The following is a 57,671-nucleotide window of genomic DNA, read 5'->3' as shown; positions in this document are numbered from 1 at the left end:
CGTTGGTCATCAAGCTGAATATACATTAAAAACACCTGCTGAAAAAGGGCGTCTCGAAACAACGGATACCTTTATAACAGAAGAAGCAGAAGCATTTATCTTCGAAAAACGTCTGCCTCGTTCAGGCGCAGTTTTTCAAAAACTTTCTGATTTGAATATCGATCCTGCTTCATTAATCCAAACCGGAAAGCTTACAACAAAACGGGCTGAATTTCCTATTGAAGAAGGACTTTTAGCTATTGATGAAAGCTGGGGAGACAATCTACACGATTTTGAACTGGAACTAGAGGTAGGGGATGCATCTGTGGGAAAAATTGCTTTTATAAATTTTTTAAAACGTTTTTCTTTACCTTATCGTCCTGCTAAAAACAAGATCCAACGTATGCTTGAAGCTAAAAATTAGAAACCTTTCATTTTCACAAGGCACTTGAGTTCATTTTTTTACTTTTTTCTGTTAAGTTATAGGATGTGAAAGAATCTAGTCACTAGTTGTATAGAATCTATTTTGGGGGAGATTCATATGATCGAAATCTATTTATTTGTTAATCCTTTAGGGGAATATTGTTTCGAAATGGAACAACAGTTATTACAATTTATCGAAGAAGAGTACGGGACACCATCAAAAGAAAAGATGCAATTTCGCTTTCTTCCTTTGGTCAATTTGCAGACAATTGGGGATGTCATGCAACAAAAAGGAATTTCTCAGAACAATCTTGAGGAACGTAATCACTTATTCTCAATGACTTATTCTGCAGCATTAGACTGCAAAGCGGCGCAGTTTCAAGGAAAGAAAAAAGGCCGCCGTTTTTTGATCAAATTGCAAGAAGCAGTCGGCTGTAATGACATACCATATTCTCAAGAACTTGCTGAATCCATATTTGAAGAAATCGGCGGCGATTTGAATATGTTTAAAGAAGATCGGCAGTCTGACTTCGTTAAAGAAGTATTCTTTTCTGATCAAAAAATTGCTCGGGAAATGGGCATCACAAAACACCCTTCTGCAGTCGTTTACAATTATGCCTGCGACCGTGATTTTGGTGTTTTAGTAGAAGTAAAAGGTACAAGTAGCCTTTGGAGAATCACAGAGCTGTGTAAAACAACAGATAACTCATATCAAGTTTTTAATGGTGAACATTTACATACAAATGATTCTCAGTTCCATTCAAGAACTAGCCATTTACACTTGCTTTCTAATTAAAAAAATACGTCGACTCCCTTACAAGAGAGCCGACGTATTTTTTTCGTTTCTATTCGAGAAAATCAAAAATAGAAAGCCTTATAAACGATCGATCAATTCTTCTAATTCATTTAGACGTTGTTCAAACATCGACATTGCATCTTCGATATATGCAGCCTGTGTCATATCAACTCCTGCTTTTTTCATTACTTCCACAGGATAATCGCTGTTACCTGCTTTTAGGTAAGCCAAGTAGTTCTCTAGTGCCTCTGGTTCCTGGTTTAGTATTTTCTTCGCCAGTGCTGAAGCAGCAGAAAAGCCAGTCGAGTATTGGAAAACATAGTAATTATAATAAAAATGCGGTATCCGTGACCATTCGAATTTAATTTCTGGGTCTTCTTCGACTGCTGGACCATAATATTTTGCATTCAATTTACCATAACTATCACTTAGGTATTCACTAGTCAATGGCACACCTTTTTCATCTTCCGTATGCATGAAATGCTCGAATTCAGCGAATTGTGTCTGGCGGAAAACTGTTCCTTTAAACCCATCCAAGTAATGGTTGAGTACATAAGCCCGTACACGAGGGTCTTTTTCTGTTTCCAATAAATACTCCGTTAGGATATTTTCATTCGTTGTCGAAGCTATTTCTGCTAAAAAGATGGAGTAGTCGCCGTACACATAAGGCTGGTTCGAACGAGTGAAATAACTATGAACACTATGTCCCATTTCGTGGACAAGCGTAAATAGCTGATCCAGCGTATCATGCCAATTCAATAAAATATATGGATTTGTGTCATAGCTTCCCGAAGAATAAGCACCGCTTCGTTTCCCTTTATTTTCGACAACATCGATCCAACGTTCAGAGAATGCTTTTTCTACGATGGCCATGTATTCTTCACCCATTGGTTTCAGTGCTTCTAAAGCTTTTTCTTTTGCTTCTTCGTACGTAAAGGTAATTGGAGCTTCCCCTAAGACCGGTGTATAAAGATCATACATGTGCAGTTTTTCCACTTCTAATAAACGTTTCCGTAATTCCATGTATCGATGTAACAAAGGCAAATGCTTGTTTACCACGTCTATCAAAGTATCGTATACACTTTCAGGAATATGATTATTGCTCAAAGACGCTTCTCTGGCAGAGCTGTAATTACGGACTTTCGCTTTAAAATTATGTCCTTTTATATGTGTGCCTAAAGTAGAAGCAAATGTATTTCTAAATTGTTCGTAAACACTGTACAATCCCTTAAATGCTGCTTCGCGTACCCTTCGATCCGTGCTTTCTAGCAACTGACCATACACGCCATGAGATAATTGGACTATTTCACCATTTTCTCCTTCAATCGTTGGAAAAACTAGATCTGCATTATTCAAAACAGCAAATGTATCACTTGAAGCATCAAAGATTTCACCTGCTCCAGCAAGAAGAGATTCCTGCTCAGCAGATAAGACATGGGCTCGATTATCTACTATTTGCTGGATATAATGGCGATAGACTTCCAATTTTGGTTCTTCTTTGAAATATTGCCAAATCTGGTCATCTGACAATTGCAATATTTCTGGTTCAAACCAGGAAACGGCTTCACTAACTTTCGAAAACAGACTGCTTGCTCTTGCATAAAGCGCTTGGTAATCTGTATTTCCAGTGTCTTGATCGTTTTTAAGGTGCGCATATACATAAATGACTTCAGTTTGGCGATAAACCCTCAATACGAATTCAATCGCATTTAAAAATTGAGAAGCGCCTTGATCAAGTGTTCCTTTGTGTTTTTCAGATTGTTTTAACTCTTCTGATAATTCCAAATATTTCTCATCAAACTCTTGGTCGCTTGAAAAGATCTTGGTCAAGTCCCAAGTTAAATTTTCAGGCAATTCTTCTCGTTTTGGCAACTGCTTTACTTCCATGAAATCCACTCCTTTTCTTCCCTTAGCTCTATCTATCAAAATAGATCATAGTCTAACATCCACATGTCACAGCATCTAACTTTTCTACTCATTCATGTGTCTGCTTCCATCAATTTTAGCATAACTAAATCTTGTTTTACATAGAAAACCGATTCCTAGCCTATTTTTATACTTACTATTTTTTCAAAGAAGACAAGTGTATGCATTCGTTAAAAAACTGCTGATAGACCATCTCTTCATCAATCATAGGAAAAAGCCATTCCCTTTTATGTTCTTTTATTTGGCAAAGCCATGAGTTGAAATCAGGAACTTTCTGGTTTTCCAAGGCTTCTTCGTACAACATTCGATAAAGAAAAACCTGTTCTTGTAAATAAAAGAAAAACCGACTTTTTTGATAGATCCACGATGATAGATGCAAAAGATGTTTATGACGCAAGTAGCATTGTTCTTGTATGGATACTGTATTCTTTTGCTTGTGAATAAGTTGGCGTGTCAGCCATTTCTTCCCATCTTCACTCACTTTTTCTATTTTTTTCATTTGGTTCATTTTAATTTCGTTACTAGTGAATATTTCTTTAAGGTCCCTACTAGAAAAAGTCCAGCAGCTACTGCAAAAGGAAATATGCCCTGATACAGTCTCTGTAATATGATGATACAAATAAAGCTTTTGTTTCTTGAGATCAGCTTTCCAGCAATGCACTCCTCTTTTTCTATTATAGTAGCAGCAACTTTTTTCTATCAATGAGAATTGCGATTGTCCAAGAAAAGAATTCCCAAGTATCCACCATACTTGGTAACTGTTATTCAAATAATTTTGGGTTCTTTCAATAAATCTCTGGTGAGACAGTCTAGAACATTGGATTTCTATTGCTAGATTCGCCAACAAAATATCCGGCCTTTGCCGCAACCTCGGCAAATAGGCTTCCAAAAATACTGGTTCTACTGACTGTCCCAGCCAATTCATGAAGCATTCCTTTAACTGTAAGTGCTCTTTTGATTCTCTTTCACTAAAGACCGAACAGTTATCTGATTTTTGATGGGTAAAATGAGCACATTTTTTCTTTCCCTTTTTCAAAATCACTCTTTTTCGACAGCCACGACAATAATATTTCTTTCCTTTTTCTGCATGTTTAGCAAAACAGCACTTATTATATTCATTCATTGCAAGCAGCATTTTTCTCCCTCTGAACTTATTTACGTCTAAGAATTTATTTACACGAAAAAAGAGGGCGTGAAAAAGCTATTCTGCATCAAGTAATAAGAACAGCTAAACAAAAATAGTTCCCAATATTTTTCGTTTGGTTGGGCTTGTTACCGCAGATGCAAGCTTTTGAACACTATTTATACGAAAAAAAGACTGCGACACAATTTTTGTCACAGTCTCTTACTATAATGCTGATTTATACAAAATAAAATTTCGTTCGCTCGATAGCATTACGCGCCATCAGACATTTTCCATATTCATTCAATGTTTCTGGTGTACGATCGCTCTTTTCAGCAAACTCCAAAATTCGAGCAATCTGATTCTCTACATCCGCTTGGTTGAGATTTTCCATCCAGAAGTGAACGACTAGGTAATAGCGCTCTTCGAATAAATACAAATCAGTCCAAGCAGACTCTAGTTCGACATCTGTTGCAAGTTGGATCACTTGTTCAAAATCTTCAAAAGCAAAAGTTGCTTGTCTTTCCTGTTCTTCTAGGGCGCTTCCAGATAATTCTTCCTCCGGATCGCTGCCAATAATCTGCTGACGAAGAAAGTCACTCACATCTTCTGAATCAACAGTAGAATCTTCTGATTGAGAAATTTCTTCATCCGGAAGATTTTTACTGATAAACAGTTCTAATCCGTCTCCTTTTGGCAAAACTTGGAAAGTGACAGCTTCGCTTCCTCGGAACTCCTCTTCGATATCAACTTCTTCCAAAATACTATAAAAGAAATTTTCGATTTCTTTGTGATTGCCAAGTAAATCCAAAAATGAAACGCCCCGTTCCTCTAAATCTTCATGACCAATTAGTACACGGATCGTATTTTCATTAATATGTTCCATTTCCATTTTGCTACACCTCACTTTGCCACAATGTTTAATATAGATTCATTGTAGCGAAATCAGCTTAAATGTAAAGAAAAAAAATCTCGCTGTTAAGTGAATTTAATAAAACCAGCGGATTTTTCAACCTTTCAAGCTATCTTATTTAACTATAACATTTTTGGCAGACGAATACTATATAGCCGACTTTTCAGCTAATTTTCCCTCTCTATTTTTCGTGCAATCATCATCTTCTACTACCTTTTTATACATCTAATCAAGAATACTTTTTGTAAAAACAAAAAAACTTGGAAAAACTATCTTTGTAATAGTCTTTTCCAAGTTTCGTATTATCCTTCTATAATCCAGCCATCAATTGTGCTTGACGTAATTCTAATTGTCGTACATCGCGCGGTAGGAACCGACGAATTTCATCTTCATTAAAACCAACTTGCAGACGTTTATCATCAATCATGATTGGACGGCGAAGCAATCCAGGATTGTTTTGCACAAGTTCCAATAATTCTTGTAACGGCAGATCATCTAAATCCATGTTCAGTTTTTGGAATACTTTGGAACGTGTCGAGATGATTTCTTCTGTTCCGTCTTCTGTCATTTGTAAAATCGCTTTTAATTCAGAACTGTTCAATGGTTCTGAAAAAATATTACGTTCAACAAATGGAATCTGATGTTCTTGCAACCACGCACGAGCCTTTCTGCAGGAAGTACAACTTGGGGAAGTATATAATGTTAACAACGTGCACCACTCCTTTTCGTGATAAGAATCACTTTTTTGTAACAGAAGATCATAATAATCTCCCATCTGTTTCTATTATACATAATCAACTTTTAAATAGCTACCTTTTTTTCATAATTTTTTTAAAAAAATGAAAGTTATCTAAGGTTAATATACAGTAAAACCAGCATTCTCGCTTTTTTTATCATTTAAAAATTAGAGTTTTCAAATCTAATTCAAATTTTTTAAACATATGAAACAGCGTATAAAACTGTACTATTATTTCATCTCAAAAGCTAAATGAAACCGATTTCTTAAGATTTTTTATGTTTTTTATTTCTTTAATAATAATGTTTTCTGTCATTTTAAATAATACTGTTCTTTATCATAACGCTTATTTTCTCTGTTATATAAGCGTAGTATTTTAAAGCAATGATTACTAAATAAAATTTACTATAAACAAATAAATCAAATAACGTTATTTTATGTTTGAATAGTTATATTGAGACTGTATTAAAAAAATAAATCTTTCGAAAATTCCACAGAGATTGCATTAAAATAAATCAATCGACTTTTACCATAATGATTAATTTGTTCATCAAACTTATTGACGTGTTTCACGATTTTTAGTGAAAAAAACTGAAATATAAAAACCTTATTCTGTCAAGGAAATAGAAATATAGTAAGAAAAACCTTTATTTATCGGCTTTTTTAGACAATTTTTTCTGTTACAATAGTCAAGGATTTGTGAAAAAATCAATGAAAACCGAAAGGCGTGTAAAATTTTGATTAAATCAGTTGTGTTTGATGTTGATGATACGATGTATGATCAGCAGCAGCCATTTCGAAACGCGGTCAAAAGAGTCGTTCCGCTTGTTTCAGATGCAGATATGCATCCACTATATATCCGGTTCCGCCATCATAGTGATGAAAACTTCCCAAAAGTAATGGCAGGAGATTGGACACTAGAATATATGCGAGCACATCGGATCAGCCAATCACTAAAAGATTTAGACTACCCTCATATTACGGAAGAAGATGGCCTCTTATTTCAAAAAATTTACGAGGAAGAACTTGATAATATCTGCTTGCATGAGGAGGTCAAAAAAACCCTCGATTTCTTGAAGGAAAAGAATGTCCCATTAGGAATTATCACAAATGGGCCGACTGACCATCAGACAAAAAAACTGAAGCAACTTCAATTGAACAATTGGATTCCTTCCCGCAATATGCTCATTTCTCAAGCAACAGGTTTCCAAAAACCAGAAAAAGAGATTTTTCAGCTGGCTGAGAAAGAATTTCATATGCTTCCAGAAGAGACCTTATACGTTGGCGATAATTACGACAATGATGTTCTAGGTGCAAAAAGTGCTAACTGGCAAGCGCTTTGGTTCAACCATCGAGAACGCAATATTGAACAGACTCCAATTTGCGATATCGAGATTTCTTCTTTTGATCAGCTGTTAGAGACAATGAAGACAATCTTTGTATAACCTTTAAAAATAGAAATAAAAAAATGATAGCAAGGAAGCTGGGATAAAATGGAATCCCAGCCTCCTTGCTATTTTTTAAATCAAATAAACAATCGCTTCTTTAGAAAGACTTTCTTACCCATTACTGAACGCTTTTTCGAGTCTCTTACTCCTCGATTTCTCCTACACTTAAAATCATGCGGATGTCTTCTTCAGTCAGTTTCGTCAACTGTTCTTCATTACCTTGGATCACTTTTTGGAACAGTTCGCGTTTTTCTTGCTGGAGTGAATCCATGCGTTCCTCAATCGTTCCTTCAGAGATCATACGCCACACTTCTACCACATTTTTTTGTCCGATCCGATGTGCACGTCCAGCAGCTTGTTCTTCAATGGCAGGATTCCACCAAAGATCATACAAGATGACCGTATCTGCTCCCGTGAGATTCAATCCAGTTCCCCCAGCCTTTAAGGAAATCAGAAAAACATCTTTTTCGCCAGCATTAAATGCGTCTACCATACTTAACCGATCTTGTGGTTTCGTACTGCCTCTTAAATAAAATGTCGAGATCCCTAGCTCGGCTAACTCTTCTTGCAAGATAGTCAGCATCCCTGTAAATTGAGAAAACAGCAAAACTCTTCGTTTGTTCTCTTTGGCAGCTACCAGTAGATCTTTTACTTGTTCGAGCTTGCCGGAACCGCCTTGGTAATCTTCAATAAACAGACGAGGATCGCAGCAAATTTGTCGCAGTCTTGTCAGACCAGCAAGTATCCCGATCCGGTTTTTCTTGAATGCTTCAGAATCCATTGATGTGATTTCTTCACGCATTTGACGCAAGTAAGCTAAATAAACAGTTTTTTGTTCTTCTGTAAGTGCAGAATATAGATTCATCTCTGTTTTTTCCGGCAAGTCTTTCAACACAGTTTGTTTATCTCGCCGTAAAATAAACGGTCGAATCATTTGCGCAATTTCTTCTGCGGCAAGTTCCCTGAATTTTGTTTTAGTCGGGAAAAATCCTGGCATAATCGTTGCAAACAATGACCACAATTCTTCTAAATTATTCTCGATTGGTGTCCCACTCAGTGCAAACCGCTGAGGTACAGCTAATTCTCTCAATGCTTGTGCAGTTTTCGTACTGCTATTTTTGACCATTTGTGCCTCATCAAGAATCAAATAATCAATTTTTTGCGACTGATAATTAGCTAGATCCTGTCTTAAGCTGGCATAAGAAGTCACTCGGATATCTGTGTCTTTAGCCAGTAATTCTTCACGTTCTTTTTTATTCCCATTGATTACTTGGATACTTAAAGAAGGGGCGAATTTTCTCACCTCTGCCTGCCAGTTGTAAATTAAGCTCGCAGGCGCTACGATCAAAGCAGAGAAGCTTTTCCGTTCTTCTTTTTCCGAAAGTAAAAAGGCAATTGTCTGTAGTGTTTTCCCAAGTCCCATTTCATCGGCTAAAATACCGCCAAACTGATAATGACCTAACATCTTCAACCATCGAAAACCTTGCTTTTGATAATCTCTCATCGTTGCATTCAATCCTTTGGGAAGCTGCGCCTGGTATCTTTCTGGATGAATGAGATCTTGTACCATCGTTTGGAACGATTCACTAAAAGTAGCATTGCTTTTTTCCAATTGATTTTGAATGATCAATCCTTGATTTTTAGGTACATGGATCGTTCCTTCTTCTGTACGTATCGATTCCCGTAATTGTTGCAACACTTGGCTTGTTTGTTGAAATTCTTCTGAATCAAAAGAAAGAACCTGACCATTTTCTAATGTATAAAAAGCATCATTTCTCAGCAAGCTTTGCAGGACATGATCGATTTCTTGCTCCTCTATCCCTGTCACATCGAATCGAATATCGAGCCATGAACCGGTCTCGGTTACTTCGATTTTCGGTTGATGTTTATGCGCATCTAAATACAACTCTCGCAATTTTCTTCCAAGTCTGACTTCACCAAACTGACGGAAGACAGATAGTTCTGTGCGGAAAAATGCATATAGTTCTTCCCCGCTTGGCAATGGACGTTCATAACCAGTTTCATTTTTCTGGTAGCGATACATTCTGAATAGATCAAGTACTCGTTTCTCTTCTACTGTGTCACGTAACACCTGAAAAGCCTGTTCTGTCGAGACCTCATGCTTCGGGTCAGTCGAATAGATGACTTCGCCATAGACGAAATCGACTCGAGCTTGGATTTTTCCTTTTGCTTTTCGGAAAAAGAAAATAAATTCGACGGGGATATCTGCTACTTCCTCTTCTACTGCAGGGGCAATAGCTACGTCGCCGATCTCTGACAGCAGAGGGATAATCTCTTTAAACAAAGACGGTAATTCTTTTTTCTTGAACACTACTTCTGGTTTCTCCAATCGGCGAATCAAATGTTTCCAAGTTTGATAAACCGTTTGTTGATATTTCGTCAGAGAATAAAATGTCCCTTGGATAACTCCCCACTGATAATGCATAAAGAAAAAATCAAAATCATTCAATGCTTGCAGCAAATAATCTTCTCCAAATTTTTCCACTTTGAATGATAAAGGTTTGTTTTGATCGGAAAATTGTATTCCTTGATCGTTTTGTTCATTTATCTGCAGATGCAAACGTGTAGTCTGATTCATCTGCTCTAACAGGAAGCGGGCTTGTTCTACTGGGAGAAGCAGATATCTTTTATCTAGTTTTCCTTTGACTTGTAAGCCGTTCGCACCTAATAATTGATGCGTCTGAGCACTTCCTGCAAGATGCGTGAGTATTTTTTGATCTTCTTTTTGAAACGCCCGTTTATCTAGACGAAACTGGTACTGTTTATTAACAGTGTAAGTTTCTTTTTCTGCGTAAGCTTGTAAAAAATCATAGATGTTTTTTACGATATATGTTTTTTTCGGTGATGCCAATGAACCGATACGCAAGTAAAGTGCCAAAATAGAAAGCTCTGGGTGATACTGATTAGTCTCAATCGTTTCTACTTGGTATTCAATAATCAAAGGTTGCACCGCTTGAGGATTGTTTTGTGTTTTTAGACGAGAAAAACCTTTTGCAATGATTTCTCCCTCACTTGTTGCTTTTACCGGTTCTAGCATTGGCTGGTCTTTTTTCATGATACGAGATAGATTTTTCGACCGTAAATAAAGTTCCACAGCAACTGTATGCTTACAATATTTATGTTCCTCCCAATAGGGACATTGGCAGTAATCTATCTCTTTTGCTGTACCATCCAAATCAACCATATACAATTCACTGCCCAAGACTTCTGCATGCCACACGTTTTCTTCTTGGTCAGGGACAACCGATAACACTCGGCCTTCTTGCAAGTATTGACGTCCACGTGCAATGACTTTTTCTGGAATACTCCATTTCATAGTTACCAATCTCCCTTTTTATCCAAGTTGATAGCGTATTTTGCTTTGTCCGCTACCTTCTGTATCAATTCTTATTTGTTGTAATACTCGTTCTTTCAATTCTCTTACATGACTAATGATGCCGATCATTCTTCCTTCACTTTCGATCGTTTCTAAAGCTTCCATTGCCATTTCCAAAGCTTCTTCATCTAATGACCCAAATCCTTCATCAATAAACAATGCATCGATTGCTACACCACCAGCTTGTGTCTGGATCACATCGGCAAGAGCTAATGCTAAAGAAAGTGCTGCAATAAAACTCTCACCGCCAGACAGGGTATGCGCACTTCGAGACATACCTGCCTGATCATCATAGATATTGATTTCTAATCCGGTTTTCCCTCGATAACTGCCAATGGTATCCGCTAGCTCAAATTGATAACGATTTTTCGTTAAACGTTGGAGATGATCATTTGCTACTTGTAACACTTCTTGAAGATAAACCTGAAGCACATACCGTTCCAAACTAGTCTTCTTAGGATTTTCTCCGTTGAATGTTTGCGAAAGCTGCTGTAATTGCGTAAGCTCATCTAATTTCGTCTGGCTTGTGTGATAAATCGAAAGACATTCATCGTAGATTTTTTGATTACTAATTTTTTGTTCTTGTAAACCGTATATCTTTTCTTGCTTTATTTCGATCATACGTCTTATTTCTTCTAACTGTTGGCTGATCTCTTCTGTATCTGGGAATGTCTCAGTTAGCTGGATATTTTCTAATTGACGCAGCCGGTCAGCTGTCACTAATTGCTCTTCATGATAAGAAGTAACTGTACGTTGGTTTTCTTTATATTGTGCTTGCTGTTGTGCAAATGCACAGATTTCTTCAATTGTTGAAAAATACGACTGGCTTTCTAACTTTTTAGCTATTCTTTCTTGTTCCTTTTCTATTTTTTCATCTATTTTTTCTATTTGTTCATGTTGAAGATCAAGCTGTGTCCGAAGCGTATGAAGATCTTGCAACAATTGCACTCCTGCTTTCTGCTCAACAGCTAGTTGATTCGAGTCTTCTTCTAACTGTTTTTCAAGTCGTCGTATCTCCTCTTCTAAACAGTTACTATCCGTATCTTGCAATTGTTGTTCTAAACTTTTGATTTCTCCTTGCAGTTGCTGGAGCTGATTATTTTTTTCTGTCTGCTGCTGTTTGTAGACAGCTAATTGTTGTTCGAGCTTTTCTGCTTGTTGTCTTATTTCTTCCAGCTCTATTCTTGCATTGGCCATCTTGCTTTTTCGTCTATCTAAAGATTGTTCGATTACTACAAGAGCTGTTTTTGTTTTTTGTTCTGTTATCTCAGGAAATGCCTTTTTCAAAGCCTGTTGCAAGTGTTCTTCTTGTTCAGCCAATTGTATATTCGTTGCCATGATTTTTTGTTCTAAATCTGATAATTGTTGTTGAAGATTATTTTCATGTGCTTCACTTTTGGCAATGATTTGCTGAGTTCTTTCTACAGCAGACTCAGCTTCTGCCAGTTGTTGTTCTACTTTTAAGATATCTTCCTTATTTGGCTGTTCGTGTTTTGATTGTTGTATGGGGTGTTCCGTTGATCCACAAACAAGACATGGCTCCCCTGGACGCAAAAAAAGCTGAAGACGAGCAATTTGCTGCTTTGCCCATTGGCTTTTCAGCTGTTCTGCTTGTTCTGTCTGTTCTTTCAATAGCTGACTATTTTTTGTTATTTCTTCAGTTGCTTTTTTGAGTTCTTCTCTTATCTGTGCGAGCGACCCAGTGTCTTTTGCTTTTTGTTTTTCTATTTCTTGCTGCTTTTCATCTAGATATTTTAACTGTCCAAAAGCAAGACGATCTTCTTGCAGTTTTTCCTGATCCAGTAAATTTTCTTGAAGAATTCGAGTTCTTTCCTGATAGATAGCGAGATTTTGATACAGCTTCTCGGCATTCAATTCTTCTTTATCCAATGAAATTGTTAATTGTTCTGCGTCTTGTTTTTTACTACGTAAGGATTCGACAATTGGCACCATCATCTGTTTGTTTTGCAGTTTTTGAGCAGCTTCTTTGATTTTTGTTTGTCGGCGTACGCGGTTTGCTTCATTTTTTTGCCACTCTTCATAATTCTGCGTAGTCATCGCTAGTTTCTTTGTTTGCTCACTACTTTTTTGTGACAGTTCTATTTTTTCAGCTTTTATTTCTTGTAGGCGCTGGATTGGTTCGACTAATCGTTGCGTAAATTCATAATACCCAATCCATCGTTTCTTTTCCTCTATTTCGTCTTTTTGAGCAGCTAATTCCTTTTGCTTGTTTATTAATATCGTTTTTTCTTCATAACTTTTTTTCAAGCTTTCAAAACGATAGTAGGAATTTTCTAGTTGCTTTTGTTTTTCCTGAAGTTCCGTTAGAGCTTCTTTTTCTTCCGTGATTTGTTTTTCGAGTATTGCCTGATGGTTTGTCCATTGGGCTAAAACGGCTTCAAACCCTGCTGCTGGTTCTTCTTCTTTGACTAAAACAAACCTTTTTTGCAGAAGATGCAGCTCTTGCTCTAAATGATCCAATTTTTGTTGCTGTTGTTTTGCTTTTTCTTTTAATCGCTCATTGAACTGTTGGAAAAATTGAGTACCGAATAAATGACGTAAAACAGTCTCTTTATCACTGCTTGATGAAACCAAAAAATTACGGAATTCTCCTTGGGGTAGTAAAACGATTTGAGAAAACTGTTTCGCATCAAGATTCATCAGTTCTCTGATCAACTGATCTGCTTCTGTACGTTTTGTGATTTGTTTGATTTCTTTTCCTTTCCCATCAAAAATGGTCAACGTTACTTTGGCTGCCTGTTTTTTTGTTCCGTTTCCTTTTCGTTTTGCTAAAACTTGTTCTGGTTTTCGTTCGATTTCATAGCTCATCTGCTGATGTTCAAAAGAAAAACTCACGCTTGTTTCTTCGTCTGGTGTAGCAAACAAAGAACGCATCTCTTTTCCAGAGCGAAGTCTTCCGGAAGTTTCACCAAAAAGTGCGAAGGTGATCCCATCAAAAATCGTCGTTTTGCCAGCTCCTGTCTTCCCGCTGATCAAAAAAAGCGGTGCTTCTGTCAAACGTGAAAAATCTACGGTCTCATTGATAAAAGGACCAAAATTTTTAAGTTGTAATTTTTTCGGTTTCATTCTTGATCATTCCATTTCCATGATTTCTTGCAACGTTTCTCCGAGCCATTTTTCTTGGTTTGCAGTTAGCTGCTCTTCCGTCATTTCACTAAAAAATGCTTCTGCTAATTTTTGAGGATCTTTCATTTCTAGTACTTTTCGTTTGCGCTTTGTTTGTTCTGCTCGACCGTTTGCCCGTTCAATCCCCAAAATACGAGGATATATTTGCCGAAGCTGGTTCATCATATTCGGGATGATCGTTCTATCAGTGAGATAGATATAGATGTAATTCTCCCGATTGACGGACTGATAAAAGGCAGGATCCAGCAATTCTTTGAAACTCGCTGTTATTTCTTCAATATCATGCAGGGGTTCGATCTCCCTAAAATTCAACTCCAGGCCTGTTGTCAGGTCAACGATCCATACGCCTTTTTTTTGGTTGATCTCAGATAAAGAGAATTTCAATGGGGAACCGCTATAGCGAGCATTATCCTGTCTCAAAGCAGCTTGATTATGCAAATGTCCTAGTGCTACATAATCAAACGGTGTAAGTAGTTCACCAGGGATCGAATCCAACCCGCCTACTTCGATTTTCGTTTCCGAATCAGATTTTACACTTCCCATTACAAAAAAATGGCTAATCAATACTTGTTTTTTTTCTGAATCAAATAGCTCCTGCATTTTATCTATCACCTTGGCTACCGCTTGCTTGATCGTTCGGATATTGTCATCTTCAAAATATAATCTCGCTGCAATTGGTTCAAAGTAAGGAAGAAAGAAAAATTGTACGTTTTTAAACTCGACTGGTTCAAATGCTTCTGCTAGCTGTGTTCGCAAAAAATAGTTCGAATAACTGAACCATGGCGTACCCGCTGAAAGTCTCGTACTGCTATCGTGATTTCCTGATATAGCAAAAATCGGGATCTTTTCCTTTAAATTCCAATCGACCATCAATTCATTGTATAATTCTACGGCATCAACAGCTGGGACACTCCTATCATATAAGTCTCCGGCAATCACGATTGCCTCTACTTTTTCTTCTTTCGCGATATCTAGTATAGAAGATAGTACATGACGCTGGTCTTCAATCAAGTCATAACCTTGTAGTTTTTTTCCGATATGCCAATCGGCTGTATGTAAAAAACGCATTCAATCACCTCAAAAAATGTCCTTCTAATTATTATAACACTTTGATCCATTACATGACACCTGTCTTCTATTTTACATATTGGAACGCAAAAAGAGGGCAGACTTGACGTCTCTCCCTCGTTTTCATTGAAAAAGTCTGAACTGAACAGGACAGTAGATTCAAAAGACCGCCCACGCATAAACTTATCATTTTATTTTTTTTTGACTTCATATTTGAAATCAGGGTTCACTTCTTTGTCCAATTTGTCAAAAGCTGCTTGTGTTCGTCGTTCGATCTCCGCCATACCTTCTTTATCCGTTTTCTTGATATCTGATAAGTCGATTGGTTGGCCGAAACGCACTGTCACTCTCTGACGCTTGAACAGATCCCCAAGTGTCAACGGACCTTGATATACAGCTGGCACGATTTTCGCTTTAGACATTCTGGAAATCAATGCCATTCCGCCTTTAAGTTCTGTAGCATGTCTTGTCCCACTGGGAAACATGATCAAACTCAAATTTGTCGATTTCAAAATCTTTACAGGTGTTTTAATGACGCTTGGTCCTGGATTTTCTCTTTTAACTGGAAAAGCATTGGATCGAGTTAATATAAATCGCAGAACTGGATTTTTGAACAGTTCTTCTTTTGCCATAAAGCTGAATTCCTTGGGTGCTGCAGCTACCGCCAGATATAATGGGTCCCACCAAGTACGATGGGGAGCAACTAGTATGTAATTCTCATCTTGCGGTAAAACTTCTTTATTCTCATAGCGGGCATTTCCATTAACTAAGGCTAATAGTACTCGAACTACCCCGCGCATAAATCGATAAAACATAGTCTCTTCCTTTCCCTTCTTATGGTCATAGTATGCATAAAAAATAGAGGTTTGACAAGCCACCTTGGTTCTTTTTAATAAAAATAGTATAATACAGACGACTATTTTTTTCATTTTGGAGGGAATCCATGCTTCACGAAGACGAACGAATCGACCAATTATACGCAGAAGATATCAAGATTATCCAAAGTTCCAAAGTGTTTTCTTTTTCTTTAGATGCTGTGCTGCTTGCTCACTTTTCCCGTGTACCTAAAAAAGGGAAGATCGTTGACCTTTGTGCAGGAAATGGCGCAGTTGGACTTTTTTTAAGTAAACGAACCCAGGCGGCTATCGACGCTATCGAACTTCAACCTCGTCTAGCAGACATGGCAAGACGTAGTATCGCGCTTAACCATTTAAATGAACAAATGACCGTCCACACCATCGATCTGAAAGACAGCTTATCTGTCGTTCGGCATAATTCTTGTGACTTAGTCGTCTGTAATCCACCTTATTTCAAAGGGCTGCCAACAAATAAAACGAACCCTAATAAACACCTGGCAATCGCCCGTCATGAGATCCATACGACGTTAGAAGAAGTGATCGATATTTCAAGTAAGCTACTAAAAACAAATGGACGCTTTACTATGGTCCATCGTCCTGATCGGTTCTTAGAAATCATTCAGGTCATGCAAGACTATCGAATTGCACCTAAAAGGATCCAATTTGTTTACCCAAAACCTGGAAAAGAGGCAAATATTTTGTTAGTTGAAGGAATCAAAGAAGGCAAATTAGACGGATTCAAAGTCGCTCCACCATTGATCACTTACAATATGGATGGAGAATACACTGTAGAGATTCGTGAGATGCTCTATGGCAAATGAACATTATTTTTACGTGTTATTCTGTAAAGATCAGACATTTTATGGTGGATATACAACCGATCTTTCTAGACGATTAGAGGAACATAACAATGGTACTGGTGCTAAATATACTCGTCTTCAAAAAAGAAGACCTGTTAAGATGATCCATGCAGAAGTATTTTCTTCAAGAAGCGAAGCAACAAAAGCAGAAGCTGCATTCAAAAAACTCACCCGAAAACAAAAAGAACGTTATTTACAGACACACTCAACCGTTTTGCTTCCTGAATCTATATGAATGTTAAAAACACGATAAATATAAAAAAACTTCAGGCAAAAACAAATGTTTTTGCCTGAAGTTTTTTGTAGCTATCATTCTGTCACGTTTGTCTCACTGCTGTTCGTACTTGAACTTCCTCCTAGCAAGGCTTCGCTGACTAAGTGAATGTAATGTGTCATCCCTTCAGGATTTGGATGGACTTGATCATCATAAAACCAGTCACTATGGTCATTACTGTAGCTGTACCAATCAATCAGCGTCATATTGTCGTATTTTTTCGTCATCTGTTCAAGCATCGCATTCACGTCATTTTGCCAGCGCTTCGTCGGTACTCGGACATTGACCCAGTATACTTTTCGATCACCGATTGCATCCATCACACTATCAAACTGAGCTTCCGAGAATGAGCCATTCGTTCCTAGTCCAATCAGAACAGTGTCTTTCAACAAATCTTGTTCCTTTAATTTTTCAATGTAAGGTACACTGGCATATAATTGTCGTCCGACATCTCCATCTACCACTACTTTTGGATAAAGTTCTTGTAGATCCGTTGCAGCATCCAACATAACTGAATCACCAAATGCTGTTAGTTCTAATTTTTGTGCCTTATTCCCTTGTGCCTTGGACAACTCGTACTTATCAAGGATCGCTTGGTCAACCGAACTAGTGGTGTTTTCTGAATTGTTTCTGGTTTCTTCTGCTAATTTTTTACTTTCAGCGATTTTTGCCTGCAGTTGTTTTTGATCGGCTGTTACAGCGTTTTTCGGTGCCGTAACGAAACCAACGAGTGCAATTGCTACAAGTAATGTGCCTGGAACAACCCATGGTTTGCTCTTACTGATGATCGGTTTGCTGAACCATCCTTTCATCACTTGGAATGTACGACCATAATCAAAACGTGCTAGCGGACGCTCCACATATCGATAAGAAAGTTCACTGATGATTAGAATCAATGTGATTTCCACTAAAGTATGCAACAAAACATGATCGGCAATATCAGTCACCTTTGCTTCATAAAAAATCATAACTGGAAACTGATACAGATAAATGCCATAGCTTCGTTTACCAATCCAAGTAAATACTGGATTTGTCAGCCATCGATTCAAACTTGCTCCAGGGTGTGCTGTCACTGCAACTAGCACTACGCATAACAGACTCACTAGGAGCATTCCTCCGTAATAGATGAAATTGTAATGATCATCTAAAAAGAAGAAGCAAAGAATCAGTGCCAAAAGCGAGATTCCTCCAGCGATATTCAGAATATTTTTCGCTTGTTTCGGGATGTTTTTCTTTAAACGCGTACTTGGCCAAACAAACGCAAGCGCACTTCCCAACCATATAGAAAACAGACGAGTGTCGGTACCGTAATAAACACGGGTTGGATCGCCTCCTGGTGTATACAAGATCATCATCAAGATGGCGGAGAGGAAGGATGTACCTAACACAGTATAAAAGATCCATTTTCTTTTACGAACAAATACCATCAACAATACAAATAAGATCGGCCAAACCAAATAGTTTTGACCTTCTACTGCTAAAGACCAGATATGCGTAAACGGTGACTCATTAGCAAATCGATCGAAATAAGATAAACCGTTATTGATTTGCCACCAGTTGTTGACATACAGTAAGCTGCTGACCACAACTCCTCGAAGATTGTTTAACAGCCCTCGCTGAAACAAAGTGATATAAGCCGAAGCTGTCACAAGCATAAAAACAAGTGCCGGATAGAGTCTCTTCATTCTTCTGACATAAAATTGCCAAATATTGATTTTTCCATTTTGTTCCCATTCCTGCCGCAGCAGATCCGTGATCAAATAACCAGATACGACGAAAAAAATCGGAACGCCCAAATAGCCGCCTTTCATACTAGTTGGCAGAAGGTGATAGAAGATAACACCCACCACAGCTAATGAACGGAGCCCATCAAACCCAGTGATGTAGCGGCTGTTTTTTAACCTTTTTTGTTTTTCCATTCAATATTCCAACTTTTCATAAACTTTTTTCATTCGTAATATACGGGTATTAAGTGAAAATAGCAAGTAGAATCGTGTCCTTTCTCTACTATTTTTTTCTATCATCCCATAAATTTAAAAAAATAAACATGCTTTTTTTCAACTTTAAGAAAATTTCAAATAAAAAAGCAGTTTTTCTTTGCTGATTCTACTATGGTAGAAAAAAACTGCAGACAAACGAACGTCTGTCTACAGCAGTATTTCATGAATTTTTGTCAAACTCGATTTAAATGCCATCCTCATAGAAACGACCAAGTATCTGGACGTTTTCTGCAATACTTACAAAAGCTTGTGGATCAGAAGCTTTCATTGCTTCTCTAAGTAGAGGCAGTTCGTATCGTGTAACGATCGTCATCAATACTGTCTGCTTATCATGCTTATAAGCACCTTCTGCTTCATTGATGATCGTGATCCCTCTACGCATACAGTTTTGGATTTCATTTACTACTTTTTCTGGATGTTTCGTTACGATCATTACCTGCATCTTCTTTTGTTTAGTATAAACGACATCAGTTACTTTTCCACTGACGAAAATAGACAACGTACTGTAAAACATATATTGCCAGCCAAATAGAATTCCGGCAACAAAAACGATCAATGCATTGAAGTAGATCGAAATAGAACCAATCGACTTTCCTGTTTTTTTACGAATCGTGATACTCACGATATCTAGACCGCCCGATGATAGGCCGTTTCTCAACGCTAGCCCAATACCTAGTCCCATCACAGCCCCCCCAAACAACGCACAGATGATTGGATCGGTAGATAGGACTGTTTCCGGTAAAATATGGATACAAAGGGAGGTCAAAGTGACTGTGATAAAAGTGAAAATTGTAAACTTCTTCCCGATTTTTAACCACGCCAATACAAACAAAGGTATATTCAGTAAATACAAAGTTGTTGATACCGGTACTTCGAATCCTATCAGTGATTTTGACAAAGTCGTCAAAATCTGAGCTAGACCAGTAATACCACTTGAATAAATATGTCCTGGCTGATAAAAGAAATTCAATGCGACTGATGCGATCAACGCATAAACGATAGATACCGAAAGCTTGGTCGTGTAATCATGATAAGCCCAATTTTCGAATGTTTTTTTCATGGAAAAGCCCCGCTTTATATGTTATGGCTTCATTATAAAGTGTTTTTCAATTAAATCAAGGTTGTCAAAAGAAGCGTATTCGACAAATCCTTTTTACCTTTTTATCGGCTATTCTTCTATATTCGTTACATCAATATTCAATTCGAACAATTGTAAAGGCGAAACCATACTTGGTGCATCACTCATCACATCGGCTGCTTTTCCGTTTTTAGGAAAGGCAATGACTTCACGAATATTATCTTCTCCGGCTAATAACATTGCAAAACGGTCCAATCCTAATGCAATACCGCCATGTGGAGGGAATCCGTAATCTAAAGCTGTTAACAAGAAACCAAATTGTTCTTCCATTTGTTCTTTTGTAAAGCCTAGAGTTTCTAGTACTTTTTCTTGAAGCTCACGAGTATGAATACGGATAGAACCTCCGCCTAGTTCATAACCGTTCAAGACGATATCATAAGCTTCTGCATAGACTTTTGCAGGGTCTTCAGCCAATAACGGGATATCTTCTTCTTTTGGCATCGTGAATGGATGGTGAGCAGAGACATATCGACCTTCTTCTTCTGAAAATTCAAATTGTGGCCAATCAGTTACCCATAAGAAATTGAATTTCGATTCATCAATTAGTCCTAATTCTTTTCCTAAACGTGTCCGGATAGCACCTAATGCAGCAGCGACGATTTCACTTTTATCTGCGCCAAACATCAGCAAGTCACCTGGTTTTGCATCTGTTGCTTTAATGATTGCTTCTGTTGCTTCTCCCATGAATTTAGCAATTGGACCTTTCAATCCGTCTTCTTCTACTTTCAGCCATGCAAGCCCCTTAGCTCCGAATTGTCCTACATATTGACCTAACTGATCCATGTCTTTTCGTGAGTAGCGATCTGCAGCGCCTTTAGCATTCAATGCTTTCACGACACCGCCGTTTTCAAGAGCCATTTGGAAGACTTTGAATTCTACTTCTTTGACTGTATCGCTTAGATCGATCAATTCCATGTCAAAACGTGTATCCGGTTTGTCGCTGCCGTAGCGAGCCATTGCTTCATCATAGGTCATACGAGGAAATGGCAATGTGACTTCGATACCGCGAACTTCTTTCATTACCTTCGCAATCAATCCCTCTGTGTAAGTTTGGATTTCTTCTGCTGTTAAGAACGTTGTTTCAATATCTACTTGCGTAAATTCAGGCTGACGGTCTCCACGTAAATCTTCATCGCGGAAACAACGAACGATTTGATAATAACGGTCGAATCCAGCATTCATCAGCAATTGTTTAAACAATTGAGGAGATTGCGGCAACGCATAGAAATGTCCAGCATGGACACGTGAAGGAACTAGGTAGTCTCTTGCGCCTTCTGGTGTAGATTTCCCTAGGTAAGGTGTTTCGATATCGAGAAAGTCATTATCATCTAAATAATGACGAATCGCTTTTGTTGTCGCATTTCTTAATTTGATGTTTTTAGTCATTTTTGGACGACGCAGATCCAAATAACGATATTTCAAACGTATTTCGTCACTGATTGCTTGATCATCTTCAATTTGAAATGGCGGGGTTTTTGCTTGATTCAAAATCACGATTTCACTTGCAATCACTTCGAATTCACCAGTGGCCATTTTAGGATTTACTGCATTTTCTCCGCGTCTTCTAACTTCCCCAGTCACTTCGATCACGTATTCACTGCGACATTTATCCGCGATTTCCCATGCTTCTTTGTTGATTTCAGGATTAAAGACGATTTGAACGATTCCTTCACGATCACGTAGGTCGATAAAGATTACTCCCCCAAGGTCTCGTCTTTTTTGTACCCATCCTTTTAATGTAACTGTTTGTTCTAATTGTTGTTCGGAAACTAATCCGCAATAGATCGTTCTTTGTGCCATTTATTTTTTTCCTCCTACTCGAATAAAGTCATTTCATCATAGACTTCATCAAAATGTTCATATATCTCTTCTAATGGAAAACTTTTTTCTTTTCGGCTTGCCATTGCTTTGACATTAATCGTTTGACTAGCAAGCTCATCTTCACCGATCACCAATACTAATTTGGCATTCGCTTTATCTGCTGTCTTAAATTGCGCTTTTGCTTTACGGTTCATGAAGTCGCGGTCAGCTGAAAAACCAAAGTTTCGAATCGCTTGGACCACTTTCAATGCTTCGATATTTGTTTCGTCTCCGAGTGCGACCACGTAAGCATCCAACTCATTAAATGCAGGGATAACTACTTCCTCTGCCTCCATAGTCAAGAGTAATCGCTCGATACCCATTGCAAATCCGAAGCCAGGTGTTGAAGGACCACCTAGTTCTTCCACTAGATTGTCATAACGTCCGCCTGCGCAAATCGTTGCTTGTGCCCCCATTTTTGGTGCGTCACTCATGATTTCAAAAATCGTATGTGTGTAATAATCTAGTCCGCGAACCATATTACTGTCGATTTCATAAGGAACAGCCAATGCATCCAGCATGGAAACAACGGTATCAAAATGTTTTTGAGCAGGCTCGCTTAGATAATCTAAGATAGATGGAGCTTCTGCCACAAATTTTTGATCTCGTTTGTCTTTACTGTCCAATACGCGTAATGGATTTTCATGAAGGCGGCGTTTAGAGTCTTCACTCAGCTCTGATTCAAAAGGTAAAAGATAGTCGATCAACGCTTGACGATAGGCTTGACGCGTTTCTTTATCACCTAATGAATTGATGACTAGCCGGATTTGCGTGATCCCCAACTGTTTGAAGAAATCAAGTGCCATCACCATGCTCTCCACATCAGTTGCAGGGTTTTCTGATCCAAATGCTTCTACTCCGATTTGATGGAATTGACGTAACCGTCCTTTTTGAGGGCGTTCGTAGCGAAACATTGGTCCCATATAAAAAGTTTTGAACGGTTTCGCATACTCTGGGCCGAACAATTTATGCTCAACAAAAGAACGAACGATTGGTGCTGTACCTTCTGGTCGAAGCGTCACATGGCGTTCCCCTTTGTCATAAAAATCATACATCTCTTTTGAAACGATATCCGTTGTATCCCCTACACTTCGGGATATCACTTCATAGTGTTCAAAAATCGGTGTACGCATTTCATTATACTGATAATCTCTGAATAATAAACGTGCTGTTTCTTCGACAAACTGCCATTTTTCTGATTCGCCTGGCAAAATATCATTTGTTCCTTTTGGTCTTTGGAAACTCATAGTTTTCTCTCCCTTTCTTAGCTATGTAAATAAAAAAATCACCCTTGTTCATCATGAACAAGGGTGAATGAAATTCATACACGGTACCACCTAATTTTGAAAGATTTCTCTTTCCTCTTACGAATAACGCTCGTACGCGGGACGGCTTTTCACTCGTCCATCTCCAGAGTGTCTTTAGGCTAATGAAACTTTAGATCATTTTCAGCCTCGATGATCCTCTCTTGTAAAGTTTCAAAAACTTACTCGCTCTTTCATTGACATTCGATATTACTTATAACCTACTAAAAACCAGTCTCAAAGTCAAGAGATATCTGACTATTTCCCCTCACAAAAACGTTTTAGTTCAGCTTTTTGGTATTTTGTTTTAGACTAGACAAAAAGGAGGAATCAGCTATGGCAGAAATAAGAATCGGACATTCACAAGTCTACGCAGAACAGCTTGGATTAGGAGCAAATGCCGTTGGAGGACATAATCTTTTTGGCGGTTTGGAAGATGAGACAGGAAAACAAGTAGTTCGTACAGCTTTGAATAGCGGGATCAATTTGATCGATACCGCTTATGCTTACGGAAACGGCCGTTCCGAAGAACTGATTGGCGAGGTACTGAAGGAAAAAGAATATGATCGCTCACGTGTCGTCATCGCTACAAAAGCTGCTCATGTACCAAATAAAGGGCGAACATTTGATAATTCTCCTGAGTTTCTCAAACAATCGGTGGAAGATGCACTAAAACGTCTGCAAACTGATTACATCGACATTTTTTATATCCACTTTCCGGACGAAAGCACACCAAAAAATGAATCAGTTGCTACATTGCATGAATTAAAAGAAGCAGGAAAAATCCGAGCAGTCGGTGTGTCAAACTTCACGTTAGAACAATTGAAAGAAGCGAATGCAGATGGATATGTCGATGTAGTAGAAGATAAATACAGTTTGATCCATCGGCAGGCTGAAAAAGAATTATTCCCTTATCTTGAAAAAAACAAAATCAGTTTTGTTCCCTATTTTCCTCTTGCTTCCGGTTTGCTGACAGGAAAATATGAACTTGGTGAGGAAAAACAATTTGGTGAAGGAGATCCTCGAAAAAGAAACCCAGATTTCCAAGGAGAACGTTTCAGAGAAATTTTAACCGCTGTCGATGTACTTCGCCCCATCGCTAAAAGATACCAAGCCACTCCTGCGCAACTTGTTTTAGCTTGGTACATGAAGAATCCACGAGTGTCTGTAGTTATACCTGGAGCTAAGCGTCCAGAGCAAGTATCTGACAATGTCCAAGCTTTAGATTTGCATTTATCCAATGAAGATTATCAAACCATTGATGAAGCATTTCGCGGATTTTGATCAATTGACTTTATCAATTTATAGTAATATGAAAAAAGGAAGATCAGCACTGTTTGATCTTCCTTTTTTTCGATAAGTTTATGCTAATCTAATTCTTGTAAAGTAGCGCTCGGCTATTCGGATAAGTTGGAAACTGATTGAACGGAATCGTCCAATCTTGTTCAGGTACAGAGAACTCAAACTTATTTACTAGCTGATCGGAAAACACACGTAGACTATGAAGAGTGATCCATTCTCCTGCACAGCGATGCATTTGTCGAAAATCTCCCCCGCCTTGTGCAATCATCTCATATTCTTCTTTATAGGAAATATCTTTTGCTTTCCCTACATACCGTTTGATCATAAAGGAATCTGGCGCTTCAACTGTTCGTTCATCATGGTCTGTTCCATATAAATCTAAAATAACCCAACTGCCTTCTGGTATACGATAACCATCTACTTCTACTTCTTTCAGCGAAATCGCAGGTAGCATTGGGAAGAAAGGATAATAGCGTCTCATTTCTTGAATAAACGGATCTTGTAACGTCGAAAAGTCATTTTTTAATTGCTGATACAAATCTGGTCTACTGAAAAGTGCATGTCCCATCAATGCCGCCCACACAGTTAGAGCAACCGTTGGACGGATGATGTTCAATAATTCAACAGCTGCCACTTCCAGAGGTAAAAGCTGACCATCTAAATCTGTGGCATTGGCAAAAGCATATAATGCCACATTTTCTTTTCCAGCCACAGGATTTTGTCGAGCTTCTTCAATCAAGCCTTGCGCCCATTTTTCTGATTTTTTGCGATTTTCGACACCTTTTATGTGATCAATCGGAGAAGTAAACGTTCCGCTGATCATAGAGATTTGATATTCTGCTAATTTTTCGACCTCATCTTTAGAAATCGCTGATAAATTGATACCTGCCCACTCGCAAATAGATGTAAAGAAAACCATCTTACTTAAATCAAATAGTTCAAATTGACCATGCTGTGCTTCAAGTGCTTGTGTCAGATTCTTATCTAAGATACGATGATAATCTTCCATTCTTTCTGGTGTCATTAGATCCATAAAAATATTTTTCCGATGGTGATGAGCAGCTCCATCCAAAGTCTGTACTCCACCTTGACCAAAAAGTGTCTTCAATACTAATTTTGGCATAGCACCTTTTCGTTTGAAATTCCTTGGATCATAAAATACTTTTGCTGCTGATGATCCGTAGATCGTGATAGCTTCTTTATTGAAAATCTTTGCTTTGACGACGGGAGCGTCCGCTTCATGGCGTAACTCCTCCAACATGTTGTATCCTTTTTGATACAATTTTTTTAAATCTGTGATTTTGATATCTACTACTGGTACTTCTTTCATCTTCAGCAACCTCCTATAAAAAATAACTTGTATAATTTAAGCTTAACTTTTTTTCCGACTGCTGACAAAAGAAGCGCTTTTTGCAGACAAAAAAGCCACTTAAGTTAGAGTTTATCAGTCTAACTTAAGCGACGTGTTTCATAGTTTTTACTAGTGAAAACCAGATTACTTTATTTGTTTTTAGAATCAATAATGATCGTTACAGGTCCATCATTGACGAGAGAAACCGACATATCTGCTCCGAATTGTCCGGTAGCGACTGTGATGCCGCGACTTCTGATTCCTTCATTGAATGATTCGTATAAAGGAATAGCTGTTTCTGGTCGTGCGGCTTCCACAAAGCTTGGTCGATTTCCTTTTTTCGTATCCGCAAACAGTGTGAATTGAGAGATACTTAAAATTTGTCCTCCCACATCTTCTACACTAATATTCATTTTTCCTTGTTCATCTTCAAAAATACGCATTTGTGCAATTTTTTTTACCAGATAGTCCACGTCTTTTTGCGTATCGGTTTCATGAATGCCTAATAAAACAAGTAGGCCGTAGCCAATTTTTCCAATTTCTTGCTGATCGACTGACACAGCAGCTTTACTTACCCGTTGAACAACTGCTCTCATATCTGTCCTCCTATCCATTCGTCCGGCGTACACTGTAGACATCAGGTACTGCTTTGATTTTATCCACGATACTCTTTAGGTGGGATAAATTCTGGATACCAACCGTCAAATGGATCGTCGCCATTTTATCTTTATTCGTCCGTGCTTCAACGCTGTTGAGATTTTTCGTTAGCGCATTGACTGTTTGAAGTACATCATTCAATAAGCCTGAACGATTATAGCCGTAAATTTCCAAATCTGCATCATACTCTTTTCGTGTATTCGATGTATCTTCCCATTCGACTTCAATCAAACGTTCTGCTACATTTGGTTTGTCAGGCTGAACATTCGGACAATCTCGACGATGAATGGATATCCCTCTGCCTTTAGTGATATAACCAACGATATCATCACCAGGAATCGGATTACAGCAGCGACTAATACGAATTAGTAAGTTTTCTACCCCTTGAATGACAACGCCACCTTCATGACGTACTTTCATTTTGTCAGGTTCTTTTTTCGGCTGATTCATGATTTCTTCTGCTTCTTGCTTTTGCTGCTCGATTTTTTGTTCTTTACGTTCTTTTTCAGTCAGACGATTGGCCATCGTCAAGGGGCTAACTTCTCCATACCCTACAGCTGCATAGAGATCATCTTCTGTTTGATAATTAAAACGATCGAGTGCTTCTTGCAGTTTGTTCTTCGTCAAAATATCTTTAGGCGTAAATCCTAGATCTGTAATACATTTGACCACGGATTCGTGGCCTTTGATCACATTTTCTTCTCGATCTTGGGCTTTGAAGAAACGTTTGATCTTATTTCTTGCTTTGCTAGTAGCAACTAATTTCAACCAGTCGCGACTTGGGCCAAATGAATTTGGAGAAGTCATGATCTCAATGATATCTCCGTTTTTCAATTTGTAATCAAGCTGCACCATTTTGCCATTTACTTTTGCACCAGTGGTTTTGTTACCGATATCCGTATGGATACTGTATGCAAAGTCCAATGGTCCGGATCCTTTTGGTAACTCAGTAACGTCTCCCTTTGGTGTGAAGACGTAGACTTTATCACTAAAGATATCTCCTTTTACGCCTTCCATAAATTCAGAAGCATCATAGCTTTCGTCTTGAAGTTCGAGTATCTCATGGAACCAGCTTAATTGTTTCGTCATACCATCTGGTTCTACTTTTTCATTTTTTCCTTCTTTATAGGCCCAGTGTGCAGCAACCCCGAATTCAGCGATTTCATGCATTTCCTGTGTTCGGATTTGAATTTCTACCGGATTTCCTGCCGGACCGATCACGGTAGTATGCAAAGATTGGTACATATTAGCTTTTGGCATGGCAATATAATCCTTAAATCTGCCGGGCATTGGTTTCCATTTTGTGTGGATTGCTCCTAATACAGCATAACAATCCTTGATTGAATCTACGATCACTCGAATAGCTAGCAAGTCATAAATTTCGTTGAACTGCTTTTTCTGATCTTTCATTTTACGATAGATTGAATAAATGTGTTTTGGCCGTCCATAGATTTCTGCAAAAATCCCCAGCTCTTCTGTTGCTATTCGAATATCTTCAACAGTACCACTTACGTATTTTTCACGTTCTTCTCTCTTCGTCTGCATCAAGTGGACGATACGGTAATACTGTTTTGGATTTAGATAACGAAGTGCTGTATCTTCTAATTCCCATTTGATCCGGCTGATCCCTAGACGATGTGCAAGAGGCGCATAGATTTCTAAAGTTTCCTGAGCGATCCTTCTTTGCTTATCTTCTCGCAGGTGCTTCAACGTACGCATGTTATGTAGTCTATCAGCTAATTTGACCATGATAACTCGTAAATCTTGAGCCATTGCTAGCAGCATCTTTCGGTGGTTTTCTGCTAGCTGCTCTTCGTGGGATTTATATTTTATTTTCCCTAATTTGGTTACGCCGTCCACTAGCATAGCAACGTCATCGCCAAATTCTTCTCTCAGATCTTCTAAAGTGATTTCTGTATCTTCAACAACATCATGTAAGAAGCCTGTAGCCACTGTATGGGGATCCATTTTTAAATCTGCTAATATACCTGCGACTTGGATAGGATGAATAATGTAGGGTTCGCCTGATTTTCTAAACTGTCCGTCATGTGCAGCAGTCGCGTATTCGCATGCTTTCTCAACAAATGCTACATGTTCGGGACCCATGTATTGACTAACGAGCTTTATGACACCGGGTCCCGTTAAAATTTCTTCTTTTGTCACAGGAATCGATCCCCCTTTCTTTTTTCGGTAAAACGGGAATCGGGACAAATATCTGTTTGATAATTGTCCCAAAATCCGTGCAGTTATACGTTTTTTTACGGAAATGTTCGCTTTTTAAAAGCTTTTTCAAACGATTTTTCGTATCCATTGTATAAATAATTGTTTCTATTATACAAATTGTTGACTATTTTTTCAATTCTTTCTGTCGATACTCTTTTATTAATGAAGAACGTTAGCTGAAAGAAGGATTCATTAATTCCCATTGATAGCTAGCAGCACTTAATAAATAAAGAGGTGCTGTTTCTGTACGAAGGATTCTTGGTCCTAATCCACAAAGTATCCCTTTGTGTTCTACAAAATAATCGACTTCATCGCGGGATAATCCACCTTCTGGTCCAAAGACAGCTAAGATTCGACTATCTGGTTTTGTTTCACTAAGAATTTTGGCTGCATTTGATTTTTCGCCTTGCTTTGCTGATTCCTCATAAGCAACCAAGACCACGTCATAATCATCTAGCCGCTCAAATAAATCTTGTTTCGTTTCCAATAACTCTACTGATGGCACGATCTGCCGATGGGATTGTTCCGCTGCCTCTTGAGCAATCTTTTCAAGCCGTTGTTGTCGTTTCATACGTTTTTTTGCATCCCATTTAACGACAGAGGCTGATGCCGGGAAACCAAGAAAAGCTTGCGCTCCTAATTCAGTGGATTTCTGAACGATCCAATCCAGCTTTTCCCCTTTAGGATAGCCACTCGCTATGGTAATCGAACTTGGCAGTTCCTTTTGATTTTCTTCTTTTTTAATTTCTTTCAGATAAACAGCCTCTTCAGTAATCTCCGTGATTTCTGCAACAATGGCTATTTGATCATTGAATGCCAAAAAAACTTCATCCTCGGGTTCCATCCTCATAACCCGTACAATGTGGTGATAGTTTTCCCCTTCTAAAACAAAATAGTCTTTTGATTCATATGATTCTTTTAAAAAATACCGCTGCATCTATTCCACCTCTGGTTTTTTCAAAATAATTGCATACCAGTCTTTTTGCTGGAAAATTTGATCCAAGATAAACCCTTGTTCTAACATGGCATCCAGAACCATTTGCTTCTTCTCTTCAATGATTCCTGAAACGATCAGCGTGCCTGTTTGCTTCAGTAAACGCCAAGCATCTGGGATCATCAATAAGATGATATCTGCTAAAATGTTCGCAACGATTACATCACTTTCAATCTCGATTCCTGTCAAAAGATCGTTAGCTGATACATGGACATCTTTGGCTATTTCATTCATATCCATATTTTCTTTCGCCGAACGAACGGCTACTTCGTCTAAATCAAAGGCATAGACATCTTTTGCACCAAGATATTTTGCTGCAATACTTAGCACGCCCGACCCAGTTCCCACATCTAGCAATGTTTCACCACCACGCAAGACTGTTTCTAGTGCTGTCAATGTCAAGGAAGTCGTGGGATGAGTGCCTGTGCCAAATGCCATACCAGGATCTAGTGTGATAATTTTTTCTAGAGGATCTTCTGTCTGGTAGTTTTCCCAGCTTGGCGCAACCGTCAGCATTCGCGTAATACGCACCGGATGATAGTATTTCTTCCAGGCTGTTGCCCAGTTGCTTTCCTCTACTTCACTAACTGTTACTTTATTTTTTCCAATAGCTAGACCAAACTCAGGTAATTGTGTGATACGATCTTTGATAAAAGGCAAGATTTCCGGTAAGAAAGTCGTTTCCGGAAAATAAGCCATGACTAGTGCGCCTTCTTTCAGCGATGTAAAATCATTTTTATCTAAAATCTCACCATATTGATCCGACTGAAAATGTTCAACATCTAAAGAATCTTCAATCGCGACACCACTCGCCCCTGCCTCCATCAAAATATTAGCAACTGCTTCGACTGCTTCACTTTCAGTTTCTACTTTTACTTCATTCCATTTCATATCTGTCACTCCTTAATAACTTGGGTACGGTAAATAAGTATCTGCTTCATTTTGCTGTTTTACTTCTACTAATTCTGCTAGTTGCTGATTATCCCAGTGAAGCTCGAATACAGCTTCGTCATCGTCTTCATCCAAAAAATCAAGCAAATCGCTTTGCCCTTGAGCTAATACTTCATTTAGATATTCCACTAAAGAATCAGCTACTGATTTTGCCAACCCTTTTTTTCCTTCATAAGGGATTACTGCTAGATAATTGCGTTCATCAAAAACAGATTTCTGAGGATTAAAAAGAAGTACGCCGTCTTCAAATTCGATAATTGGTTCTTGCGAAACGATCCCTTCTGCATCATCAATCTCAAATTGTGCTTTATTTTCTGCAAACAAGCGAACAACGATCTCGATCGTATGATTTTTTGTATCCCAATCTAAAGCTACATCATAGTCTGTCACTTGTTTTTCAATTATTTCATCTAAGTATGTTAATAGATCCTTCTTTTTCATTTTCTTTCCTCCAACCCCAATCTTTCTCGATTTGGTTTTTTCTTTGTAAAGAGATATAAGGATTTCCCGACACAACAAAACGCAACGGCTTTTCTGTCCATACACCTTTGTTTGGGATACCGATTCTAGGCAAAGCATTGATCTTTTTTGGTGTCTTTTTTTTCTCAAAAACTAAGCGTAACGAACTATCTGCTATAGACTGACCGTAAAGTTCTTGAGGAATTGCTAATGCTTCCACTAATTTTCCCGGACCGTTGCTGATATCTGGACCAGTTTTTCCGCCACGATTTTTACTCATTTGATCAATCATTGCGGCGGGTTCGATTGCACGTATCATTACTCCTTGAGGAATCCCTTCTGGCTGAGTAATGATGTTCAAAATCCGATGAGTATGCATCGTGTAAAGGTAGATCGTACCTGGTTTTTCATACATTGCCCGCACACGCGGTGTTCTTCTTAAACCATAGCTATGGGCAGCCTCGTCTTCTGGACCTAGGTATGCTTCCGCGTCTACAATATATCCAGCTAATCTTCCTTCTGGTGTGTCATGCTCCAAATACATCCCCAATAAATCCCGTGCCACTTCTGGCGTCGTTTTATTCCAAAAAAATTCATCTATCTTTTGTTTATCCGTCATTTTTCTCACCTACTTTATCATACACAATATTAGTTGGATAAGCTATGAAAACAAAACAACAGAAGGCTGTTCTTTCTAGGCATCTTGCTAAATATGATATAATTAAGGGACGTAAAAACAAGAAGGAGGAAAATCCTATGCAACAGCCATTGGCTTATCGCATGAGACCTCGAACGATCGATGAAGTCGTTGGTCAGCAGCATCTAGTCGGGGAAGGAAAAATCATACGCCGCATGGTCGATGCTCGCATGCTCTCTTCCATGATTCTATATGGACCTCCTGGTACTGGAAAAACGAGTATCGCAAGTGCGATCGCCGGCTCTACTAACTATGCATTTCGCATGCTAAACGCCGCTACAGATTCAAAAAAGGATCTACAAGTTGTAGCGGAAGAAGCAAAAATGAGTGGTACAGTGATCCTCTTATTGGATGAAGTACACCGATTAGATAAAACAAAACAGGATTTTCTGCTTCCTCATTTAGAAAGTGGCCGAATCATCTTGATCGGAGCGACTACTGAGAATCCTTATATTACCATCAATCCAGCGATCCGCAGCCGTACACAGATCTTTGAAGTCAAACCATTAACAGAACAAGACATCCAGTTGGCAGTCGAACATGCTTTAAGGGATAAAGAACGCGGCCTTGGACAACAAGCAATCCAGTTAGACGAAGATGCTCTTCTTCACCTTTCGCGTGCAACGAACGGCGATTTGCGGAGTGCATTGAATGGGCTGGAACTGGCTACACTATCGACTCCTTCAGATAAAGAAGGAAGGATTCATCTTACACTGTCGATCATTGAAGAATGTGTCCAAAGAAAAGCTCTTACCCATGACAAAAATGGAGATGCTCATTATGACGTTATTTCGGCTTTTCAAAAATCGATTCGTGGAAGTGATGTGGATGCTGCACTTCATTATCTCGCCCGTTTAGTTGAGGCAGGTGATCTGGCAAGTATTTGCCGGCGTCTGATGGTTATCGGTTATGAAGATATAGGTTTAGGTAATCCTGCTGCTGCGGCTCGTACAGTGAACGCTGTATTAGCTGCTGAAAAATTGGGATTGCCTGAGGCACGTATCCCACTAGCAGACGTCGTCGTCGATCTTTGCTTGTCGCCAAAATCCAATTCTGCCTACATGGCATTAGATGCAGCACTTGCTGATATTCGAGAGGGCAAAGCTGGAGATGTTCCTGATCATTTGAGAGATAGCCATTACAAAGGTGCGAAATCCCTCAACCGTGGCGTGGGTTATCAGTATCCTCATCATTTTGATCAGGCTTGGGTCAATCAGCAATATTTACCAGATAAACTGAAGAATGCTCAGTATTATCAGCCAAAAGATACAGGGAAATATGAACAGGCTCTGGGTCAACAGTATTACCGTATAAAAGAGTGGAAAAAGCATCCTCCAAAAAACTAGACAAGAAAACGGTTCTGTTTCTGCGAGCTCTCTCATTGCTCTTTTTAAATTCATATGCTACTATAGAGGTGGGAAATCTGTGATGTTCGAATTGTCCTCTTTGTGTGTTGACCGAACATTTTTATTGATATCTTGGGACCCGTCTTGTGTCACTGCTGGTAACATGCCTTATCATTTGGTAGTTCGAAGCTACGACCATGGGACCCACCTGCTTGAATTCGCGGGATCAATACTACAGGACAAACAACGGCATTAACGGAGATTACCATCTTTTAAAGAATAAAGCAATTTGCTCTTGGCAAATTGCTTTTTCTATTTGTTGCTTATTTTGGAGGATTTGTTCATGATTGGGATTTTAATGATTATCGCCACTTTAGTATTATTATTCGTTAGCTATTATTTATTTAATAAACAGGATATCTTTTTTGTATTGATCAACAAAAATGATAAAAATCAAGGATTCCTACAATTTTACGGAGCTGCATATGCTGTTTTAGGCGTAATGGGTATTTTAACAGCTTTTTTCAATCAACGCTTTATTGCCTTGGTCTTTTTACTGATCGTAATTATTGTTTCTGCCACCTTCAGTATCCGATTTGCAAAAAAAATTGCTGAACCAAAGCAGTAAATAATTCTCTTTTTCCCTAAAGTGTTCTACAATAAAAGAGTACAATACGATTGACTTGAGGAGTGAATGCTTATGTTACAACAATACAAAAAAATCATGGTTGCCGTAGATGGTTCTGATGAAGCTGAATTAGCTTTTAAAAAGGCGGTCAATGTAGCTATCCGAAATAACGGAGAACTTCTATTAGCACATGTCATTGACACACGTTCTTTCCAAACCGTTTCATCCTTTGATGGAATGCTTGCAGAACAAGCTACTGAAATGGCAAAGCAAACATTGGCAGATTATGAAAGCAATGCGAAGAAAGCTGGCTTGAATAATGTAACCTCTGTCGTAGAATATGGCTCACCAAAACAAATTATCGCCAGAGAAATCCCAGAAGATAATCAAGTAGATTTGATTATGTTAGGAGCCACAGGATTGAATGCTGTAGAACGTTTATTTATTGGTTCTGTTTCTGAATATGTTATTAGAAACGCAGCTTGCGATGTGCTTGTTGTCCGAACTGATTTAGAAAACCAATTGCCAGCTAAAGACCACACCAAAGCTTAACACGTAGACGACCTGCCAACTATCGGCAGGTTTTTTTGCACAAAAAACCGTGATAAAAACAAAAGACGCGGCAAGCACTCATTGGTCTTTATAATGTTTAAAATAAAGGGAAAACAGTCAATGAGTTCAAGTAAAATAAAAAAAGTGAACACCGGCGGGCGATTAGTCGCCCTGGTGTGGTTTAAAACGACCTAAGCATGCCAAAGCTTATTGGTTCGTCAATGTGGAAGTTTCCGATGAATCTGATACGAAAAAATATGAAGTATCGATGGCGGATACCGATTTTATCGCCAAACTAAAATTTTATTTCGGGTTCGGGTACCGCGAGAAGGCAAGTGCTACATTCGGTAAATCATTCAAGAATTGATGAAAGGCTACCGCTTGCCATTGTAACCACAACGATACTCCTGAACGCGATGTTGGTGATTTCCAAAGAGAAGAGCTGTTTAATGCAACGGTATTAAGCAAATTGCAAAAGGAAGTCATGTAGACAAAGTTTTTTATCAAACACCATATGATTTCGCCTGAACGCTGGTTTAGCTCAGAATACAATGATGTGGTCCACGAGACATTACCATCAGTCAGATAAAAAAAAGCTCTCTGACAGAATTACGCATCGATAAATATTAAGTAAATGTCAGCGCTAGTTGAACTTTCTGACACTTTCAGGTACACTGAAAAAGACAACTACACGAAGGAGGGAAAATACTATGATGCGCATGACTAAAATAACAAGTAATGAAAATTACCAACGATACCATATCGCATTTAGCCATGCAATTGGTTTTACAGTTGCTGTTGACGGGACAAGTTTGTCCAAAACAGTTGAATTCACGTAAAATCAATGGCCATCTCAAGGTATTTTTCTCATGATAATCTGAGTTTAAATAACACAGGCCATGGATAACCATGGCCTTTTTGAGTGGTCTCAAGGAGAGAGATCATGATCATACAAGCAATTTCTATTAAAAAAACAATCGGCGGGAATCCATTATTTGAGGATTTATCCTGTCAAATTGAAGCTGGTGAAAAAATTGCCTTAGTCGGTATCAACGGAACTGGCAAATCAACCTTTTTACAAATCTTGACCGGCAGAGAAGGTGTCGACAGCGGTGTTATCAGTCGCAAAAAAGGCTTAAAGATCGGGACGGTCGAACAAGAACTTACAGTTTCCGAAGCAACCGTCAACCACTACTTGCTCCATTCTGCCGCTGAGATACAGGACCTCAAACAGCAAATGAGTCGCTACGAAGCATTGATGACAGAACCAGATACAAACTTAGAGAAGTGTCTGACCCGTTACGGTGAGCTGCAGCATCGCTTTGAAGAACTAGGCGGTTACGTATTAGAAGACCGGATTGCAGCGATCTTGCAAGGCTTAGGGATTCCACACCGTCAGGAAGCACGGTTAACAGAACTTAGCGGAGGCGAACGAGTTAAAGTCGCTTTAGCCAAAATTTTAGCAGCCGATGCCGATTTACTTTTACTCGATGAACCGACCAATCATTTAGATCTTAACAGTATTCGCTGGTTGGAAAACTATTTACAGAATACAAAAAAATCGGTTCTGGTCGTTTCTCATGATCGGCAATTTCTCGATCAAGTCACCACAAAAACATGGGAACTGGAAGAAGGTGCATTGATTGAGTATCCCGGAAACTACAGCCGTTTTCGAGTCTTGAAAGAAGCTCGCTTGGCTGAGCTGACAAAAAATTACGAACTGCAGCAAAAAGAAGTCCAGCGGTTGAAAGTCATGATTCGTCGTTTTCGTCAGTGGGCACATGAAGGAGACAATGAGTCCTTCTTCAAAAAAGCCAAAGAACTGGAACGCCGCCTGGCGAAACTGACACTCGTCAAACCGCCAGCTCCCCCGAAAAATCGGCTGCAAAGCTTGTCTAATGGTGGAAAATCTGGCAAAGAAGTTTTCATCATTCAAAACTTGCACCAGCAGTACGCTGATCAAGTACTATTCAAAGAAAGCAGTTTTGCAGTCTATCGTGGAGATCATTTAGCCATCATCGGCGACAATGGTGCAGGAAAATCAACCTTACTCAAATTATTACTCGGTGAGGAAAAGCCTTACGGTGGCACCATCAAATTAGGTAGTAGCTTGCAAATCGGTTATTTGCCGCAGCAGCTGCAGTTTGCCGATCCCGATAGCCGTTTGCTGGCTTACGCCATCACATTGACTGGAAACGAAGAAGTCGCTCGACGGCAATTAGCCAAAAGTGGCTTTTATCAAAGCGATGTGGGTAAACGGATCAAAGATTTATCCGGTGGTGAAAAAATCCGTTTGGCGTTGCTGAAACTCTTTTTAGAAAAAATCAACGTCCTGATTTTGGATGAACCAACCAATCACCTCGACAGCTATGCTCGAGAAGAAATTGAAGAAATGCTGCAAGACTATCAAGGAACGCTCCTAGCAGTCAGCCATGATCGCTACTTTTTGCAGCAACACTTCCAAGAAGCACTCGTTATTGAGCAGGAGCAGATCAGCCGCCAGCCGCTCGGCCAACTTTGACTAGGACGCTTTTTCGCAACAAAAAACTTGATTTTCATACCTGTGCTTTCACGATTCAGTCAAAGCACAGGTGGAAAATCAAGTTTTTATTATTCGATCAATAAATGTTTCGGATCGATTTTCTAGCTAAACATAAAGCGAAGAATAAAGTCGACAGCCCACGAGGCTGATCTAAAAATGTTTTTTCTTTTTACATATGTAATGTCCCTTATAAAGATGAATGAAAATAAAATATTGGGATTTTCCTGAAAATCAATAAATAAAATGCCAGTCTTTTCCCTTTTGACCACTTTTCCAAGCAAAATTCCCTAAGAAGATCCTGTAAAAAAGAAGGGAAATTGAAGTTAAATTACCATTTTGCGGTCTTCTCCGCAAAAAAACACATGCAAGAATTCCCTCTTGCATGCGTTTCATCTTTTATCCTAACGAATGCTTTGGCTTAGCCGCGCAGACGCTCCACGTCACGGGCAATCATTAGTTCCTCATCTGTTGGGATCACTAATACTCTTACTTTTGATTCTTTTGTAGAGATATCTACTTCTTCACCACGCAATTCATTCAACGCTGGATCGATTTCACAACCAAACCAAGACATACCTTTGATGATTTCACTACGTACATGTCCGTCATTCTCGCCGATACCAGCAGTAAAGACAATTGCATCAACACCATTCATCGTTGTCACATAACCGCCGATGTATTTTCGGATGCGGTCCACGAAAATATCATAAGCTAAACGAATATGTTCTTTTTCATAGTTCTTTTCAAGATCACGCATATCACTAGACAATCCTGTTAGGCCTAGCAGACCAGATTTCTTGTTCAAAACATTGATCATTTCATCAATATCAATCTCTAATTTTTCCATTAAATATGGGAGAACAGCTGGATCGATATCACCTGAACGTGTACCCATTGTCACCCCAGCTAATGGTGTGAATCCCATAGAAGTATCCATGGATTTACCTCCATCGACTGCTGTGATCGATACACCATTTCCTAAGTGGCAAGTGATGATTTTTAGTTCTTCGATCGGTTTGTTCAATAATTTTGCCGCACGTTCCGACACATAACGATGACTTGTGCCATGGAAGCCATATTTTCTTACTTTGAAATCTTCATAATAAGACACCGGTAAGCTATATAAATAATTTTGCTTTGGCATTGTTGAGTGGAAAGATGTATCGAATACAGCCACACTCAAAATGTCAGGTAAAATCTTTTTAAACGCTTTGATCCCCATTAAGTTTGCAGGATTATGCAAAGGAGCAAATTCTGCTAATTCAGCAATGCGGTCCATTACTTTCTCATCGATCACTACTGAATCCCCATAAGTTTCTCCTCCGTGAACAACACGGTGCCCTACTCCGGTGATTTCATCATAAGAGCTTAAAATTTGCAGTTCAATCAACTGATCTAACAGCATTTTTACTGCTACTTCGTGGTTTTCGATATCCATGATTTGTTCGAATTTTTGATTATCGCCGTACTTGATGGTAAAAATAGAATCTTGTAAACCGATACGTTCGACGATCCCCTTCGCAACTACGGTTTCTTCTGGCATTTGATATAATTGCCATTTCAAACTTGAACTCCCAGCATTGATTGCAATTGTTTTAGACATATGACTCTCCTTCTCGTTGAATGATTACAGAGCAGATGATTTCCAGTTTTTAAACTCGTTGAAAAATTCCGTCACCTTCTCTGGTTCTTTTAATGAAGCAAGTTTCACAAGCAAGACTTCTTTTACTTGTTGTGCTTGTGGTCCTTTTTTCTGTAAGATCAAAATACTTTTTTGCGATTGTTTATTACGGAACAATTCATCTGGCAATTGAATCATTCCTTGAAGATAGCCTTCTTCTTTAAACCATTTTTTGATTTCTTCACTTTGATCCGTTTCTAAAAATCCACTCGGCATCAAAAACAAACCAAAACCATCCGGCTTCACATATTTCATTGATTGCTCTAGCAATAAATGATGTGCATAACTATGGCCTTCTTCGGTACTTGTTAAAAACTCTTTTGCTTTTTCGTCATTCGGATAATAACCGATTGGCAAATCGCTGATTGCAAAATCGACAGGATCTATTAATAAATCCTGCAACCCGTCTTGATGAAAGTATTGAACATTTGCTTGTGTCAAATCACTTGTAGAAGCTGCGACAGCCAACAATGTATCATCAATATCCACACCAATTCCTTCTGTTTGGTACCCCGCATTCGATAGGTTTAAAAGAACTGTTAATAACAAGTTGCCAATTCCTGCCGCAATATCCAGAATCTTAACCGGTGCTTTTTTATTTGTGTATAGTTGTTCAATAAGAAAAACAAATAAAAAACCGATACTATCAGGAGTGAGTTGATGGTTCGCCTGCAAATGTTCTGTCTGGCTGCCCTTCAATAAAAGTAATTGAGACAGTCTGCGCCATTCTTCTGGCTCGAAAGAAAGTTTCTTCAACTCTTCATAAAGAGCTGTGATCCGTTGCGTTGTCTCTTTTGTCGGCACTCCATCCACCACACGTACTTGATAATCATCTATTAAATTTTCTGCATTTTCGACATAGGCTTCTAAAAAGGAAGTTCCCAATGCATTCTGTAAAAGCTGAATAGCTTCCAGGTTTTGATTAAACCCTTGTTCCATTTTTTCTGGTAACATGGTGCACCTCATTTCTAGATATATTATAACAATTTTTTCACCTGTTTAATTCTATCGAACAATTGACAAAATTTCAATCGTTTTCACTGTTTTTTATTTGTGAAACGGCAAACATTTTTTTATTAAAAACAGTGTTATAACAGAAAAGAGGGCGTTTTCACGAACATTCCATCATTCTGTACTAGTATCTGTATCATTTTTTACTTCTTCTGTGAACCGAAAGATAAACGGTGAGACTTCCACCTCTAAGAATAGGGACTGTTGTACCCACTGATATGTTACAGATCCAGTTGTGTAGTAAAAAACTCCTTCCGAACTTTCGGCAAGCGTAGACTGTTCCGATAAAGCCATCTGCTTCATTATTTTTGCTATATAATAATTTTTGATTCGTATATTAAGATCCATTGACAAACGGTAGCTTTCTAATGCTGCCATCAATAAAAATGTACATAAAAGAAATAAAAGCAAGACAGAAAATAAAATAGAGCCCTTATAACATTTTCTACTGATCGTTTTTTGTCCATATGGCATATCCATCTTCTCCATTTTCAAAGTGTACATAAAAAGAAATTGTGTGTTCTTTTTCCAATAATTGAAGCTCAGTGATACTTGTTAACATAGGTTGATGTCCGCCGGAAGTTCTTCTTTTACGTATCATTGCCTGATATCTTTCGATGATATACTGTTTATCCTCGATCGTGTAGTGCAGTTGCTGATTTTTCACAGAGACATTGTGACTGCTCTTGAGTTCTTCTTCTAATTGTGCTAAAAATATTAGCCACTCTTTTTGATCTTTCCGCTGCAGAAATTCACTTACTTGGATGGTTTGCTGAATCAAAAGATTGAATGTGAGCAATAGACTGCTCAATATCATCAGTCCAATTAGACATTCAATCAGCGTAAATGCTGGAATTACTTGTTTTTTCAATACTGATCGCTTCTTTCTCCATATTGACAAACACTTTTTCGATTACTCCATTATTATCGACAATTTGGATATCGTATGGGATCATTTCTTCCCTTCGCTCTGGTCTTTTGTGATACATCCGCTGCGTCTTGATATCTTCATAAATCATTCGAATAAATAGCAGTTCCTCCCCACTTTTCTTTTCTGCCTGAAGCAAAAACAGCTGGCCAAAGCTCACTAAGTAGACACAGACAGAAGCGATCATAAGCGCTGTAAGGGACTCCAACAAAACAAATCCTGTTTTATTCAATTCTTTTTGTATAGCGACCACTCCCTATCTGGAATTGATACGTAATCGTCCGCTCTTTTTCTTCCCAATAAAATTGATAAGCTTTTAGTGAACTTTCATTCCCGGTTCTAGCAGCAAAAGTAATAGAAGCATGGCGTTTCAAAGTAATCTCATCAGGAATATCTAATACTTCCCAATTTATTTTATCTGGATTCGGAACATGAAAAATGATTTGATTCTCTTCACTATTCCAATAAAAGCCTGTTTGGATCTGATTCACAATAGCGATTTTTTGCGTAGAATAGATTCGTTTTTCAAATTGGCTGAAAAATTGATAGACTGCCAATTCATTCTTCCATGCAGAAAATGCGAGAACTGGAAAAGAAAGGATCGTTGTAAGTAATAAAATCAGTAAGAGTGATTCAAACAACGTATATCCTGATGCTAAAACCTTACCTTCAAGGCCGCTGATAGATTTCTGCATGTTCTCGTTTGATATAGCCTTCATTCAACAATTCCTCCACAGTAGGAACTCTTCCATTATTTTGAAGCGCATAGAGCTCTTTTTGTGTGTCTACCAACTGGATGATCGCTTCACGACTTTCTTGGTCTACATGATTCCTATAACGCGACAAATTAGGGACGAACAACAACACTAATACACTGATGATCAGTAAGACGATTAGCATTTCGATCAATGTAAAACCGCTATAATAAGATATTTTTTTCTTTTTCATGGCAAAACCTCCTCTATGCTTCCGTAAACAGGTAATAAAACAGCGGCATAAACTAATAAAATCAAAGCCGCTACGCCCAAAAAAATGATTGGCTGAATAAATTGCATCCAGTGATGAAGACGTTTGAAAAGCTGTTTTCTTGTCCATTCACTGTAAAAAATCAGTTCTTTACCTAAACTTCCCTTTGCCTCTCCCTGTAAAACAATTTTACTGAATTCTTCTGATAGAAAACGATAATTCTGGAACTGCTCAGCCAATGACATACCTGCCTCCAATCCTTGAATCAACTTAGAGGCAAGATGCTGAATCAGACTTTCTTGTTTCGTTTCCTTTAAGCAGACTATGATTTGCCTTAATTCGAAACCTTCATGAAAAAGCTTTCCAATCTCTAGTGACAAATAAGCCGATTGATACAAGGAATATATCGGTCCAATCAATAATTGTCTGCTTATCCATTCACTCTGATCAACAGGAGACAACTTCATCAGACGATACCTTACTAGTAAAGCCAATAGAGTAACCGCTAGGATGAATAGTAGAACATACCAATGAAAGACTTGTATCAGCTGAATACCCCAATGCTCTTGCATGACCATTCCTGAACCAATAAGCTGAGGCAAAACGAACAACCGCATACTAAACAAGATACCTAGCAAAAAGGTGAGCAATAGCATCGGATATGCAAGCAGCTTTTTCAAATCATTGCGAAATCCTTCAACAAGCCGAAACTGTTTGGCAATTTCCAACAAAGTTGTCGGCAGATTCCCATGACGTTCAGCTAACTCGATCTGTACCAGTTGCTCTGCTCCATATCCTATTTGCGAAAGTACCTCACTAAACGCTTGCCCTTCCTTTAGCTGATGTTGGATATTTGCCAAAATAACAGGTGGAAACGAACGGATCGTGAGTAATAAATAAAGGGATTCTTGCAGACTAAAACCAGATAAAAGCAGTTCTCCCATGGTTTGTGCAAACTGGTTTTGCTGGCTTCTTGTTAATCCTTTAGAATAGTTCTGACTGCCAAATATTTTCCTGAGCTTCTTCATAACTTTCCTCCCATGATTTTTTTACTGATTCTTCCTCCATAAATTGATAACTCCATAAGACAGAAGGATGGTGATTGGCATCTTCCAAAAGTTCTTGATAAATGACACCAGCTAAACATTCAGATAGCTCTTCTTTTTTCTTTGTCAGTTCATGGATTCTGACCAATGTACCTTCAAGATTGCGTGCATGTACGGTTGCAAAAACCCGGTGCCCTGTTAGTGCTGCTCTTACCGCAGCATGTGCAGTTGATTCATCTCTTATCTCGCCAATGATTAGCAAGTCTGGACGATGCCGTAATGCGAGTTTCAAAAGTGTATCATAAGTCTGTGCTATTTTCGGATTGATCTGTAGCTGCAGAAAAAACGGTTCTTCTATCTCTACAGGATCTTCGATAGTAATCACTTGCAATTTTTCTTCCAAAGCCAACCGATACATTAGAGAAGTCTTGCCTGATCCGACTGGTCCGCTGAAAAGGTATAATCCACGTCTGACGGTTTTCTGTAAAATAGTTGCAAAATCTCGAGAACTAAAGCAACGATGGGGTGTTTCAAAAGTACCGTATAATAGCCGAATCACTAAACTCTCTCGTTGAAGGTAATCTCCTACAGAAGACAACCGCAGACGAACTTCCTGTTTTTCTAAAGAATAAGTAAATGCACCTAACTGAGCTTTTCTTTTTTCTCCGATATCCATCTGTCCCAAATACTTAAATCTTGAGATCAGTTGCTGTCCATCTGCCGAAGAGACTTTCTTCCAGAATGTTCGTTTTTTTCCATAGCGAAAATAGATGTAAAATACTTCTGAAGCTGGCAATATATATACGTCTTGGGCATGTTTGGCAAAACTTTCACTTATCATTTGATCCGATAATCGTTTTATTTCCATTATTCTCCCCTCCACAAAAAACATACGTCTTTTTGATCTTTTCGTTTCAAATAAAATGAATTTACAAAAAAATATTGGCAAAAGCCGAATTTATGTTATACTTATAAAAATTTATCTTGGGAGGCACTCCATTGGAAACAACATTAAGGAAATATATCGAAGTAGCAAGTAAAAAAAAGCCTGCTGACCTAGTGATCAAGCATGCTAAGATCGTCAACGTCTTTACGAAAGAAATCATGGAAAAAGATGTAGCAATCTGCGAAGGAATGATCGTAGGAATCGGTGAATACGAAGGAAAAAGCGTACATAATGCTAATGGGCAATATCTAGTGCCAGGATTCATCGATGGCCATGTGCATATCGAAAGCTCACTTTTATCACCAAGCGAATTTTCAAAAGTATCCTTGCTTCATGGAGTTACTACTGTAGTGACAGATCCCCATGAAATAGGAAACATTGCTGGGAGTACAGGTCTTGAGTTTATGATAGAAGATGCAAGACAAACACTCATGAATATCTTTTTTATGCTACCTTCTTGTGTACCTGTAACCCCTTTTGAGACCAATGGTGCAAATTTAAATGCAAAAAAATTAGCCCCTTTTTTACAAAAACCCGAAGTTTTAGGCTTAGCTGAAGTCATGAACTATCAAGCAGTAGCAAATAATGAAACAGACATCCTAGAAAAGATCCAATTGATGCACCAGCATAAGAAAAAAATTGACGGGCATGCAGCTGGTATCGGCATGGAAGAGTTAAATGTTTATCCTGCAGCAGGTATTCGGACGGATCATGAAGCTACAACTGCAAAAGAAGCTAAAGAACGTTTGGATCTTGGTATGTATTTAATGGTTCGAGAAGGGACCGTTGCAAAAGATCTGGCATCGCTACTACCGGCGATCACATCTGAAAATTCAAGAAGATGCTTCTTTGTCACCGATGATAAACTGATCAATGATTTAGTAAAAGAAGGATCAATCGATCATATCGTCCGTCAAGCTATTGCACTTGGAATCGATCCATTACAAGCCATTCAGATGGCAACATTGAATGCAGCAGAATGTTTTGATTTGAAAACACTAGGTGCGATTGCCCCTGGGTATCAAGCTGATTTCTTCTTAACAGACGATCTTACCAAGCTGCCAATTCATGAAGTTTTCTATAAGGGAACATTAGTTGTTCAATCTGGGCAACTCCAAGACCATTTATTTGCTGATCATTCAAATTCATATACGTGTTGTCTGCCAAAACTAAACGCTCAACCATTAAATCCACATTCGTTAGAGCTGCTTCTTTCTTCTTCACAAGTCCATGTGATCGAAATTATCCCGAATAGTCTAGTGACTAAAGATTTGGTAGAAAAAGTGGACCGACAAGGCGAACGATTCATTCCTTCAATCGAAAAAGACCAATTAAAGATTGCGGTGATCGAGCGTCACCATCAAACGGGAAACATTGGATTAGGCATAGTGAAAGGATTTCAGCTGAAACAAGGAGCGATAGCGACAACGATTGCCCATGACTCGCATAATCTAGTTGTCGTTGGGACAAACGACGAGGATATGCTGTATGCTGCTAATCTTTTGATTCAAAAAGGTGGCGGGATGACCGTTGTCAACAAACAGCAGGAAATAGCTTGTGTTTCTCTTCCTATAGGCGGAATCATGACACAGGAACCTTTTTCGATCGTCTATGAACAGTTGAATGAATTAATAACTAAAGCACATCAACTAGGAGCAGCTAAAACCTTTGATCCTTTTTTGACACTTTCTTTCTTAACATTATCTGTCATACCCGAATTGAAGATCACCGACAAAGGATTATTTTCATTTTCTCGCTTCCAATTGATTCCACCTTGTGGAAAAACCGATGAAATAAATACATTTTAAATCAAATAAATCCCAGAAAATACATTACATCTGTAATGTTCATTTTCTGGGATTTATTTATGGATATTAATGTTTTTATGAAAGCAGAAAGTTAGTTTCGCAGACTTTTCTTTTTGGTCTTATCTTGAAATTGAGCTTCTACTCGATAAATACGTTGACCTTTTGAAGAAAATTTTTCTTCATACTCCGTCATAATATTGCCTTCAAATTGACTTTGATGTAAATCTAACCATACCTGTTTGAGAATCATGCCATATTGAGAAAAACTTGCCAGAGAATACTCAAACAATCCTTGATTATCTGTTTTGAAATGGATTTCTCCATTTGGACGAAGAATCTGTTCATCTACAGCAAGAAAAGTCTTATATGTCAATCGCCGTTTTTCATGACGTTTTTTTGGCCATGGATCGGAAAAATTCAGATAGATTTGATCTACTTCGCTGTCAGCGAAATACTCTGTCAACGCTGATCCATCCACATGTAGAAGTTTCAGGTTAGGAAGCGGTTGTTCGATCAACTTGTCTAGTGCAATCGAAACAACACTGACCTGCATTTCTACTCCAATATAATTGATTTCAGGATGGGCTTTTGCCATTCCAGTGATGAACTGGCCTTTCCCCATACCAATCTCAATGTGGATTGGATGATCGTTTTCAAACAATTCATTCCATTTTCCCTTCCACAATGTTGGATCACTAATTACAAAATTCGGGTGAGCCGCTAACATTTCCGCTGCTCCCGGACGATTTCGGACACGCATTATTTATCTCCATTCCTTTCCTCTAATTAAAAAGGTCTGGCCAAATCTCCGCAGAGTTTGGGCCAAACCTCAGCCACTGAAAATTCGTTTTAATTGTAAAATTTCTTCGTTCATCCGTCGATGATCTTCACGTTTGCAATATCTGGTGATTTCTTGGAGCAAATTCATGGCCGCATACCAATGAAATTTTTCAAGCATTTCGTCAGTCGGGCGTATGCCATAACTGATCAGCCACTGATTCCAGCTAGACAGTGGCACATAATTTCCTAAAATCGTTGCAATATCCACCGCAGGGTCTGCAAACATGATTGAATCCCAATCGACTAGATATAAATAATTTTTACATACTAACCAATTACGATGGTTTACATCTCCGTGTACTACTGATAAGTTTTCCTTATCTATTGACGGGATCTGCTCACGAAGAAAACGATGGACAATTTGCAGAAATTGATTTTTCTGGAGTTCTTCCGGTAATTCTTTTTCATATTTTTGCAGCATCTTCTCCGGCGTCATGACACGACCACCGATACGGGTCAGCATGGTTTTAAGAGAATTTGAATGATGTAAATGGTACAAAACATCAATCACGTCGTTTCTTTGACCAATCTCATTAGGAGTCAGCAAGCGACCTTCCAGCCACTCTTGTGCTGTCAAAGTATCGCCATTCCCCGTTCGTTTTGTCCAAACAAGTTTTGGTGTAATTCCTTCCCTTGAAAGAGCAGCCAACATCGGAGTTGTGTTTCGTTTAATAAAGACTTTGTCCTCATCACGCATGCCTATGTATGTTTTTCCTGTGTCGCCTTTGATGGGACGTAACCGCCACTCTTGGTCTAACTGAAACTCCATCATGCATTCTCCCGTCCTCTTACTCTTTGTTTTGCAGTACTTATTATTCTAGTCGCCTGAACACTACACGTCAAGCACATATACGTTCTTTTTCATTTAATTGCCATTCAAAAAACCAGCTTTTCTCAAAAAAAATAGAACGAACAGCATTCTTACTGTCAACGCTCTATTTTTCATTCTCATTTTTACCCTACACAGCTTTGTTTTCAGTCTGACATCTTCTTCAAACGAGTTGGTACATATAGTTTAACAAAGAGCATAGTAACAATCAAATAAGCCGCTAGCGGAACCCATCGCTGCTGCCCATCTAATACGACTGCAGCAATCAAACCAAAAATAACCGACGCGATAATTAATACCCATGTGAGTAGATACTGAATCGCCTGCTTCTTCTGATTCTTATGGATTGGATAAAGCTGAACGAGAACCATATAGCGGAACTGGTTCGCTAAAGGTAACAGTTGGAAACCGATCAAATATAAAAATAAGAAACCGATAATCAGACTAAAATAAAAGTCGACTACTCCGGCAATCAATAACCCACCTATAATTACTAATCGGAAATAAAGACCACTAAAATCAGAACCTCTTGCCAATCTTCTTGCAAACAAGTAAAGATAAGTGTTTTTTGATTCTCTTTTAATATGAGTCAATATAGGATCCAAATAGCGTCTTCTTTTGATCTTTGCCGTAATTTCAGGAACATCTGTGAATAAATTGATAAATTGATAGATCTGATGCAACCTATGTTCTTCTACATGCACCATTTTCTCCCAATCCAATCCTTTTTCTTGTTGCTTCCACAAAAACCAGTAATATAGACTTGCCTGTACTAATGCACCTGCTATTCCTGCCCATATCAGCCAATAAAATGATAGAAACAAAAAGATCAGAGAAGAAAAAAACCAGCCTAATTTCCAATAACGAATAACTTGTTGATCTAGTCGAAACAATTCTGCTCTCTTGATTTGCAGATGACTGAATTTCAAACTCCATAATATGATCAGATAGACGAAAAACATCGAAAAGGACTGCTCCGTACTAACCACCACTAATGGCATGGCCAATCCGCATGCCAATATCAAAAAGATCAACGGAAAAATGCAGGAATAGCGAAAAGCTCGTTCCAAATAGGTTTGCATTTCTTTTTCTTTAGGAAGTAAAAAAACAATATCTGCTGCCTCTGCAAAAGTAGCCATCTTACCCACGAATAAACAGAGCATCCAAAATACAGAGATTATGAGCCCTCCAATTGCAAACGGTGGCTGCAGGGTTTTCAACCAATTAGAATAATATAATCCCACACCGCCAATCAAGAAAAGACAAACTAAAACAAAATGATCGTTCAATACATAACGCATATATTTCATCATTTTCTTTTGATGTCTTGCTAAACGTTTTTGAAAAAAACTACTCATGTGCCTGCTCCTTTGTTAAAGCAATATAGATTTCGTCCAAAGAAGAATCCGGCAGCTGAAATTCTTTTCTCAACATCTCAAGAGAACCGTCTGCTCGTATCTCTCCGTTATGTAAGACCACAAAACGATCACAATATTTTTCTGCAGTAGCTAAAATATGCGTAGACATCAAAATACCGGCTCCTTCTTTTTTCATTTCTACCATCAATTCAAGCAATGCATTGATAGCTAGTGGATCCAAGCCTAAAAATGGTTCGTCGATGATATATAAAGAAGGCTCGATCAAAAAGGCGCATAAGATCATCACTTTCTGTTTCATTCCCTTTGAAAAATTAGCTGGGAACCAGTCAAGACGATTAGATAACCGAAAAGTCTCCAACAACTTTTCTGCTCTTTTCATTGCTGTATCCATAGGTATATCGTAGGCCATCGCAGTGACTTCGATATGTTCTCTCAATGTCAATTCTTCATATAAAGAAGGAGTCTCTGGAATATACCCAATTTGTTTGCGATATTCTTCCGTATTTTTCTTTAAGGATAGATGATTGATTTCTATCGTTCCTTTTGAAGCTTCCAGCAGACCGATAATGTGCTTGATGGTCGTACTTTTCCCTGCTCCGTTCAGTCCAATCAACCCTACTATCTCTCCAGGCTGTACATCGAAACTGATATCTTTTAACACAGGGAGATGTCCGTACCCCCCTGTGACATGATCGATAATTAAACTCATTCTTTTTCCTCCGCCATTTATTTTTATTTATTATACCACGAAGAAAATGACGGTATTTTGTTTTTTTCCTTACAATAGCTTTAACTTATGGTAAAGTTAAGCTGAAGTATTTATTCTTTATAGAAAGGATGTTTTATATGGAAAACTGTATTTTTTGCAAAATCATCAATCAAGAAATCCCAAGCTATAAAATATATGAAGACGACAAGGTCTATGCTTTTTTAGACATCTCTCAAGCAACGAAAGGACACACATTAGTTGTGCCTAAACGTCATGTAGCAGATATTTTTGAATATGATCCCGAACTTGCAGGAGAGGTTTTTTCACGTGTGCCTAAGATTGCTCAAGCATTGGAAAAAGCTTTTCCAGAAATGAAAGGTCTTAATATCTTGAATAACAACCGTGAACTAGCCTATCAATCTGTTTTTCATTCACATATCCATTTAGTCCCTCGCTACAGCAAAGAGGATGATTTTTCTATTCACTTTGGCAATCATCAAGATAGTTATGGATCGGAAGAACTAAAAGCTATTCAAGAAACAATCGTAAAGCAGGTGTCCTGCGATGATTAAAAACTTTTTCAAAGGACTGTTATTTGGAGCTGCTGCTGGCACTGTCGGAGGTCTATTATTGGCGCCCAGGAGCGGGAATGAAACAAGAAAGAAACTGATCGAAGAATTGGAAGAAGCAACAACTCTGACAAACGATTTAAATAACAGCCTGAATCATTTTAAAAGCGCATTGATCGAAACAAAAGAAACAGCTGAATCTGTGATCCCTGCTTTCCAAGAAGCAATCAAAAAAGATATCGAAGATTTTAAATTCCAAGCTGAACCACGTATCACACAAATCAATGAACAAGTAGAAAAACTAAAAGCTGATCTGCCAGAGTATCCTGAACAAATATAATAATGATTATTTTCTCAACAGATTTAACTATATAAGTGAGAAAAGTTTGCGTATTTCCTAGGAATGTGATGAAATTTTGAATTTTGTTTGAAACTACCACGACAACGTTTTTAAAGGAAATGGGATATGGTATAGTTAATATATAAAAATAATAACTAATTACAGGAGTGCAAATTTTAATGAAAAAAAAATCAATTATTTTGGCAGCTACTAGTGCGTTGGCTGTTTTAACTCTAGCAGCTTGTTCAGGCGATACTAATAAAGATATCGCAACGATGAAAGGCGGAACAATCACTGTATCTGATTTCTATGATGAAGCAAAACTTGAATCATCGAACCAATCCTTAGTACAACGGATGATCATTTATAAAGTATTCAATAACAAATATGGCGATAAAGTAACCGATAAGCAAGTGGATGCAGAATACGACAAACAAGCGAAATCATTAGGTGATACTTTTGAATCACAATTAGAAGCTGCTGGATATACGAAAGATACTTATAAAGAATATATTCGTAACAATTTAGCTTTTGAAGCTGGCTTGAAAGCTCACGTAGATATTACAGATGACGATTTGAAAACTGCTTGGAAATCTTTCCATCCAGAAGTAGAAGCACAAATCATCAAATTATCAAGTGAAGATGAAGCAAAAGATGTGAAAAAATCAGCGGATGATGGAGATGATTTCTCTAAATTAGCCAAAGACAAATCAACTGATACAGAGACAAAAGAAGATGGCGATAAAGTTAAATTCGACTCAACGACAACAACTATTCCTGCAGAAGTAAAAGAAGCAGCTTTCAAATTGAAAGACGGTGAGATCTCCGATGTTATTACTACAACAAATCCTACTTCTTATGCGACAGAATACTACGTTGTCAAAATGGTGAAAAACCAAAATAAAGGCAATGACATGGATAAATACAAAGATCAACTAAAAGATATCGCTACTGAAACTAAACTAAGTGACAATGCATTCACAACTAAAGTAATCGGTGAAGAATTAAAAGATGCAAATGTAAAAATCAAGGATGATGCCTTTGAAAACGTGTTGAGTGCATTCACTACAACTTCATCAAGTACGAAAGACTCAAGTGAAACTACAGCTTCAACAAAGAATTCTGACACAAAATCAACTGATTCAACAAAAGAATCTTCAACTGAAGAAACAACTGATTCATCAAAATAAAAGAAAACAAAAAAAGCGAAGACTTATGTCTCGCTTTTTTTGTTTTGAATGAAAAAAATAAATTTTTGCTATAAATCTTTTGGTACATAGAAACTTCGGTTGTCCATACCGAAAATCCGATCGGTGTATTTTCCTGGTTCTGTTTGACGAATCGAAGTCAACATCATCTGCATCGAAGCATCGATATTGTCGATTTGATGTAATATTTCTGCTTCCATTATTCTTGGACGTACAGGTGAGCCATATTCTAATAAGCCATGGTGTGCTAAAACCATATGACGTAATACGAGAACATCTTCGTCAGCTTCGCTGATTTTCAACGCAAGACAGGCTTTAGTTATTTCTTCGTCAATCAATACCAGATGACCGATCAAATTTCCTGCAAGCGTATATTCTGTCGACATAGGACCGGAAAGCTCAATCACCTTTCCTAAATCATGCAAAATGATACCAGCATACAACAATGCTCGATTCAGCTCAGGATATTCATCGGCGATTGATTTCCCTAAGTGAAGCATTGTCAAAGTATGATAAGCTAATCCGCTGGCAAATGCATGATGGTTTCTTTTTGCTGCCGGAAACTCAAAAAATTGTTTTTGATATTTATTAAGTAGATAGCGAACAATACGATTCCAATGCGCATTGGTGATCTCAAACAACAATTGATTGATTTCTTCTTCCATTTCTTCTTTCTTCAAAGGGGCTCTTTCCATGTATAAACTAGGCTCTCCTGGCTCATCTACCCTTGTTAAGCGCATATGAAGAATTTTTACTTGAGGGTTTCCTTGATAAACCTCTCTTTTACCGTTTAGAAAAACGACTGTGCCGGCTGTAAATTTATTGATTTCCTCCTCCGAAGCATCCCAGTATTTACCATCGATAGTACCTGAAGTATCTTGGAAAGTAAAAGCAATAAATTTTTTTCCGTTTTTAGCGATTCTTACATCTGCACTTTTGATCAGGACAAATTGTTCAAACTGCTCATCGATTACTAAATCACGAATTTTTTTCATTATTTGCTCCTTCTAATTGTTTTACGATTTGGTTTATCTCATGGTAATAGCTTACCATTTCTTTATCAGAAGAAAAACAAATTATTTGATACTTTTCTCCAAATTTAGCTAAAAGTTCAGCTAATTGATACTTTCGCTGATGATCATAATGAAGCCAGCCATCATCAATGATGATCGGGCATATCGAACGGTTAGCTTCTAATGAGAGGTAAGCAAATCTCATCGCCATAATCAGCTGATCTTTCGTACCTGTAGATAACTCATAGATGGGAAATTCTGTATATCCGTCTGTTAAAGTCAGTGTATCATTTTTCAGTAATATCTTCTGATAATTTCCTTTTGTTAAAATACCTAAATAATCACCTGCTGCTCTTAACAACTGGGGTAATTGTCTTTCACTCATCTCTGTTGAAAGATCACCTAAGAATGTCCCGGCGATTTCAAGTGCTCCCCATTCCTCCAGTAATTCCTGTAATTTTGCTTTTTGCCGGCTAGCTTGTTGATAAAGTTCGTCCAATGTGCCGTCTCTTTGCAACTCTTCTACTTGAAGTTGGAGTCGTTGCCGATTTTCACTTGCTTCTTTTTCTTCTTGCTGGAGTTGGGATTGCTTTTCTTTCAGTTGGCGCAGTTTTACAGATAATTTCTCTTTTGTCAGCTCTTCAGGAAATAGTGGAGTAAGCATTTCCGATAATTCATTGTATCTTTTCATCTGCTGTTCGGCTTGTTTGGCTTTTTGTAAAAAGACAGGTACTTCCGAAGGATAAGATAAGCCTGCTTGAGTCAATTGTTCGCTGTATTCTTGTATCCATACTTTTTGTTTCTTTTTCAATTGATTGATTTCTTGCTTCAATAAAGTATTTTGCTGATAGCTTCTGGCAAATTTCATCTGTTCCATCTCTTGTATAAAACGGGAAAGCAATACCATTTTTTCTGAAATTGTCTTATCTTGTATCGGTAACCATTCTTTAACAAACTCAAATTTTTGGTCGATTTGTCGTAGTTTTTCTTGTATTTCCTGTTCTCTTTTATGTTTCCGCTCAAATACGCCATATAATTTCTGATAATCTATGACTTCCTGTCCATATTCTTTCATGAGTTTGAGCGTATCCATCTTTCCTAAGTGCCGATGATCCGCAAAACGATATACTTCTTGCCGAAGAATCTGTTTTTCTTCCCCAGTTCTCTTTTGTTTTTCTTCTGCTTCAGCTAATTGAGCTAAGGCTAGATCAAGTTGTCCTAGTTTTTCTTGCCACATTCCTTTTATCTCAGAGAAATCATTTTTAGTTTTAATTTTTGGTTGCCTTTTGTAGAAGAAATAGCCAATCATGCCTGCACCAATTAGTAAAAGGATCACTTTCAAGGGCATTGGTACAAATATACCTGCAATGATTATTGCTCCGCCAGTCATCAGCATATACGGTTTAGATGAAGAGACTGGCGCTATCTCTGACTGATTTTGTAATAATGCTGGATAGGTCTCTTCCAAGTCATTCACTTCTGCTTCAATCATCTCTTGTTGTTCTTTAGCTATTTGGAGACGCACAGAAATCTGGCTTTCTAGATCAGCAATCCTTCTTTCTTCAGCCAGAAGATGCTTCCATTCTTCTTCATATAAAAATTCTTCCGGTAACGGATTTTTCTGCCAATGCCACCTTTGTTCCAAAATCTTCAATTCTGAATTTGTTTCTCTAGTCTCAATTTGTAATCTTTGCCATTCTTCGTTTAATTGTTCCGCTGTAAATTGAAGTTGCTGGAGATCTTTTAGTTCCTGCTCCTGCTCTAAATAAAAATAATATCTGGCTGACTGCTGATCCATCCCGCTATGCTTTTCCAGTGTTGCTTCTAATTCTTCCAAACGCTCATTTGTTTGCTGATACCGTTTGGAGAAAGACTCCAGATCTAAAAGAAGTTGCTCATCAGGAAGACCTGTAGTGCTGTTTTTTTTGAGAGATTGCCATTCTTCATATAAAGAAAAATTAAGTTCTTGCTGTCTGGCTAATGAAAATTGTTTGTTCGCCTCTTTTAATTGTGCCAATAACTGCTGCTGTTGCGACTCGTATTCCTGTTCTTGTTGGATCAACTTGCCAAAATAAGCTTCCTGTTCTTGTTTTTGATGAATTTTTTCTTGCAGCTCTTTCCATTCATTTAATTTTTGATTGATTAGTAGTTTTTGGCCTTTTTTCTTGAATAATTGTTGTGCTTTCTGATAATATTCTTGCCGCTTTTGGAATACTTGAGAACTGCCCGTGATGCCTAAAGAAATCAGCGCATCATGTAGCTCTTTTTCTCTCAAATGATCTAGTTCCATCAACTGTTCCTGCTGGAAAGTAAATACTTGCTGGAATAACTCTTTCGTTAAAGGCGCAATCAATTTTTCTAGTAACTCATCACTTCCCACTTGATCCCCCAGCCACACCTTCGATTTTCCGCGATTTTGCTGCTTGTAGCGCTCGACAGCAAATTCACCATATACAGGATGTTTAAGCCATATTTTGCCGCCATAGGCTGAGCCGTCTTTTGGTGTATAATCCTTTTTTTTACGGCCTTTTGAAGGGAAACCAAATAATATTGCTTGAATAAATTGATAAATCGTTGATTTTCCTGCTTCGTTTCCCCCATAGATCAGCTGATTGCCTGAATAAAAGTCAAAACTTTTTTGACGCCATTTTCCAAAAGCAGCAATCTCGATCCTTAAAATCTTCATTCCTGATCCTCCTCAAATAAAAAATCTTGATTAAGCAGCTGCTTGGCTTTTTCAAGTGTTTCTTCTTGGTATTCCGGCAGTTCGCTCAATATTCTAGCCGCTTCTTGATGACTATATACTTCATTTAAAATTTGTTGGAAATCTTGAGGTGTCTGATAGTATTGAAATAACTGTTCCATCAATTTAGCAGAAGCAGCAAGTGGGATCTTCGTATAAAAGGTATCCTCTATGAGAGAAATACGCCAAATAAAGAAATCATTTATCCTATCTGAGAATTCCTCTAACAAATAGTCTAATAGCTCTCCTGATTGTATCCGTTCCAAAACATCTGTATTGAGATGGTCATAATCTTTTAATTTTATTTCGATTAAACTAAAACCATACTCTACTTTTGAAAGTTGCTGACGAATGTGAACAATGACCTCTTTTGTCGTTCTTGCTTTCCTCAATGATATTTCCTTTGTCTTCCAATAGACCTCTGCTACTTTAATCGGATGTATTTGGCAACTTCCTTTACTTAATTCAACTAGTAGAATAGATGTAGAAGCTTGTTCCTTTTTAGTATGACCTTGAGGCGCACCTGGATAAACAATTGTTTGCTTTTCATTTAAGACCGTTGGCACATGGATATGCCCTAAAGCCCAATAATCGTATCCCTTTTCTTGCATCTTTGAGGGTTGGAAAGGAGCATAGTTTCCTTTTTGAGAGACGCCAGGTTCCCCGTGGTACAACCCAATATGGTAATCTGTGAGTTCTCTAGAAGGAAATTCCATCACTTTGTCTTTTTGAATCCACGGTTGACGATAACTAAATCCACTGAGAGAGACAGTTTCTCCACTTTTTATCGTTATTTTTTTTGTCTCTACCGTTTCGGATGTAAATAAATGGACATTTTTAGGAAAGGAGAACCAATACCGCTCTTTTTGATAGAAATCATGATTTCCGAATATTATAAATACAGGTATATGGTTCTTTTCTAACCGTTTCATCTGTTCTGAAAAATGTTTCTGTATTTTTAATGAAGGACGATTTTGATGAAAATTATCTCCTGCAAGTAAAACAAAATCAACGTTATTTATTATTGCCTGTTCAATGATATTTGATAAAACGGTCAGATTCGTCTTCAATAGTTTTTCCTGTACAGTTTTATCAAGAGTTGTCAGTCCTTCAAATGACCGATCCATATGTAAATCTGCCGCATGGATAAATTTCACCATTAAAAATTTCCTCCTTTTTTTCTTTTATCATACCATTTTCAATAGCTTTTTTCATTAATAACCGAAAATTTGTTCGCATTACACAAAGAAATTACGACAAAATGGCCGGCTTCAAAAAATGAGTTTATTCGAAAAAAAGATTGTGACATGATTTTTGTCACAATCCTAAACATCTATGTTATATTCGCTTCGTTTGACACTGAAGAAGTACTATTTATACTGGAATTTATGCTCCATTTTTCCGTATTTAGAATTCTATGTTCTATACTACCTTAATTAGTTTATATGGTAAGAATTCTTTCAAATGCTTGAGATACTCCGTCTTTATCATTTGAAACAGTGACATAATCAGCTTTTTTCATGATTTCTTGATGACTATTTCCCATTGCAAAACTAATATCTGCACTTTCAAACATAGATAAGTCATTTAAACTATCTCCGATCGCGATTCTCAAAGGTTTCTTTAAATTGTAGATTGATTCCAAACGATCAAACACCACGCCTTTAGATACATTTTGAGGTACGATTTCAATATTTACAGGTGCCGATTCAGTAACAGACACATTTAGCATCTTTTTCAAATGGTTAAATATATTAGCTTTCAATTGACGATTAGGAATAAAAATAAAAAATTTGTAAATGCTGATAGCATCCTTTTCTATAATTTCCTCAATATTATTATAAGGGATTGAACAAATAGATTTTTCATACTCAAGCTCATAGTTTAGCTCTTTGATAGAAAATTCACTCCCTACCTCGTGAAAAATTTTTTTCATTTTATTTTTATAATTCTGAGATTCATAACTTCCGAGATTTGTATATATTTTGGTTGGAAATTTCGATAGGACAGAATCAATTTTTTTTACATCATTTTTATCGAAGGAAGACTCAAATATCTTTTTTTCTCCATCAAATCCAACAGAACCATTTAACCCTACTGCTGGTATCCTTAAACCAGATTTTTTGAGAATATTATTAATGTCTTCTACTTCTCTTCCAGAACAAATGAATGGAAAACAGTCTTCCGGTAAATGTTTCATTGTTCTTGCATTTTTTTGACTAATGCTCTGGTCAGAATTCAAAAGAGTACCGTCTAAATCTATACCAATTAGTTTCATTTCATCCATGTCTCCTATACGTTGATTATAAATTCACTGCTTATTGTAAGTCTAAATTTCTCACAAAACATATACTAATTATACCTAATTTAAGTAAGTACAAACATCATTTTAAGATTAGGAAAGGACATTTATATACTATTCTCTGTATTTTTGATTTATAAATAAATATGAATTGAATCCAAATCAGCTATATTACTATTTTATAATAACCAACTATAAAAAACGAAGTTAGGTGAAAAACTAACTTCGATATTCATAAAAGACTCTATTAGTTCAACTTAGCAAAAGATTTAAACAAAAAAAGATGAACTATTTCTAGTTCATCTTTTTGCCTTTGCGTGGCGACGTCCTACTCTCACAAGGGGCAACCCCTCACTACAATCGGCGCTAAGAAGCTTAACTTCTGTGTTCGGCATGGTTACA

The 57,671-nt window shown here is 38.0% G+C and carries 52 protein-coding genes, 1 rRNA gene and 1 other RNA gene (1 of these 54 running past the window's edge); 17 read left to right on the top strand and 37 right to left on the bottom strand.

Translation table 11 applies throughout. The features are described 5' to 3' along the window. Both OS139_RS06790 and OS139_RS06785 read left to right on the top strand, forming a co-directional pair. On the top strand, window positions 1–403 hold the 3' portion of the coding sequence (locus OS139_RS06790; RefSeq protein WP_002289849.1) for a CYTH domain-containing protein. Its footprint begins 173 nt before the window's first position; the window shows 403 of its 576 coding nt (coding positions 174–576); its start codon lies off the left edge, out of view; it ends in the stop codon at window positions 401–403. A gap of 117 nt (window positions 404–520) precedes the next feature. Continuing rightward, window positions 521–1,198 (top strand): ClpXP adapter SpxH family protein, encoded by a 678-nt coding sequence (locus tag OS139_RS06785; RefSeq protein WP_002289850.1) that lies wholly within the window; start codon window positions 521–523, stop codon window positions 1,196–1,198. A 78-nt stretch (window positions 1,199–1,276) separates the two neighbouring features. Here the strand turns inward: OS139_RS06785 and pepF are convergent, their stop codons facing one another. The 4 genes from pepF to spxA form a co-directional block, all read right to left on the bottom strand. Continuing rightward, a complete protein-coding gene (gene pepF, locus OS139_RS06780) occupies window positions 1,277–3,085 on the bottom strand; it encodes an oligoendopeptidase F (RefSeq protein WP_002332204.1) in 1,809 nt (602 codons plus the stop codon). 175 nt (window positions 3,086–3,260) lie between these two features. Continuing rightward, a complete protein-coding gene (locus OS139_RS06775) occupies window positions 3,261–4,259 on the bottom strand; it encodes a competence protein CoiA (RefSeq protein WP_325066844.1) in 999 nt (332 codons plus the stop codon). Window positions 4,260–4,485: 226 nt separating this feature from the next. Then, window positions 4,486–5,139: an adaptor protein MecA gene (locus OS139_RS06770; protein WP_002299370.1), complete on the bottom strand. Its 654-nt coding sequence runs from the start codon at window positions 5,137–5,139 to the stop codon at window positions 4,486–4,488. A gap of 331 nt (window positions 5,140–5,470) precedes the next feature. Continuing rightward, window positions 5,471–5,869, bottom strand: coding sequence for a transcriptional regulator SpxA (gene spxA, locus OS139_RS06765; protein WP_002296384.1), 399 nt, complete (start codon window positions 5,867–5,869; stop codon window positions 5,471–5,473). Window positions 5,870–6,633: 764 nt separating this feature from the next. Between spxA and OS139_RS06760 the strand changes: the two genes are divergently transcribed. Further along, window positions 6,634–7,341 carry an HAD family hydrolase gene (locus tag OS139_RS06760; RefSeq protein ID WP_002307083.1) on the top strand — a complete coding sequence of 236 codons (708 nt, stop codon included), beginning with the start codon at window positions 6,634–6,636 and terminating at the stop codon, window positions 7,339–7,341. 145 nt (window positions 7,342–7,486) lie between these two features. On the opposite strand, the gene OS139_RS06755 is transcribed toward OS139_RS06760, so the two are convergent. From OS139_RS06755 to OS139_RS06740, 4 genes are all read right to left on the bottom strand, one after another. Next, window positions 7,487–10,681 (bottom strand): DEAD/DEAH box helicase, encoded by a 3,195-nt coding sequence (locus OS139_RS06755; protein WP_002332206.1) that lies wholly within the window; start codon window positions 10,679–10,681, stop codon window positions 7,487–7,489. A gap of 18 nt (window positions 10,682–10,699) precedes the next feature. Next, window positions 10,700–13,828 carry an SbcC/MukB-like Walker B domain-containing protein gene (locus tag OS139_RS06750; protein WP_002332207.1) on the bottom strand — a complete coding sequence of 1,043 codons (3,129 nt, stop codon included), beginning with the start codon at window positions 13,826–13,828 and terminating at the stop codon, window positions 10,700–10,702. 6 nt (window positions 13,829–13,834) lie between these two features. Further along, on the bottom strand, window positions 13,835–14,956 hold the full coding sequence (locus tag OS139_RS06745; RefSeq protein WP_002288955.1) for an exonuclease SbcCD subunit D: 1,122 nt from the start codon (window positions 14,954–14,956) through the stop codon (window positions 13,835–13,837). 191 nt (window positions 14,957–15,147) lie between these two features. Next, the gene (locus tag OS139_RS06740; protein ID WP_002332208.1) at window positions 15,148–15,771 is read right to left on the bottom strand and encodes a lysophospholipid acyltransferase family protein; all 624 of its coding nucleotides are present in this window, start codon (window positions 15,769–15,771) and stop codon (window positions 15,148–15,150) included. Between the two features lie 128 nt (window positions 15,772–15,899). On the opposite strand from OS139_RS06740, the gene OS139_RS06735 reads away from it, so the two are divergent. Together OS139_RS06735 and OS139_RS06730 are read left to right on the top strand one after the other, a co-directional pair. Further along, entirely contained in the window at window positions 15,900–16,634 is a 735-nt protein-coding gene (locus OS139_RS06735) for a tRNA1(Val) (adenine(37)-N6)-methyltransferase (RefSeq protein ID WP_002299374.1), read from the top strand. Continuing rightward, a complete protein-coding gene (locus OS139_RS06730) occupies window positions 16,624–16,908 on the top strand; it encodes a GIY-YIG nuclease family protein (RefSeq protein WP_002304776.1) in 285 nt (94 codons plus the stop codon). Before OS139_RS06735 ends, OS139_RS06730 begins: the two co-directional genes overlap by 11 nt. Before the next feature lie 74 nt (window positions 16,909–16,982). On the opposite strand, the gene OS139_RS06725 is transcribed toward OS139_RS06730, so the two are convergent. From OS139_RS06725 to hisS, 4 genes are all read right to left on the bottom strand, one after another. After that, a complete protein-coding gene (locus OS139_RS06725) occupies window positions 16,983–18,866 on the bottom strand; it encodes an acyltransferase family protein (protein WP_002303199.1) in 1,884 nt (627 codons plus the stop codon). Between the two features lie 265 nt (window positions 18,867–19,131). After that, window positions 19,132–20,007: a YitT family protein gene (locus tag OS139_RS06720; protein ID WP_002293644.1), complete on the bottom strand. Its 876-nt coding sequence runs from the start codon at window positions 20,005–20,007 to the stop codon at window positions 19,132–19,134. Between the two features lie 108 nt (window positions 20,008–20,115). Next, window positions 20,116–21,885: an aspartate--tRNA ligase gene (gene aspS / locus OS139_RS06715; RefSeq protein ID WP_002289105.1), complete on the bottom strand. Its 1,770-nt coding sequence runs from the start codon at window positions 21,883–21,885 to the stop codon at window positions 20,116–20,118. Between the two features lie 14 nt (window positions 21,886–21,899). Beyond that, a complete protein-coding gene (gene hisS, locus OS139_RS06710) occupies window positions 21,900–23,192 on the bottom strand; it encodes a histidine--tRNA ligase (RefSeq protein ID WP_002289103.1) in 1,293 nt (430 codons plus the stop codon). Window positions 23,193–23,585: 393 nt separating this feature from the next. On the opposite strand from hisS, the gene OS139_RS06705 reads away from it, so the two are divergent. Beyond that, window positions 23,586–24,533: an aldo/keto reductase gene (locus OS139_RS06705; RefSeq protein ID WP_002332209.1), complete on the top strand. Its 948-nt coding sequence runs from the start codon at window positions 23,586–23,588 to the stop codon at window positions 24,531–24,533. 88 nt (window positions 24,534–24,621) lie between these two features. On the opposite strand, the gene OS139_RS06700 is transcribed toward OS139_RS06705, so the two are convergent. The 7 genes from OS139_RS06700 to OS139_RS06670 all read right to left on the bottom strand — a co-directional run bounded on the left by OS139_RS06700 (window position 24,622) and on the right by OS139_RS06670 (window position 31,805). Beyond that, the gene (locus tag OS139_RS06700) at window positions 24,622–25,881 is read right to left on the bottom strand and encodes a cytochrome P450 (protein WP_002301280.1); all 1,260 of its coding nucleotides are present in this window, start codon (window positions 25,879–25,881) and stop codon (window positions 24,622–24,624) included. A gap of 170 nt (window positions 25,882–26,051) precedes the next feature. Further along, on the bottom strand, window positions 26,052–26,498 hold the full coding sequence (gene dtd / locus OS139_RS06695) for a D-aminoacyl-tRNA deacylase (RefSeq protein ID WP_002289097.1): 447 nt from the start codon (window positions 26,496–26,498) through the stop codon (window positions 26,052–26,054). 10 nt (window positions 26,499–26,508) lie between these two features. Beyond that, the gene (locus OS139_RS06690; protein WP_002289096.1) at window positions 26,509–28,722 is read right to left on the bottom strand and encodes a RelA/SpoT family protein; all 2,214 of its coding nucleotides are present in this window, start codon (window positions 28,720–28,722) and stop codon (window positions 26,509–26,511) included. Window positions 28,723–28,954: 232 nt separating this feature from the next. Beyond that, the gene (locus OS139_RS06685; protein ID WP_002289095.1) at window positions 28,955–29,719 is read right to left on the bottom strand and encodes a 16S rRNA (uracil(1498)-N(3))-methyltransferase; all 765 of its coding nucleotides are present in this window, start codon (window positions 29,717–29,719) and stop codon (window positions 28,955–28,957) included. Then, a complete protein-coding gene (gene prmA / locus OS139_RS06680; RefSeq protein ID WP_002332210.1) occupies window positions 29,720–30,667 on the bottom strand; it encodes a 50S ribosomal protein L11 methyltransferase in 948 nt (315 codons plus the stop codon). A gap of 12 nt (window positions 30,668–30,679) precedes the next feature. Continuing rightward, window positions 30,680–31,168 (bottom strand): DUF3013 family protein, encoded by a 489-nt coding sequence (locus OS139_RS06675; RefSeq protein ID WP_002289091.1) that lies wholly within the window; start codon window positions 31,166–31,168, stop codon window positions 30,680–30,682. After that, window positions 31,134–31,805 carry a DNA-3-methyladenine glycosylase gene (locus OS139_RS06670; protein WP_002297596.1) on the bottom strand — a complete coding sequence of 224 codons (672 nt, stop codon included), beginning with the start codon at window positions 31,803–31,805 and terminating at the stop codon, window positions 31,134–31,136. Before OS139_RS06670 ends, OS139_RS06675 begins: the two co-directional genes overlap by 35 nt. Window positions 31,806–31,942: 137 nt before the next feature. Between OS139_RS06670 and OS139_RS06665 the strand changes: the two genes are divergently transcribed. The 7 genes from OS139_RS06665 to abc-f all read left to right on the top strand — a co-directional run bounded on the left by OS139_RS06665 (window position 31,943) and on the right by abc-f (window position 36,930). After that, a complete protein-coding gene (locus OS139_RS06665; protein WP_002289088.1) occupies window positions 31,943–33,229 on the top strand; it encodes a replication-associated recombination protein A in 1,287 nt (428 codons plus the stop codon). Window positions 33,230–33,300: 71 nt separating this feature from the next. Next, window positions 33,301–33,495, top strand: a non-coding RNA gene (gene ssrS, locus OS139_RS06660) — 6S RNA. Between the two features lie 77 nt (window positions 33,496–33,572). Beyond that, the gene (locus OS139_RS06655; protein ID WP_002332211.1) at window positions 33,573–33,857 is read left to right on the top strand and encodes a hypothetical protein; all 285 of its coding nucleotides are present in this window, start codon (window positions 33,573–33,575) and stop codon (window positions 33,855–33,857) included. 72 nt (window positions 33,858–33,929) lie between these two features. Continuing rightward, a complete protein-coding gene (locus tag OS139_RS06650) occupies window positions 33,930–34,409 on the top strand; it encodes a universal stress protein (protein WP_002293649.1) in 480 nt (159 codons plus the stop codon). Window positions 34,410–34,632: 223 nt separating this feature from the next. Beyond that, a complete protein-coding gene (locus OS139_RS06645; RefSeq protein ID WP_002293650.1) occupies window positions 34,633–34,776 on the top strand; it encodes a portal protein in 144 nt (47 codons plus the stop codon). 343 nt (window positions 34,777–35,119) lie between these two features. After that, the gene (locus OS139_RS06640) at window positions 35,120–35,248 is read left to right on the top strand and encodes a hypothetical protein (protein ID WP_002293651.1); all 129 of its coding nucleotides are present in this window, start codon (window positions 35,120–35,122) and stop codon (window positions 35,246–35,248) included. A gap of 104 nt (window positions 35,249–35,352) precedes the next feature. Beyond that, window positions 35,353–36,930 carry a ribosomal protection-like ABC-F family protein gene (gene abc-f, locus OS139_RS06635; RefSeq protein ID WP_325066843.1) on the top strand — a complete coding sequence of 526 codons (1,578 nt, stop codon included), beginning with the start codon at window positions 35,353–35,355 and terminating at the stop codon, window positions 36,928–36,930. Window positions 36,931–37,369: 439 nt separating this feature from the next. Here abc-f and OS139_RS06630 read toward each other — a convergent pair whose 3' ends face one another. The 9 genes from OS139_RS06630 to comGA all read right to left on the bottom strand — a co-directional run bounded on the left by OS139_RS06630 (window position 37,370) and on the right by comGA (window position 43,451). Further along, the gene (locus OS139_RS06630) at window positions 37,370–38,554 is read right to left on the bottom strand and encodes an acetate/propionate family kinase (protein WP_002286171.1); all 1,185 of its coding nucleotides are present in this window, start codon (window positions 38,552–38,554) and stop codon (window positions 37,370–37,372) included. A 24-nt stretch (window positions 38,555–38,578) separates the two neighbouring features. After that, window positions 38,579–39,586 carry a class I SAM-dependent methyltransferase gene (locus tag OS139_RS06625; RefSeq protein WP_002332213.1) on the bottom strand — a complete coding sequence of 336 codons (1,008 nt, stop codon included), beginning with the start codon at window positions 39,584–39,586 and terminating at the stop codon, window positions 38,579–38,581. Window positions 39,587–39,757: 171 nt separating this feature from the next. After that, window positions 39,758–40,117: a competence type IV pilus minor pilin ComGG gene (gene comGG, locus OS139_RS06620; RefSeq protein ID WP_002293655.1), complete on the bottom strand. Its 360-nt coding sequence runs from the start codon at window positions 40,115–40,117 to the stop codon at window positions 39,758–39,760. Next, window positions 40,089–40,514: a competence type IV pilus minor pilin ComGF gene (comGF, locus tag OS139_RS06615; protein WP_002325315.1), complete on the bottom strand. Its 426-nt coding sequence runs from the start codon at window positions 40,512–40,514 to the stop codon at window positions 40,089–40,091. Before comGF ends, comGG begins: the two co-directional genes overlap by 29 nt. Further along, on the bottom strand, window positions 40,477–40,824 hold the full coding sequence (locus tag OS139_RS06610) for a hypothetical protein (RefSeq protein ID WP_002286177.1): 348 nt from the start codon (window positions 40,822–40,824) through the stop codon (window positions 40,477–40,479). The genes comGF and OS139_RS06610 overlap by 38 nt, the downstream gene beginning before the upstream one ends. Next, window positions 40,796–41,266 carry a competence type IV pilus minor pilin ComGD gene (gene comGD, locus OS139_RS06605; protein ID WP_025479117.1) on the bottom strand — a complete coding sequence of 157 codons (471 nt, stop codon included), beginning with the start codon at window positions 41,264–41,266 and terminating at the stop codon, window positions 40,796–40,798. Before comGD ends, OS139_RS06610 begins: the two co-directional genes overlap by 29 nt. Further along, window positions 41,241–41,519 carry a competence type IV pilus major pilin ComGC gene (comGC, locus tag OS139_RS06600; protein ID WP_002297583.1) on the bottom strand — a complete coding sequence of 93 codons (279 nt, stop codon included), beginning with the start codon at window positions 41,517–41,519 and terminating at the stop codon, window positions 41,241–41,243. The genes comGD and comGC overlap by 26 nt, the downstream gene beginning before the upstream one ends. Then, window positions 41,516–42,565: a competence type IV pilus assembly protein ComGB gene (gene comGB, locus OS139_RS06595; RefSeq protein ID WP_016628374.1), complete on the bottom strand. Its 1,050-nt coding sequence runs from the start codon at window positions 42,563–42,565 to the stop codon at window positions 41,516–41,518. Before comGB ends, comGC begins: the two co-directional genes overlap by 4 nt. Further along, complete coding sequence (gene comGA / locus OS139_RS06590; protein WP_002293666.1) at window positions 42,522–43,451, bottom strand: competence type IV pilus ATPase ComGA; 930 nt, start codon at window positions 43,449–43,451, stop codon at window positions 42,522–42,524. Before comGA ends, comGB begins: the two co-directional genes overlap by 44 nt. A 131-nt stretch (window positions 43,452–43,582) precedes the next feature. On the opposite strand from comGA, the gene ade reads away from it, so the two are divergent. After that, the gene (gene ade / locus OS139_RS06585) at window positions 43,583–45,337 is read left to right on the top strand and encodes an adenine deaminase (protein WP_002332216.1); all 1,755 of its coding nucleotides are present in this window, start codon (window positions 43,583–43,585) and stop codon (window positions 45,335–45,337) included. A gap of 91 nt (window positions 45,338–45,428) precedes the next feature. On the opposite strand, the gene trmB is transcribed toward ade, so the two are convergent. From trmB to OS139_RS06565, 4 genes are all read right to left on the bottom strand, one after another. After that, on the bottom strand, window positions 45,429–46,097 hold the full coding sequence (gene trmB, locus OS139_RS06580; protein ID WP_002324251.1) for a tRNA (guanosine(46)-N7)-methyltransferase TrmB: 669 nt from the start codon (window positions 46,095–46,097) through the stop codon (window positions 45,429–45,431). Between the two features lie 69 nt (window positions 46,098–46,166). Next, entirely contained in the window at window positions 46,167–46,949 is a 783-nt protein-coding gene (locus tag OS139_RS06575; RefSeq protein WP_002286194.1) for a phosphotransferase family protein, read from the bottom strand. Between the two features lie 203 nt (window positions 46,950–47,152). After that, entirely contained in the window at window positions 47,153–48,364 is a 1,212-nt protein-coding gene (locus OS139_RS06570) for an ABC transporter permease (RefSeq protein ID WP_002286197.1), read from the bottom strand. Then, window positions 48,357–49,094: an ABC transporter ATP-binding protein gene (locus OS139_RS06565; RefSeq protein WP_002297572.1), complete on the bottom strand. Its 738-nt coding sequence runs from the start codon at window positions 49,092–49,094 to the stop codon at window positions 48,357–48,359. Before OS139_RS06565 ends, OS139_RS06570 begins: the two co-directional genes overlap by 8 nt. A gap of 137 nt (window positions 49,095–49,231) precedes the next feature. Between OS139_RS06565 and OS139_RS06560 the strand changes: the two genes are divergently transcribed. The 3 genes from OS139_RS06560 (at window position 49,232) to OS139_RS06550 (ending at window position 51,193) form a co-directional block, all read left to right on the top strand. After that, the gene (locus OS139_RS06560) at window positions 49,232–49,666 is read left to right on the top strand and encodes an HIT family protein (protein ID WP_002297570.1); all 435 of its coding nucleotides are present in this window, start codon (window positions 49,232–49,234) and stop codon (window positions 49,664–49,666) included. Then, window positions 49,659–50,003: a YtxH domain-containing protein gene (locus OS139_RS06555; RefSeq protein WP_002286203.1), complete on the top strand. Its 345-nt coding sequence runs from the start codon at window positions 49,659–49,661 to the stop codon at window positions 50,001–50,003. The genes OS139_RS06560 and OS139_RS06555 overlap by 8 nt, the downstream gene beginning before the upstream one ends. 179 nt (window positions 50,004–50,182) lie before the next feature. Further along, on the top strand, window positions 50,183–51,193 hold the full coding sequence (locus tag OS139_RS06550; protein ID WP_325066842.1) for a peptidylprolyl isomerase: 1,011 nt from the start codon (window positions 50,183–50,185) through the stop codon (window positions 51,191–51,193). A gap of 68 nt (window positions 51,194–51,261) precedes the next feature. Here the strand turns inward: OS139_RS06550 and OS139_RS06545 are convergent, their stop codons facing one another. From OS139_RS06545 to rrf, 5 genes are all read right to left on the bottom strand, one after another. Then, window positions 51,262–52,206, bottom strand: coding sequence for a 3'-5' exoribonuclease YhaM family protein (locus OS139_RS06545; protein ID WP_002286211.1), 945 nt, complete (start codon window positions 52,204–52,206; stop codon window positions 51,262–51,264). Next, a complete protein-coding gene (locus tag OS139_RS06540) occupies window positions 52,190–54,910 on the bottom strand; it encodes an ATP-binding protein (RefSeq protein WP_002332218.1) in 2,721 nt (906 codons plus the stop codon). Before OS139_RS06540 ends, OS139_RS06545 begins: the two co-directional genes overlap by 17 nt. Next, complete coding sequence (locus tag OS139_RS06535; RefSeq protein ID WP_002307065.1) at window positions 54,907–56,127, bottom strand: metallophosphoesterase family protein; 1,221 nt, start codon at window positions 56,125–56,127, stop codon at window positions 54,907–54,909. Before OS139_RS06535 ends, OS139_RS06540 begins: the two co-directional genes overlap by 4 nt. Before the next feature lie 281 nt (window positions 56,128–56,408). Further along, a complete protein-coding gene (locus OS139_RS06530; RefSeq protein WP_002304764.1) occupies window positions 56,409–57,254 on the bottom strand; it encodes a Cof-type HAD-IIB family hydrolase in 846 nt (281 codons plus the stop codon). A 330-nt stretch (window positions 57,255–57,584) separates the two neighbouring features. Next, window positions 57,585–57,671 (bottom strand): 5S ribosomal RNA (gene rrf / locus OS139_RS13685); the annotation flags it as partial.

Source organism: Enterococcus sp. E4-223 (genome assembly GCF_035727065.1).
Classification (GTDB): domain Bacteria; phylum Bacillota; class Bacilli; order Lactobacillales; family Enterococcaceae; genus Enterococcus_B; species Enterococcus_B faecium.
This window is presented reverse-complemented; position numbering and strand designations above follow the sequence as displayed.

Excerpts from the sequence above, each read along its gene's own strand:
- OS139_RS06630 (WP_002286171.1), bottom strand. The coding sequence starts at position 38,554 with ATGTCTAAAACAATTGCAATCAATGCTGGGAGTTCAAGTTTGAAATGG.
- comGC (WP_002297583.1), bottom strand. The coding sequence starts at position 41,519 with ATGAAAAAGAAAAAAATATCTTATTATAGCGGTTTTACATTGATCGAA.
- OS139_RS06550 (WP_325066842.1), top strand. The coding sequence starts at position 50,183 with ATGAAAAAAAAATCAATTATTTTGGCAGCTACTAGTGCGTTGGCTGTT.
- comGA (WP_002293666.1), bottom strand. The coding sequence starts at position 43,451 with ATGGAAATAAAACGATTATCGGATCAAATGATAAGTGAAAGTTTTGCC.
- OS139_RS06750 (WP_002332207.1), bottom strand. The coding sequence starts at position 13,828 with ATGAAACCGAAAAAATTACAACTTAAAAATTTTGGTCCTTTTATCAAT.
- OS139_RS06735 (WP_002299374.1), top strand. The coding sequence starts at position 15,900 with ATGCTTCACGAAGACGAACGAATCGACCAATTATACGCAGAAGATATC.
- OS139_RS06565 (WP_002297572.1), bottom strand. The coding sequence starts at position 49,094 with ATGAGTTTAATTATCGATCATGTCACAGGGGGGTACGGACATCTCCCT.
- OS139_RS06625 (WP_002332213.1), bottom strand. The coding sequence starts at position 39,586 with ATGTTACCAGAAAAAATGGAACAAGGGTTTAATCAAAACCTGGAAGCT.
- OS139_RS06685 (WP_002289095.1), bottom strand. The coding sequence starts at position 29,719 with ATGCAGCGGTATTTTTTAAAAGAATCATATGAATCAAAAGACTATTTT.
- prmA (WP_002332210.1), bottom strand. The coding sequence starts at position 30,667 with ATGAAATGGAATGAAGTAAAAGTAGAAACTGAAAGTGAAGCAGTCGAA.
- OS139_RS06575 (WP_002286194.1), bottom strand. The coding sequence starts at position 46,949 with ATGATGGAGTTTCAGTTAGACCAAGAGTGGCGGTTACGTCCCATCAAA.
- OS139_RS06740 (WP_002332208.1), bottom strand. The coding sequence starts at position 15,771 with ATGTTTTATCGATTTATGCGCGGGGTAGTTCGAGTACTATTAGCCTTA.
- comGD (WP_025479117.1), bottom strand. The coding sequence starts at position 41,266 with ATGCAGAAATCTATCAGCGGCCTTGAAGGTAAGGTTTTAGCATCAGGA.
- OS139_RS06555 (WP_002286203.1), top strand. The coding sequence starts at position 49,659 with ATGATTAAAAACTTTTTCAAAGGACTGTTATTTGGAGCTGCTGCTGGC.
- OS139_RS06545 (WP_002286211.1), bottom strand. The coding sequence starts at position 52,206 with ATGAAAAAAATTCGTGATTTAGTAATCGATGAGCAGTTTGAACAATTT.
- OS139_RS06665 (WP_002289088.1), top strand. The coding sequence starts at position 31,943 with ATGCAACAGCCATTGGCTTATCGCATGAGACCTCGAACGATCGATGAA.
- OS139_RS06535 (WP_002307065.1), bottom strand. The coding sequence starts at position 56,127 with ATGGTGAAATTTATCCATGCGGCAGATTTACATATGGATCGGTCATTT.
- OS139_RS06640 (WP_002293651.1), top strand. The coding sequence starts at position 35,120 with ATGATGCGCATGACTAAAATAACAAGTAATGAAAATTACCAACGATAC.
- OS139_RS06570 (WP_002286197.1), bottom strand. The coding sequence starts at position 48,364 with ATGAGTAGTTTTTTTCAAAAACGTTTAGCAAGACATCAAAAGAAAATG.
- aspS (WP_002289105.1), bottom strand. The coding sequence starts at position 21,885 with ATGGCACAAAGAACGATCTATTGCGGATTAGTTTCCGAACAACAATTA.
- OS139_RS06745 (WP_002288955.1), bottom strand. The coding sequence starts at position 14,956 with ATGCGTTTTTTACATACAGCCGATTGGCATATCGGAAAAAAACTACAA.
- OS139_RS06785 (WP_002289850.1), top strand. The coding sequence starts at position 521 with ATGATCGAAATCTATTTATTTGTTAATCCTTTAGGGGAATATTGTTTC.
- trmB (WP_002324251.1), bottom strand. The coding sequence starts at position 46,097 with ATGCGTGTCCGAAATCGTCCGGGAGCAGCGGAAATGTTAGCGGCTCAC.
- hisS (WP_002289103.1), bottom strand. The coding sequence starts at position 23,192 with ATGAGTTTCCAAAGACCAAAAGGAACAAATGATATTTTGCCAGGCGAA.
- dtd (WP_002289097.1), bottom strand. The coding sequence starts at position 26,498 with ATGAGAGCAGTTGTTCAACGGGTAAGTAAAGCTGCTGTGTCAGTCGAT.
- OS139_RS06770 (WP_002299370.1), bottom strand. The coding sequence starts at position 5,139 with ATGGAAATGGAACATATTAATGAAAATACGATCCGTGTACTAATTGGT.
- OS139_RS06725 (WP_002303199.1), bottom strand. The coding sequence starts at position 18,866 with ATGGAAAAACAAAAAAGGTTAAAAAACAGCCGCTACATCACTGGGTTT.
- OS139_RS06755 (WP_002332206.1), bottom strand. The coding sequence starts at position 10,681 with ATGAAATGGAGTATTCCAGAAAAAGTCATTGCACGTGGACGTCAATAC.
- OS139_RS06650 (WP_002293649.1), top strand. The coding sequence starts at position 33,930 with ATGTTACAACAATACAAAAAAATCATGGTTGCCGTAGATGGTTCTGAT.
- OS139_RS06705 (WP_002332209.1), top strand. The coding sequence starts at position 23,586 with ATGGCAGAAATAAGAATCGGACATTCACAAGTCTACGCAGAACAGCTT.
- OS139_RS06540 (WP_002332218.1), bottom strand. The coding sequence starts at position 54,910 with ATGAAGATTTTAAGGATCGAGATTGCTGCTTTTGGAAAATGGCGTCAA.
- OS139_RS06720 (WP_002293644.1), bottom strand. The coding sequence starts at position 20,007 with ATGAAAAAAACATTCGAAAATTGGGCTTATCATGATTACACGACCAAG.
- OS139_RS06775 (WP_325066844.1), bottom strand. The coding sequence starts at position 4,259 with ATGCTGCTTGCAATGAATGAATATAATAAGTGCTGTTTTGCTAAACAT.
- OS139_RS06560 (WP_002297570.1), top strand. The coding sequence starts at position 49,232 with ATGGAAAACTGTATTTTTTGCAAAATCATCAATCAAGAAATCCCAAGC.
- OS139_RS06655 (WP_002332211.1), top strand. The coding sequence starts at position 33,573 with ATGATTGGGATTTTAATGATTATCGCCACTTTAGTATTATTATTCGTT.
- OS139_RS06530 (WP_002304764.1), bottom strand. The coding sequence starts at position 57,254 with ATGGATGAAATGAAACTAATTGGTATAGATTTAGACGGTACTCTTTTG.
- comGG (WP_002293655.1), bottom strand. The coding sequence starts at position 40,117 with ATGCCATATGGACAAAAAACGATCAGTAGAAAATGTTATAAGGGCTCT.
- OS139_RS06675 (WP_002289091.1), bottom strand. The coding sequence starts at position 31,168 with ATGAAAAAGAAGGATCTATTAACATACTTAGATGAAATAATTGAAAAA.
- pepF (WP_002332204.1), bottom strand. The coding sequence starts at position 3,085 with ATGGAAGTAAAGCAGTTGCCAAAACGAGAAGAATTGCCTGAAAATTTA.
- OS139_RS06730 (WP_002304776.1), top strand. The coding sequence starts at position 16,624 with ATGGCAAATGAACATTATTTTTACGTGTTATTCTGTAAAGATCAGACA.
- OS139_RS06700 (WP_002301280.1), bottom strand. The coding sequence starts at position 25,881 with ATGAAAGAAGTACCAGTAGTAGATATCAAAATCACAGATTTAAAAAAA.
- comGB (WP_016628374.1), bottom strand. The coding sequence starts at position 42,565 with ATGAAGAAGCTCAGGAAAATATTTGGCAGTCAGAACTATTCTAAAGGA.
- OS139_RS06670 (WP_002297596.1), bottom strand. The coding sequence starts at position 31,805 with ATGACGGATAAACAAAAGATAGATGAATTTTTTTGGAATAAAACGACG.
- abc-f (WP_325066843.1), top strand. The coding sequence starts at position 35,353 with ATGATCATACAAGCAATTTCTATTAAAAAAACAATCGGCGGGAATCCA.